Source organism: Kribbella sp. NBC_01505 (assembly GCF_045040285.1).
Classification (GTDB): Bacteria; Actinomycetota; Actinomycetes; order Propionibacteriales; family Kribbellaceae; genus Kribbella.
In genome coordinates this window covers 6081593-6137631 of sequence record NZ_CP109425.1, presented here as the reverse complement: position 1 = coordinate 6137631, position 56039 = coordinate 6081593, and the positions used below count along the sequence as shown (strand labels likewise).

The window sequence follows — 56039 nt, the reverse complement described above, 5'->3', positions numbered from 1 at the left end:
GCGGCGAAGACTGGTGGTACCCGAAGGGCAACCCCGGCCAGTGGCCCGACAAGCCTGGCGAGGAGAGCAACAGCCCGTACGGCAACCTGGTCGAGAAGGCACAACGCAGCGGCTACACCTACGTGCGCAACGCCGACGAACTGCGCACTACCCGCTCGAACCGCCTGCTCGGACTCTTCGCGAACGAGGACATGGTCGACTACGGACCGGACGGCAAGTACGCGCCGCGCGTGCCGCTCCAGCAGATGGCCCGCAAAGCCCTGGACGTCCTCTCCCAGAACCCCCGCGGCTTCTTCCTCTTCCTCGAAGAAGAAGGCACCGACGGCCTGTCCCACGACAACAACGCCGCCGGCGTGATCGACGCCGGCCGAGCCCTCGACAACACCGTCGCCGAGGTCATGCGCTTCGTCGCCAAGCACCCCGACACCCTCGTCATCATCAACGGCGACCACGAGACCGGCGGCCTGAGCATCGAGGACTACGACACCGACGAAGCCAAGACCGACCACCGCCAGCAAGGCCCCTTCCCCATTCCCGGCTCCAACCTCAAATTCGCCGTCGACTGGACCACCAACAGCCACACCAACGCCGACACTCCCCTCACCGCCTCCGGCCCAGGCTCAGAACGCCTAGCCCGAGTCCTGGACAACACCGACGTCTACGCCGCCATGCGAGCCGCCGCCCGCCTTTGACCCACTGCAACTTCCTGCAATCCCGAATACGAGCGACCGAAAGTCACCGCCCGGCGCACCCCCAAGGCCGCTGAGTTGAGGAGGTTCGGGCTGTTTCCACCGCTGACGTCCGAAGACCCGCAGTACCGTGGTCGGCGTGTTTTCGGACGTTGTGGTGCTGCGGGGCGGGTCCAGCTGATGCGGGGTGCGAGGTGGTGGGTGGCGGGTGCGGCCGGTGGCGAGGATGCCTGGTCAGTGACCCGTCGCGGTAGTGAAGTACTCGCCCGCGAAGCCCACCCCACACGACCGTCATTGTCAGCGCGGCCCTTTATGTAGCTCAGCCATAGCCCGTCAGCCGTAGACGACGCAGATCCAATGGCCGCCGGAGGCGGGCGAATCGCGCCTTTGTGGAACCAAATGTGCGCCCAGCGGCCGCAATGTTCCACAAAGGCAGCGACTGACTCCGCAGATGCAGATTTGCGGGGATCTACTGCCGCTCGGTGACAGTCGGTCCCCGTGGATCTCCGCTGGGCTGGGTCAAGAACCCCGCCTTCCCGAAGGTGCTCGTCCCATCCGACCGCTCGGATGCGGCCGGCGGCGTTCGGCGGTGGCTGGTCGCCGCTGCGGCGGTATTACTGAGGCGGGTGGCTCAGCAGGTGCCTGGCTGAGGGGGATGGCGAGACCGGCGACCAGGGTTTCGGTTGCTTGAGGTTCCGGGCTACGGCTGAGGTCGGCGGGTGACGGTAGTCGGTACGTTCCGGTTGCTATCCCCAAAAAAGGTACCGGCCAGCAAAGCGGGTGGTCGGTCTCGCATCGACAGTGGTGGCGTGAGACTAACGTCCGAAAACACGCCGACCAGGTACTGCAATCGTTCGGACGTTAGGCGGGTGAACTCGTGTTGACCCGGCACCACTAACTAACCGGCCTGCGGGGTACCTCCGCAGGTCCGGGAAGGCGTGGGCGCTGGCAGCACGTTGCAGGTGGGTGCAATCTGACAGCTTGCAGGCGGCCGTGGTGCTGCACAATGGGCGCTGTGGCGACTGACTTGGTGATTGAGGAACGGCCGGTTGACGATCCGGAGTTGGGGCGGTTGCTGGCTGCTGCTTTTGAGGAGCTGGTTGGTCGGTACGGCGCGGAGGGGCGGTCGGTGGTGAAGGACGGCGCTCGGTATCTCGTGGTGCTGGATGACGAGACTGTGGTTGGGTGCGGCGCTGTGCAGGCCTTCGAGGCGGGGGGCGAGCATGCGGGTGATGGTGAGCTGAAGCGGATGTTCGTCGTACCGGAGGCGCGGGGGCGTGGGCTTGCTCGGGTCCTGCTTACTTGCCTTGAGCATGTGGCTCGGGAGGCTGGGCATCCGGTGCTGCGGTTGTCGACCGGCGAGCTCCAGCCGGAGGCGATCGCGCTGTACGAGTCGAGCGGCTACCGGCGTACCGATCCTTGGGGCAAGTACGTCGATCAGCCGGCGACGTTCTGCTACGCGAAGTCCCTCTAGGGGGCGCGAGTCACAAAGCGAACCGTCTTCCTGTCTTGAAGGCAGAACCGGACGGTTCGCTTCGCGCCCTCAAGAGGAGAAGACCTTGAACTGGGACAACACAACACGCCTTGACACGCCGGATCTGGTTCCGTCGCGCTACGCGCTCAAGGTCGGCGACATCGATGTGCTGGTGATCAGCGACGGCGTGCTGCCGATCACCGCCACCACGATGGCCACGAACGCCAGCCCCGCGGAGCTGGCGACCTGGCTCGGTGAGATGTTCCTGCCGCCGGAGATTCTCGACTGGCCGTTGAACGTGGCCGTGGTGCGCAGTGGCGACCGGACCATCCTCATCGATTCCGGGCTGGGCTCAGAGTTCCCGGGGTTTCCGCGCGCCGGACAGTTGGCCATCCGGCTTGATGCCGCAGGCATCGACCCTGGATCCGTGACCGACGTGGTGCTCACCCACCTGCACATGGACCACATCGGCGGCCTGCTCGTCGACGGGTTGCGTGGGCGGCTGCGCTCAGACCTCCGGGTCCATCTGGCGTCCGCCGAGGCCGAGTTCTGGGAGGCGCCGGACTTCTCGCGGGTCGTCATGCCGGAACCGATCCCTGAGGTACTTCGGACGACGGCCTCGCGGTTCCTCGATCTGTACCGCGGCCAGTTGCGAGCGTTCGAGACGGAGTACGAGGTGGCTCCAGGCGTCGTCATCCGTCGGACCGGCGGTCACACTCCCGGCCACAGCATCGTGCGGCTGGAGTCGGGTGGTGAGCGGCTGACGTTCGCGGGCGACGCGGTCTTCCAGCCCGGGTTCGAGAATCCCGGTTGGTACAACGGATTCGAGCACGATCCCGAGGAGTCGGCCCGGGTCCGGATCCGCCTGCTGCAGGACCTGGCTGCCAGCGGCGACCAACTGATCGCCACTCACCTGCCGTTCCCCTCGGTCTGCCATGTCGCGGTCGCAGGCAACGCGTTCCGTTTCGTGCCGACCGTCTGGGACTACTGATGAAGAGGTTCTTGGCTGTCGCGCTCGCGGTGGTGGCGGTTGCCGGTGCGCTGGTCAGCGGGCCCGCGTCCGCTGTGCAGAGTTCGCCGCGACCACCGGCAGGCTTTCGTGAGCACAAGATCCAGGTCGGTAAGGTCGGGCTCAACTTCGTCGAGGGTGGTCGCGGGCCGACGCTGGTCTTGCTGCACGGGTATCCGCAGAGTTGGTACGAGTGGCACAAAGTGCTGCCGGAGTTGGCGAAGCACTATCACGTGATCGCGCCGGACCTCCGCGGCGCCGGCGGAAGCGATGCGCCGACCGGGGGCTACGACAAGATGACGATGGCGGGCGATATCCATGGCCTGCTGGTGAAACTCGGACGGGACCACGACATCCGGCTGGTCGGCCATGACATCGGAACGATGGTTTCCTACGCGTACGCCGCCCGGTATCCGAAGGACGTCACCAAACTCGTCCTCACCGAAGCCCCGATCCCGGACCAGAAGCTCTACGAGTCCCCCTCGCTCACCCCGCAAGGCCCGGGCTCGTGGAATCTCGGTTTCTTCAACGTCCGCAACGGCCTGCCTGAGCGGACGATCAAGGGTCGCGAAACCGAGTGGATCGACGGCTTCACCGACATGCTCGAGTACAACAAGGACGGCGTGACGCCCGCCGACGCAGCCGTCTACGGACGCTTCTTCCAGCGCCCCGGTCACCTGCAGGCGAGCTTCGAATGGTTCCGCGCCTTCAACCAGGACGTTGCCGACAACCAGGTCAACGGCCGAACCAAACTGACGATGCCGGTCCTGGCCCTGGGTGCTCAGTACAGCTGGGGTCCCTTCGTCCTCAACCAGGTCCGCGAATACGCCACCAACGTCACCGGCGGCGTCGTACAGGACTCGGGCCACTGGCTCTGGGAGGAAAAGCCCCAAGAGATGACCACCCGACTCCTCACCTTCCTCGCCAACTAACCCTTGATGGGGGTAGAGCAGGCACAATGACGGCATGAGTTCAGATGGGCGCACCCGGGACCTGGCGTTGGTCGCGACCTTCGCGGGTCTGGTCGGCGCCATGGGCCTGGTGCCCGCCGTGTCACCGTTCGGGTTCCCGGTGCCGGTCACCGTGCAGACACTGGGCGTGATGATCACCGGCGCCATCCTCGGCGGCCGCCGGGGCGGGTTGTCGATGCTGCTCTTCCTCGGCCTGGTCGCGCTCGGTCTGCCGCTGCTGTCCGGCGGCCGGGGCGGCCTCGCGGTCTTCACCGGAGCGAGCGCCGGGTACGTGGTCGGGTTCCCGGTCGCCGCGTTCGTGATCGGCAGTCTCATCTACCGGTTCGGAGCGCCGTACCGGATGTGGCTGGGGCTGCCGAGCATCGTCTTCGGCGGCATCGTGGTCCTGTACTGCATCGGCATCCCGGTCACCGCCTGGCGCGCGCACCTCGACCTCGGTACGGCGATCACCGGGAGCGCGTTCTTCCTGATCGGTGACAGCGTGAAGGCGGTCATCGCGACGGTCGTGGCCGATGCGGTGCACCGCGCCGTACCGGATCTGCTGCCGCGGCGTCAGTCGTCGAAGCCGCGCGCGATCAAGGCCTCGGCCAGTCCGTCGGCCTGACGGAGTGAACGGACCACGAGCGGTACGGCGAACGCTCGGAGGCTGAAGCCGAGTCCACGCGCGAGTTGAGCGGCGCGGACGTCGCGGGCCAGGTCGTAAACGACTGCGACCGAGCGGATGCCTAGGGCAAGCGTGATGCCGAGGCGCTCCGGATCGACCATCCGCTTGAGCGGTTTGGCACATCGGACGACCAGATCCAGCAGCTCGGTTGTTCTGGTCGTGCTGCTGATCGCGCCCGCGAGGATGAGGAGCGCGGCGAGACTGCCTGCTACGTGGAAGGCGGTCGCCGGCCCGTCGGTCAACCACTGGTAGCCGCCGAGCAGGACGACGATCAGCAGATAGGCCTTCCACTGTTTGATGAGCAACTTGCGTGGGATGCGGGCGATAACTGTGATGGTTGCTGCCAGCAACAGTGCACCGGCGGTCAGCCAGGGGTTGTTGACGACTACGGTCGCGATCGAGACCACGGCCAGGGCGAGCACCTTCGCACCAGCGGGCACGCGGTGGATGATCGACGTACCGGGGGTGTAGATCATCAGGTCGCTCATGACGCCAGACTCCGGTACGCCGCGCGGGCGCGATCGGGCTTGTCGTCGCAGACGAGCCGGCCGTCATCGAAGACGAGCACTCGGTCGAAACCGTCCAGAAGATGCAGGTGATGGGTCACGAGGATCACCTGCAGATCGAGCTGCTCGATCTCGTGCCGGATCCGGCGTTCGTTGCTCAGGTCAAGCAGTGTGGTCGGCTCGTCGAGCACCAGGACCTCGGGCTCGGTGACCACGACGGAAGCCAGAGCGAGCAGCTGCTTCTGCCCACCGGACAACGTGTGCGCGGGACGATCCGCGAGCTGGGTCAGCCCGTAGGTGGTGAGGATGCTGTCGACGCGCTGCTGCATCTCGGACTTGGCGAGACGCAGTCGACGGAGGCCGAAGGCAACATCTTCAGCGACAGTCGGCATCACGATCTGCGAGTCCGGATTCGTGAAGCAGAAGCCTACCTTGCGGCGGATCCGGCGGGCCTGGTTCGCCGTACTGTCCCCGTCCACCCGCACGGTTCCGGCCTCCGGAATCACCAGTCCGTTGATCATCCGCACGAACGTCGACTTGCCCGAACCGTTCCCGCCGACGATGCCGATCCGCCGTTGCTGGAGCGAGACCGTTACGTCCTTGAGGACGGCGGGTCCGTCTCCGAAGGCGTGCGTCACCTCGGCGAACTCGATCAGCGGCATGCTTCGACCAGAATCGCCGTACCCTGACCGCCACCCGCCGCGATCGCGGCCACGCCGTACCGACCGCCGTCTTGGGTGACCAGCTGGCTGAACAACCGCACCGCCAGTACGGCGCCGCTCGCGCCCCATGGATGCCCGAGCGCCAGTGCACCGCCCTGCCGGCAGACGCGTTCGTCGGGTAGCCCGAGGACGTCGCAGCACGCCAGCACCTGCCCGGCGAACGCCTCATTGAACTCCCACACGTCGATCTGGCTGACACTCAAACCAGTTGCCTTAAGCACCCGTTGTACGGCGGGCAACAGTCCGAGACCGGGCAAGGTCGGATCGACCCCGGCCGACGCGGCGGCCAGGACCCGCAGCCCGGGTCCGGTTCGCGACAGCGCGACGACCGCTGCCCCGTCGTTGATGCCACACGAGTTTCCTGCCGTCACGGTTCCGTCCGGCCGGAATACGGGCGGCAGTTTCGCCAGCCGCTGCACGGTGAGCCCACTCCGGATCCGTTCGTCGGTCGACCGGCCGTGCACCGGCACGATCTCTTCATCGAACGCACCGGCGAGCTGGGCAGCCGCAGCCCGTTCATGCGAACGTGCGGCGTACTCGTCCTGTCGATCGCGGGCAATTCCATAGACGTCGGCGAGGAGGTCGGCGGCGGCGCCCATCTCGGGATCCCGACCGGCCGGGGCAAACGGCGCCCGCTCATAACGCACCGGCTCCGCCTCGCCCACCGGCGGCCAGAACCGCCATGGCGCAGTCGACGCACTCTCCAGTCCGCCCGCGAGCACGGTCCCCTGATCGACTCCGGCTGCGGCGATCTGGATAGCGGCGAGGCCGCTTGCGCATTGGCGATCGACCGTGAGCGCCGGGATGCGATCGGGGATCCCAGCCGTCAGCGCAGCCGTGCGGGCGACGTTGCCGCCGGGGCCCATGCAGTTGCCGAGGACAACATCCTCGATCGCGTCGGCCGGGAGCCTGCGGGCAAGCTCAGCCAGTACGGCGGCGCCCAGGTCGGCGGCGGTGACGTCGCGGAAGGCCTTGCCCGCAGTACCGATCGGTGTCCGGAGGGCGTGAGTGATGAACAGGTCAGCCACGCGCCAGCCTCGCTCGGTCGACCTTGCCGCCGGCCATGAGCGGCAACTCGTCGACGACCTGCCAGTGGCGCGGCCGATGTGACGACGGCAGGTGGTCGCGCGCGAACTCGCGCAGGGTCGCGAGATCGGCCGGGTCAACCACTGCGGCCGCCAGCACTTCGCCGAGCACGTCATGCGGTACTCCGAAGACAACCACCGGTCCGCGGGCGACACTCGCCAGCCGCGCCTCCACCTCCGCCAGCACCACGGTCGCTCCCGCCGTCGTGATGGCTCCCGGCCGCCCGAGCACGCGCAACGTCGTACCGGACCAACGTCCGCGGTCGCCGACGGTCGCCCAGCCGTCGGGGTCCGTTCGGAGCGGGCCGGCCGCGGCGTCGTACCCGAGGCAGACATAAGGCGAGCGCACCCAGATCTCGCCGTCGCGCAGGTCGACCTCGACGCCGTCGAACGGTTGGAGGTCGTCGCCATGGTTGCCCGCAGCCACAAAAGACAGTTCGGCCGCTCCGTAGTAGTGCACGACATTCGCGGCCGCTGACCGTTGCTCCAGGCGCGCACCGGCCACGCAGACCAGCACGTCAGGCTTCAGGTCGCCGCCGAGCCGCTCGAGCTGGGCGGGCGTCATACAGGCGTGCGTCGCTTCGTCGGGCTCGGTCGTGATGCGGGCGCCGACCGCGGCCGCGTGGACCGCCGCGAACAGGTTCATCGTGGCGCTCAGCGGCCCCGGAATCCAGACTGATGCGCCGGACCCAACGCCCGTCAGCTCCGAATACGCGGCGAACGAGGCCCACCACGACTCCGGCTCCCGCACGATGAACCGCGGCCGATCCGTCGTCCCCGACGTACCCAACGCGATCGGCAGCCCCCGCTCCCGCGCCTCCAATACCGCGCGCACCGGGTCAGCCGTCTCCAACGGCCGCACCGCCGAAACCGCAAGCTTCACGCTCCGACTCTAGTTCCCGCTGCAGCCCCCGAAGGACAGGAGGTAGTCGTCTACGTATACGCCGCCGCACGCCTGGGCCGAGCCTCGGCCGCCGCGAATCAGCGAATACCACCTGTCCTTGCGCAGGTCACCGGGTCAGGATCGCGATCGGGACGACCAGGTAGAAGAGGTTGATCGCGACCAGGAAGACCCGCTCGGAGATGCCGAAGAAGCGCCGGCGGAGCGGGCGGACGAGCAGGGCGATGACGAGGGCGGCCAGCGAGACCAGGGCGATCCAGCGCAGGACGACCAGCACGGTCAGGTCGAACTCGTCGGTGAAGTGGCTGGTCAGGCTGAAGCTGATCGCGAACCAGGCGATGGCGGCCACGTAGTGGATCCGGCCGATCGCTGTCTGCTGCTGGCCCTCGATGTCAGTCGGGAGGAAGGGCAGTACGACGAAGATGGCGGCCAGGACCAGCAGCCAGATGGTGGCTGATCCGTCGACGGCACCGGCGAGGGCCGCCCAGGCAGCGGCGGTCACCCAGGTGGAGATGGTCGACAGGCGGCGGGTCGGGCCGACAGCGTAGTCACTGACGGCATGCTCGATCGGGTTGTAGTCGCTGCGCATCACGTGCAGAGCGACGAACAGACCGAGGCGGACCAGGAACAGGATGGCGGCAACGACAGCCAACGCGGTACTCATAGGCGCATCTTCCTGCCATGGCCTGAAATTTTGATGACACGGCGCTTACCGTTGCTCATGCGCAGCTTCCGTCCTCTGCCCCTGCTCATCGCCCTCGCCACGACCGTCGCGGTACTGACGGCACCGACAGCCCAGGCCGGAGGCGCCGTGACCGCCTTTTACAACCACGCGTACGGCGTCCTCGACAAGCCGACCGCGGACGCGATCGAGAACTCGGCGTACCTGCGCGAGTTCGCGAACTTCGAGGTCCGGACCACCACCGGCGGTGGACAGACCTGGAAGGGCCGCTATCTGAAGGGCCGCGAGACGTACGTCGAACTCTTCGCGGTCGGCGACCTCCCCGGCCAGGACGCCGAGAAGGGTTCCGCGGCACTGGCGATCTCGACCGACCGCCAGGGCGGCTACCCGAAGATCGTCGAGCGCCTGCGCCGGGCCGGGATCGACCCCTTCGAATACCAGCAGACCCGCGACTTCGGCGACGGCACCCCGCCGATCCCGTGGTTCGACGCGGTCTTCGCCGCAACGGAGTACGACGCCTTCGGAGGCTGGGCGATGGAGTACGAGCCCTCGTACCTCGACGACCCGCGCAGCAAGACCGAGCCCGCCCAGTACGAAGGCGACCTCAGCCGCGAGCGCTACCTCCCGGACGCCTACCGCGACCACCTGATGCGCGACATCACCGGCATCACCTTCGCTGTCACCTCTCGAGACCTGGACCAGACCGTCCCGCTCCTCCGCGCCGGCGGCTTCAAGATCCGCACCACCCCGACCGGCATCATCGCCCAGAGCGACTTCACCACCGTCCGCCTGGACCGAGCAGAGCGCCCCCAAGCCGGCCTCAAACAACTCCAGTTCCGCCTCAACCACCCCACCCCGCGCCACATCGAACACATCGGCACCTCCACCCTGACCGTCGGCCCCGGCCCCCGTGCGGAGTGGAACTTCAGCTGAGGTCGCGCATGAACGCGGTGAGCTCCCCGGCCACCAGCTTGGGCTCCTCGAACGCCATGAAGTGCCCGCCGCAGTCCGGCGCCAGATACCGCCGGATGTCGCTTGCCGCGCGCTCCGCGATCGACCGCGGGAACAGCGGCATGTTCCACTCCTGGCTCTGCGTCACCGCGACCGGTACGGCGATGGTCGGCCGGTCGCCGTTGTGCGAACCGTCGAAGTACGGGCGGAACGACGTACCGATCGAGGCTGTCACCCAGTAGAGCGTGACGATCGTGCAGAGGTCGTCGCGGCTGAACCGGGACTCCAGATCGCCATGGTTGTCACTCCACGCGTGCAGCTTGTCGAGGATGAACGCGGCCAGTCCCGACGGCGAATCCAGCAGCGCGGCGGCCACGGTGTCCGGCCGGGTTCCGATGATGGCGCCGTACCCGCCGTCTTCGTCACCGCGCTCGTCGTCCGAGTCGAGCCACACCTGCTCGGCCTCGGTGATCGGCTCGGACCAGTCGTCCGGGAAGGGGCCGTGGACGACGTGGATGCCGGCGATCTGGTCCGGGTACATGGTCGCGAGCCAGGCGCAGACCGATCCGCCGATGTCACCGCCGAACGCGAAGTAGCGCTCGTAGCCGAGGGTCTGCGTCATCAGGTGATGGAACCGCTCGGCGATCGCCGCCTTCGACGTCGGTCCGTCGATCGGCGTGGACCAGAGGAAGCCAGGTAGCGACGGGATGACCACGTCGACGTCGAGCAGGTCGGCCAGCGGCAGCAGCTCGGCGAAGGTGCTCGGCCAGCCGTGGGTCAACAGGACCGGCGGCCGCGTCGGGTCGCGCCGAATGTGCACGAAGTGGACGCCATCGACGACGTACTGCGGGTAGCCGTTCAGCCGCGCCTCGGCGGCCCGCCAGTCGAACTCGTCGGCCCAGTACGACACGAGCGAGCGCAGGTACTCCGGATCGGTGCCGGCTCCCCAGTCCTTGTCCGTCGGTACGGCGAATCGGGTCCGCCGCAGTCTCGAACGGAGCTCGTCGAGCTCCGCATCGGGTACGGCGATCGTGAACGGGTCCATCGTCTTACTCCTTGTCGGCTTCGCCGCGCACCAACGGGAACGCGTTGAGCTGCAACTGCACCGGACGTGCACCCACAGATGGATTCGTCCGCTGGGCTTCGATCCGACGGCCGATCACGGCATCGATCTCGGCGACAAGCTCGCGCAACTCTTCAGCAGTGAGCCGGGCATTCACCGTGTCGAACGACGCGACGTCAAGCCACTCGCTGCCGAAGACGTCCGCACCACGCTCGCGGAACTCCCGAACGGAATCGTCCCGGCGCCGCATCCACTCCTGATCGATCAGCTCGGTCGCCAACCGCTCAGCGCTGCCTTCCGGCTGCTGATGCGCGTCCGGCAACGTGATCGACCCCGACGGCCGCATCCACCACCGCTCGCGCGCAGTCCCGCGCTCGGTGTCCTCGGCAACCAGTCCGTGCTTCTCCAACTGCCGAAGGTGGTAGCTGGTGGATCCACTCGACTCCCCGAGCCGCTCCCCCAACCCGCTGGCGGTCAGCGGGCCGTACATCGACAGCTCGTCGAGGATCCGCACCCGCAGCGGATGGGCCAGCGCCCGCAAGGCCGCCGTACCCAAGGCCGGTGCCCGGCCCGCGGTGAACTCCATGATGCAAAGCTATCTTTGCAAAGCTTTCTTTGCAAGCCAGGATTCTACCCGGCCAGCAACTTCTCCCGATCGAGCCAGGCCTGCTCCCAGCGACGAGTGAGCGCCGGATAGATGACCAGGTAGCGGAACGGCGCGATCGCGGCCATGTACGCCCGGCCGAACGATCCGTTGGGCTTGACGAGCACAGCCATTCGCAGTTCGAAATCGCCCCCATCCCCCTGCATCCACCCCAGATGCATGAGGGCGTGCACGGTCTTGTTCGCAATCTCGCCGACTGCCTCCCGTTCCAACTCGTAGACGGGCTCCAGTGGCAGTCGATCGTCGTTCAGTCCGGCCGAGGCCGCCGGAAGATCGACCGGCAGGCGATCACGCAGTGACCTGACCCGGCTCCCGAGAACCGGCTTGTCCCAATCGAACAGCGCGCCCAGCTTCCAGCGGAAGGCGAACAGGAACTTCGCCAACCAGGGCTGGTTGTCGATCCCGCCGGCCGCCCGCATCGCCGCGAGCATGACCGGGAAGTCGTCCGGCCCGGCGCCCGGCGTACGGAACGACCACACGTCCTCCAGCGTGAAGTCCTTCGCCAGCTCGTGAACCCGCCAATCCGGCTCGGTATACGCGGTCGCGTCGAGTCGTGCCACGATCCACCCCTCTCATTTGTACGGTGCCGTACAACTTGATCTGTACGCTAACGTACAACTTCCGCATCAGCAATGGAGGAGGACCCGATTCCCGCCGTCGCCCGGACCCCCCGAGCCCGCTGGATCGAAGCCGGCCTGGCCGCCTTGGCCAACGGCGGACCCGACGCCGTCCGGGTAGAGGCGCTGGCCGCCGACCTCGGCGTGACGAAGGGCGGCTTCTACGGGTACTTCGACGGTCGGCCCGCCCTGCTCAACGAGATGCTCGACGAGTGGGAACGCCGCTGCACCCAGGAGGTCCTCACCCTCGTCGAGGCCGCCGGCGGCGACGCCACGACGCGGATCCGGCGCGCCGGCCAACTGACCTTCTCCGAGGAGATCCACCGGATCGATCTGGCCGTCCGAGCCTGGGCCCGCCACGACGACGCCGTCGCGGAACGCCTCCGCCGGATCGACACCGAGCGGATGGACTTCCTGCGCGAGATGTTCGGCTCGTTCATCACCGACCCGGACGAAGTCGAGGCGCGCAGCATCCTCGCGTTCACCCTGGCCATCGGCCGGCATTTCATCGCCTTCGACCACCCCGGCCGCACTCGCATGGAGACGGTCCGCCTGGCCGGGGAGTTCCTGCTCAGTGCGCCTGGAGACCATCCAGCAGGAGCTTGACCAGCCGACGCGGGTCGTAGGCGGTGTCACCACCGCGGCCGATACAAAGGTTGCCGACTCCCCGCATCAGCTCATAAGCCTGTACGTCGGTATCGACCTCACCGGCCTTCGCCGCGGCAGCAAGCAGATCGGTGCAGACCGGCAGCAGACGCTCGAGGAAGTAGCCGTGCAGGGCCTCGAAACCGCTGTTGTCCGACTGCATCGCCCCGGCGAGACCGTGCTTGGTGACCAAGAAGTCGACGAAGAGGTCCATCCACTGCCGCAAGGCCTCGAGCGGCGAGTCCAGCTCGGCCAACAGGCGCGGACCGACCTCCGCGCAGTCCTCGACCTGGCGGCGATAGACAGCCACGATCAGATCCGCCCGGGTCGGGAAGTTGCGGTAGATCGTGCCGGTCCCGACACCGGCCCGCACCGCGATCTCCCGGATCGGCGCATCGACGCCGGACTGCACGAACACCTCAGCGGCCGCGGCCAGCAACTTCTGCTCGTTCCGCAGCGCATCGGACCGCTTGCGACCCGCCTCCACCATCCAAAACTCCTTCTTCCAGAAACCGGAACGACGTCCCACTTGATAAGCGGCACACTGTTCCGTATCGTAAGTGGAACAACGTCCCGCTTACTACTGTAGTGGAGTGTCATGAACCCCGTCATCTCGTACAGCCCCGTGATCCTCACTGTGCCCGGGCGGCCGGTCGACCTGCAGGTCCGCGTCACCGCACCGGCCACCGGCACCGATCTCCCGGTCATCCTGCTGTCGCACGGCCACGGCCACGCGAACAACCTGTCCTCCCTGAACGGCTACGCCCCGATCGCCAACGAATGGGCAGCACGCGGCTTCGTCGTCGTACAGCCGACTCACCTCAGCTCGCGGACCCTCACCACACAGGTCGCCGACGCTCCGGGAGCGCCGTACTTCTGGCGGTCTCGCGCCGAGGGACATGTCGCAGATCCTCGACCAGTTCGACCTCATCGAGAACGCCGTGCCGCAGCTCGCCGGCCGGGTGAACCGCGAGCACGTCGCTGTCGCCGGCCACTCCCTCGGCGGCTTCACCGCGACGCAACTGCTCGGCGCCCGGATCACCGATCCGGAGACCGGAGAAATCGCCGACCTGCTCGAGCCGCGGATCAAGCAGGGCATCGTCTTCGCCGCCCCCGGCCGTGGCGACGTGCTGAACGGCCCGATGGCCGACGCCATCGACTTCGCCCGCACCATCGACTTCAGCACCATGACCACACCGGCCCTGGTGGTCATCGGCGACAAGGACGACTCCCAGCACTTCACCGACCTCGGCCCCGACTGGCACGCCGATCCCTACCTCCTGGCCCCGCCCCCAAAACCCTCCTCACCGTCTTCGGCGCCGAACACCTCCTCGGCGGCATCCAGGGCTACGACGCCGCCGAAACCACCGACGAGAACCCCGAACGAGTCACGGCCATCGCCCGCCTCACCGCCGCCTACCTCCACCCCCACTTCCACCCCGCCGACGCCGCCTGGCAAGAAACCGCACGGGAACTGGCCACCCTCGCCGCCGTCGACTCCAAGCCGACCAGCTAGCCGATCCGCCCATGAGAGGCTGCCGGCATGGATATTCCGTTGGTGGAGAACGATCTGGCGCAGCGCGGGATTCTCGAGGCGGGAGATCTGTCGAAGCCGAACGACGCACCCCGGCGCGCGGTGATGTGCTTCTTCCCGGAGGTCCTGGAGAAGGCCGGCGGACGGATCCACGCCCTGCTGCACACGCACGACAAACGACCGCTGTACGACGTGTTGTGGAAGGGCGAGCGGGTTGCCTGCTTCTTCCCCGGCCTCGGGGCGCCGGCGGCCGTCGCCGCCCTGGAGGAAGCCATCGTGATGGGCTGCCGGGACTTCGTCGCCGTCGGTGGCGCCGGCTCCCTGCTGCCGGAGCTGACCCTCGGCCACGCCGTGATCGCGGATCGCGCGGTGCGCGACGAGGGAACGTCGTACCACTATCTGGAGCCCGGCCGGTACATCGACGCCGATCCGCAGGTGAATGCGGCCATTGAGGCGAGCCTGGCGGCGGCCGAGGTGCCCTTCGTGCGCGGTACGACGTGGACCACCGACGCGATCTTCCGCGAGACCCGGAGCCGGATGGAACGGCGCGTCGCGGAAGGCTGTCTCACCGTGGAGATGGAGGCCGCCGCCTTCTTCGCCGTCGGGCAGTACCGCGGCGTCCGGGTCGGTCAACTCCTCTACGCCGGCGACACCTTGACCGGCGACGAATGGGACAGTCGCGACTGGACCCGGGCAGCCGACCTCCGCACCTCCCTGTTCGAGATCGCCCTCGACGCCGCGGTCGCCGTACCGGCGGATGCCTGACCCAGGACAGGATCAGCACCGGGGGACGACAAGTTCCTGACATTCGGTCGGCATCGTGGGGGATATGACGACCAGGAGACTGTTGCGGTGGGCACCGATGGTGCTGGTGGTGGTGCTGGCGACCGGGTGTGCGGGCTCGAAGGCGGACACGCAGGCACAGACCGGTAAGGGACCGGATATCGCCAGCTTGGAGACGCCGACGCCGGGGAAGAGCACGACGACGAAGGCGAAGCCGAAGGACCCGGATGCGGGTCGCCCGCGGGAGCGGATCGACATGACGGAGGCGGATCGCAAGCGGCAGTACGCGCCGTACCTGCAATGCCTGAAGGACAATGGGATCGACGCCCTCGCGGAGCGCAAGCAGGCGGGCGTGTTGGGCGACGGGCCGACCACGGACCCGAAGAAGGCCAAGGAGGCCGGCAAGGTCTGCGAACCGAAACTTCCGTTGCCTGCTTGGGAGATCGACGCCAACAACCCCGACGCGCTGGACTTCGGCCGCAAGGTCGTGCAGTGCCTGAAGGACAAGGGCGTCAAGTACGTCGAGCTGTCCACCGACACGTCGTCCGGCATCGTCGGCCCGTCGCTCGGCGGGAAGAACAACGACATGCAGTCCATCACCAAAGGTATGGACCTGATGCCGGAGTGCCAGCGCGAGGTGGCCGGCAAGTGAGCTCGCGGCGACGTGTGGTCCTGCGCCTTCCGGTATTGGCCGTAGTTGCGCTGGCTGTGGTGGCCGGCGGCGGTCTGGCCGGGTTCCGGTACCTCGATCGTCCGGAGAAGGCGGTCGCGGCCGACGGACCCGATCCGGCCCAGACGGTGGAGATCACCCGGACCGACCTGTCCCAGGCCAAGGAGGTCGGCGGTCAACTCGGGTACGGCGGGAGTTCGACCGTCAAGAGTCACTCCACCGGCACGATCACGTGGTTGCCAAAGGCAAACACGGTGGTGGATCGCGGGGAGGTGCTGTTCCGGGTGGACAACAAGCCGGTGACGCTGTTCTTCGGATCTACCCCGCTCTTCCGCACCGTCGGCAAGACACCTGCAAGTCCGCCCGCACCGCCAGCCAGCCCACCAGCCACCCCGCCTGCTGGCCCGCCGCCGAGCACGCCGCCTGCCAACGACAAACCACTCGAAGGCCCGGACATCCGCGTCGTCAAGGAGAACCTGACCGCCCTCGGATTCTTGCCGAAGACAACGACCGACAAGCTCACCTCCGCCACCACCAAGGCGATCAAAGACTGGCAGAAGTCTCTCGACCAGGAGCCGACCGGCGTGATCGACCCGGCCTCGGTCGTGGTCCTTCCGGGCGCTGTCCGGATCGATGCCCTCAAGGCCGCCCTCGGCGACCCGGCCGCGGCCGACCTCCTCGGCGTGACCGCGACCGACAAGGTCGTCACGCTGCCCTTCGACGCGGATGCCGCCGACGGCATCAAGGCCGGCGTCAAGGTGAAGCTCGCGCTACCGAACGGCAAGAACGCCGCCGGCACGATCCGCACTGTCAGCACCGATGCCACGCCGCCGGCCGACGGCGACAAACCGTCCGACGGCAACAAGAAGCCGCAGCTGATCGCCACGATCACGCTCGACCAGCAGTCCGCGAGCAAGGGTGTCGACGCCGGCCCCGTCCAGGTCACTGTCCCGGGTCCCACGCGGAAGGACGTCCTCGTCGTACCGGTGGCTGCGCTGCTTGCTCTGCGCGAAGGCGGGTACGCCGTCCAGGTGGTGAACGGTACGACGACCTCGCTGGTCGGCGTGCAGACCGGAATGTTTGCCGACGGCAACGTCGAGATCACCGGGACCGGCCTGGAGGCCGGCCTCAAGGTGGTGACCACCTCGTGACCGCGGTCGTCGAGCTCACCCACGCGGTGAAGGAGTACCCCGGCGGCGTCCGGGCGCTGGACGACGTCTCGCTGAGCATCGAGCAGGGCGAACTCGTCGCGATCGTCGGCCCCTCCGGCTCCGGCAAGTCGACACTGCTCAACCTGATGGGCACGCTCGATCGGCCGACGGCGGGCACGGTCGCGATCAGCGGCCACGATGTCGCAAGCCTCTCCGATCGTGAACTGTCCGCACTCCGCGGACGCTCGATCGGGTTCGTCTTCCAGCAGTTCCACCTCTCCGACGGCCACACCGCCACCGAGAACGTGGCCACCGGCCTCCTGTACGCCGGTACGCCGCGCCGCGCCCGGAAGCCGTTGGCGTTGGAAGCACTCGCCAAAGTCGGTCTCTCCCATCGAGCCGGCCACCACCCGCACCAGCTCTCCGGCGGCGAACGCCAACGGGTCGCCATCGCACGAGCCCTGGTCAACAACCCCTCGGTCGTCCTGGCCGACGAGCCGACCGGTGCCCTCGATACCGCCAACGGTCTAGCCGTCCTCAACCTGCTGACAGCACTCCACGCAGCCGGTACGACGATCGCCGTGATCACGCACGACCGGGATATCGCCGCCCAACTCCCCCGCCAACTGGAGATGCGCGACGGCCAACTGGTGACCGCATGAGCAAGCTCACCCAGCCGGTCCGACTGGCGTTCTCCGACCTTCTGCTCCTGGGCCTCACCAGGGTTCGCACCAGACCGTTGCGGGCGGCGCTGTCCGCGCTCGGCATCTCGATCGGGATCGCCACGATGATCGTGGTGACCGGGATTCCCGCCTCCAGCCAACAGGCAGTGCTCGACGAGTTGTCCACGCTCGGACCGGACCTGCTCCGGGCGGCCGCCGTACCGGATGCGACGGACAAGACTGGTGCCCCAGCTGGATTGCCGGTCGAGGCGGTCGGCATGGCGGAACGGATCGGCCCGGTGAAGGACGTCAGCGGGGTGGCCAACGTTCACGTGAGCGTACGGCGTTCGGACAAGATCGACGCGACCACCAACAGCAGCGGGATCACGGTGCTGGCCGGGACACCGAACCTCCTCGACCTGCTCAGCGCCAAGATGTACTCCGGGAAGTTCCTCTCCCCCGCGACCGACAAGTTCCCCACCGTCGTGCTCGGCTCGAAAGCCGCCACCTGGTTGGGGATCACGAGCCTGCCGGCCGGCCAGCCGCTGCCGCGGATCCTGCTCAACGACACCTGGTTCACGGTGATCGGCGTACTCGCCAACTCGCCACTGGCACCGGATATTGAGCAGTCGGTACTAATCGGTTGGGATGCCGCCAAAACCACGCTCGGCTTCGATGGTCGGCCGTCCGTGGTCTATGTCCGGTCGACCGATACCGCGGTCGAGGACGTCCGCGCCGTACTCGGCCGCACACTCAGCCCGGAACAACCCGGCCTGGTGCAGATCAGCCGGCCGTCGGAGGCACTCGCGGCGAAACGCATCACGCAGAACGCTTTCTCAACCTTGTTTCTCGGACTAGCAGGCGTCGCACTGCTCGTCGGTGGCATCGGGGTCGCGAACACGATGGTCATCTCTGTCCTCGAACGCCGCCGCGAGATCGGGCTGCGCCGTGCGCTCGGCGCCAACCGCCGGCAGATCCGTGGCCAGTTCCTGACCGAGTCCGTCGTACTGTGCGCGGTCGGTGGCCTGATGGGCGCCGTACTCGGCGTGATCGGTGTCATCGGGTACGCCGGTTCCCAGGACTGGCCAGTGGTCATCCCGGCGTCGGCCCTGCTGACCGGATTGGCCGCGTCCATCTCCGTCGGCGTACTGGCCGGGGTCTATCCCGCCGTCCGCGCATCGTTGCTCACGCCAACGGAAGCGCTGGCATCCGACTAGGCCGAATTGTCAGGAAGGTGTCCTGGTGCGGGCAGCATCACCCGTCGTGAGGTCGGAGCGACCTATAGTCGAAGACATGTGTGCGCAGGTCGTGCTGGCCGAGGACGACGAGAAGCAGGCCGAATTGGTGCGGCGCTACCTCGAGCGGGAGAACCACACCGTGATCGTCGTGAACGACGGCCGCTCCGCGCTCGAGGAGGTACGGCGGCGGCAACCCGATCTGCTCGTGCTCGACGTGATGCTGCCCGGTGTCGACGGGTTGGACGTGTGCCGGATCCTGCGGCGCGAGTCCGATCTCCCGGTGCTGATGCTGACCGCGCGGACCGAGGAGGACGACATGCTGCTCGGCCTCGATCTCGGTGCCGACGACTACATGACGAAGCCGTTCAGCCCGCGGGAGCTGGCCGCCCGGGTCCGCACGCTGCTTCGCCGTACCAGGGTTCCAGTGGCCGCCGAGCCCAGCACGCTGCTGCGGGTCGGCGAGGTCGCGGTCGACCTCGAGCGCCACGAACTGTTTGCCGACGGCACCCAAATCTCCTGTACGCCGGGCGAGTTCCGCCTGATCGCGACGATGGCCGCACGGCCGCACCGGGTGTTCACCCGGGCCCAGCTGCTGGAGAACATGCACGGGATCGACCAGTACATCACCACCCGGACGATCGACACCCACGTGCTGAACCTGCGGAAGAAGATCGAACCGGACCCGCGCCGGCCCGTCCGGCTGCTGACCGTCTACGGGGTCGGCTACAAGCTGACCGACGGCTGACATGGCCGCGCGGCGAAGCGTCCTGGTCCGGCTGCTGGCCGGCGCCGTCCTGATCGCGCTCTGCTCGATCGCGGCGACCGCCTGGCTCGCGGCCCGCAGCACGACGGTCGCGATCCAGGAGCAACAAGGCCAAGCGCTCGCCAACGACGCGAAGATCTACAACACCCTGCTCGAGTACGCCGCCACGCACCGGAATTGGTCGGGGGTCGACCAGGTGCTGACGAAACTCAGCATCGAGACCAAGCGGCAGATCAGCCTCACCGACCGCATGCACCACCAAATCGCCGGTAAGCCGGTGCCACCGAACCGAACCGCGTCGGCGGCCGTCTACCCGCTGAAGGTCGACAGCGATCTGGCCGCCGAGGCAGCGCCCGGTGACGACGATCAGATCGATCCCCGGGTGGTCGGTCCGTTCGCGCTGTCCTCGAAGCAGAAGGTCTTCTACAACGGCCTCGCCAAGCGCGTCCTCAAGTGCGTCCAAGAACAGACCGGACAAGGAAGGATCGTCGTCCTGCCGACCGGACGGCCCCAGATCGAGGGCGTCGGGCAGTTCTTCCTCGACCGGTGCCAGGCCGATCTGTTGAACGAGATCCAGCCGGCACAACTCCCGGCGTACGCGCGATTGCAGAAGGACGTCAACGCCTGCCTGAGCACCCGCGGTCCAGTCGCAGCGATCAAGCTCCAGGCCGACCTCAGCTGGACCATCCCCAGCGGCCAACTGATCAACGTGAAGCAACCGCGGGTCACCGTCCCGGCCGCCGCACCGCCGCGCCCCGCCCCCGACGCGGTCGACAGCTGTCTGCTGACCGCACGCCGCGCCATGCTCACGCCGTACGTCGCTCCGCTCGCCCTGCTGTTCATCAGCACCGAGAGCAGCGCGGCCTCGGCCGGGTTCGACCTGTCGGCGGCCAATCAGAAGCGGATCGCCGGAGTCGCCGCCGCGATCCTCGGGGTCACCGTGCTGATCGCGGTGATCGGCGGGATCCGGCTCGTCCAGCCGCTGCGCGCACTGACCAAGGCATCGCGGCAGATGACCGGTGGTGACGAGGACATCCGGGTCAAGGTCCGCGGCCGGGACGAGATCGGCCAGCTGTCCCTCGCCTTCAACGAACTGGCCGACAGCCGCGCCAAGACCGAGTCGTTGCGCAGGGCAATGGTCAGCGACATCGCCCACGAACTGCGGACCCCCCTGAGCAACATCCGCGGCTGGCTCGAAGCCGTCGAGGACGGCGTCGCCCAGCCGGACGAGGCGTTCATCGCGTCCCTCAGCGAAGAGGCCGCCCTCCTCCAACACATCATCGACGACCTCCGCGACCTCGCCACCGCCGACGCCGGGAACCTCCGCATCCACCCCGAACGCGTCTACCTCGGACTACTCCTCGAACAGGTGGTCGCGACGTACCAGAGCCAGGCCGAGCACGCCGAAATCACGTTGTCCTCGGCGACCGAAGGCGATATCGAACTGGACGCCGACCCGGTCCGCCTCCGCCAAGCCATCGGCAACCTCGTCGCCAACGCCCTCCGCTTCACCCCCGCCGGCGGCACCGTCCGCATCGAAGCCCACCTGGACGCCACCGACGTAGTCATCAACGTCATCGACACCGGCGCCGGCATCGCCCCCGAAGACCTCCCCAAGGTCTTCGACCGCTTCTGGCGCGCCGAACAGTCCCGCAACCGCCACACCGGCGGCAGCGGCCTGGGCCTCCCCATAGTCCGCAGCCTCATCGAAGCCCACCAAGGCACCACCTCCGTGACCAGCACCCTCGACCAAGGCTCCACCTTCACCCTCCGCCTCCCCCAATCCCCCTAACGTCCGAAAGACCCGCACACCCCACCCTCCGGATCGTCGGACGTTACGACCCCGAAGCCCCGCCAGCTGAGGTTGACGTGCTTCGGCTGAGGTCGGAGCGCCCGCAAGCAAGCTCAACCACGTCCCCCGCTCTTCGGCGTACCGACGGACAGGTAGTAGTCCCCCTGACGCGTCTCCCGCCGACGCCCCCACGCTGCGCGATCCCACAGCACCCCCAGTACTACCTGTTCTTAGGTACACCCGGCAGAAGAGTGGTCACAGCAAGGCGCCCTCTTTCCGCACCGCGACCAAAACCCGGAAGCTCAGGCGACGGAATCGCGATCGCGACCTCGCCACCCACCCCCACCCCCGCGGCGCCCAACCAAGCTGTCTTTCAGATCGGCCGGAAGCGCTGAGCAACCACAAACCCACGCCCCCAGCCAAGTTCTTTCTGCCTGCACCACGCCCGACCGCCAACGGCGGCCGACTGAAACGCACAGCGAGCAGAGCAGATGGCGACCCCGGCGATCGCGATCCCATTGCCTGGGGCTGACGCTCTGTGGCAGAGGTGCGGATCTCGCGCTATCCGGTGGTTTAGGGGTGCTCGGCGACGAAAATCCACCGGATAGTGTCAGGGGGTGCGGAAGGTTTGGCGGTAGGTGGTCGGGGAGACGCCTACGGTGCGTTTGAACTGGCGGCGGAGGGTCGTGGGGGTGCCCATGCCGGTTGCGGTGGCGATGGTGTCGATCGTCTCGTTGGTTGCTTCTAGCAACTCTTGGGCCCGGCGGACGCGCCGGGTGAGGAGCCATTGGAGCGGTGTCTCGCCGGTGGCCGAGCGGAAGAGTCGGCCCAGGTGGCGCGGGCTGGTGTTGGCTTCGCGGGCCAGGTCGGTGACCGTCAGCGGCTGGTCGAGGCGTTCCTCGGCCCATCCCAGCAGCCGCGACAACGCATGCTCATCCGCCGGCTGCACAGGCTTCGACATGAACTGGGCCTGCCCACCGGCACGATGCGGCGGTACGACGAGCCGCCGCGCGACCGCGTTCGCCACGCCCGCACCGCGATCCAGGTGCACCAGATGCAAACACAGATCCACCGCAGCCGCCTTCCCAGCCGAAGTCAGAACTCGACCGTTGTCGGTATAGAGCACGTCCGCATCAACCTCAGCCGCCGGAAACGCCCGACTCAACTGCTCCGTATGCGCCCAATGCGTCGTCGCCCGCCGCCCATCCAGCAGCCCAGCCGCACCGAGCACGAACGCTCCCGTACACAACGACGCCACCCGCGCCCCAGCCTCGTACGCCGATCGCACCGCCTCGACCAGTTCCCCAGGCGGCGGTACGTCGACATCCACGCACGCAGGCACGATCACCGTGTCCGCGGCGACCAATGCATCCAGCCCGTGATCCGGCTCCACCATGAACGGTCCGACCCGGATCGGCCCTGGTCCGCACAGCCGCACGTCGTACCAGGAAGGCACGTCGACCGGCGGATTGCCGAAGACCTCGTACGCGACGCCCAGCTCGAAATGCAGCAGCTGCCCAGCGGTCGCGACCGCAACGGTATGCATGTCCGAAAGTGTACGCATGGTGTCGTTCGGGACACTCCCGCCGAACGACACCTACCGCCAGACTCGACGCATGACGAAGACAATCGCCGTGTACGGCGCCACTGGGCACACAGGTCGTTTCGTGGTGGCGGAGCTGATCCGCCAGCGGTTCACCCCGATCGTGTCCGGCCGCAACGCCGAGGCGCTGAAGACGCAGTGGCCCGACCTCGAGGCCCGCCCGGCCACCGCGGACGACGCCCAGGCGCTCGACGCCGCCCTGCTCGGCGCGGACGCGGTCATCAACACCGCCGGCCCGTTCGCCATCACCGGCCCTGCCCTGACCGCCGCTGCCGTCCGCGCCGGCATCCCGTACGTCGATGTCGCCGCGGAGATCGAGGCCAACGTCGACACGTTCGCCGCCCACCAAGGAGCGACGATCCCGATCGTCCCCGCCATGGCGTTCTACGGCGGCCTCGCCGACCTGCTCGTCACCGCGGCCCTCGACGGCCGCACCAGCGCCGACGAGGTGATCGTCGCCTACGGCCTCAGCAGTTGGCACCCCACACCGGGCACCCGAGCGGCCGGTCAGGTCTCTCACGATCGACGCAACGGTCGCCGGGTGCGCTTCGCCGACCACGAACTCCAGTACCACGACGATCAGCCGAGCCAGGAGGACTGGGCGTTCCCGGATCCGCTCGGCACCCGCCGCGTGATCAGGGAATTCACCATGGCCGACGTCGTGACGATCCCCAGCCACCTCGCCGTACCGATTGTGCGCACCGCCATGACGCTCGAGGCCGCCGGCGATCTGGCCCGACCGGACACCCCCGCGCCGAAGGCGATCGACGACGACGGCCGATCCGATCAGACCTTCGTGGTCGACGTCCTCATCCGTACCAAAGACGGCGACCTGCGCGCATCCGCGCACGGCCAGGACATCTACGCGATCACGGCTCCGCTCGCAGTCGGCGCCGTACGGCGTCTGCTCGCCGACGAGGGAAGGGCAACCGGCGTGGCGTCGGCCGGATCGATGTTCGACCCGGCCGACTTCCTGCGTGAGCTAGCGCCCTATCTGACGGTCAGGATTGCTTCGTCCACCAACGGTTGGTGAGGCTGTCCCGCAGGGTGTTCGTCGCGCAGTGGATCTCCCCCTCGGAGACGTGCGTGCTGGTCAAGTCGTTCACATATGTGACCTGGTAGCCGACTTTCCGGAACGCCTTCGTGATCGCGTCCGCGAACACATCCTTGCCGCCCACCACAGGACCGAACGGCTTCGGCGCGATGTACCGGCCGGCGTTCAGCACCAGGCCGTTCACGGTCCCGGGCACCTCCGCGACACCATCCCGCATCGCGTTCAGTTCCTTGACCTTCGCGTCCTTGGCCGGACCGTCCGGCATGGTGCGGATCGACGTTTCGAGCATGCCCCAGTCGAGCGACCGCGCGGTGTAGAGCGCCGGGACCCGCACCAGATCGGCCTCGGTCAGTCCGGCCTTGTCCCGCAGTACGTCGAGGTTGGCGCGGATGCGCTCGGCCGCCCGCTCGTTGGTTCCGACGAACTGCTCGTCGGCGAGGAACTCGTTCGTCGTCCGCTGGTCGATCCGCTCGTCGTACGGCCACTCCAGCTTCGGCAGATTGCCGTGCATCCTGTCACCGCCGTGCCCAGCCTTCTTCACCTCGGCGAGAAGCTTCAACCCGGCGGTCGGATCCGCGACGACGGCCTTCCACCCGAGCCGGCTCCCCGGCACCGGGACGAACTGGATGAACTCGTCGACGTGCCCGATCGTCAGCCACGAGGTGTCGAGCGGGATCGGGTCCTGCAGTCCCTGCGACTTGAGCAGCGTCAGCATCTCCGGCGCCGGGCCGGTCTTCCCGTGCACGAGTCCGTCCCCACCGATCACCACGCGACCGTTCGGGTACGACGAGGTGGCCGGAATCGTCTCGAGGTTGCCCATCGAGTCGTAGCTGCTGTTCTCGAACGGCACCGGCACATGCTCGACGTGAACACCGCCGATGTCAGCGCCTGCAAGCTCGGTGAAGATGATCCGCGAGGCGACCCGCCGGTCGTCGTTCACCGACCCGATCAGCAGCTTCATCCCCTGCGGCTTCCCGCCGGGACCGGGGATGGAGGTGTAGGCCGGCTCGAAGATGTCCTGCGCCCACTGGTCACCGCTCAGGTCGAGCTGCCGCAGTCCGCCGGGAACGCCCGCCTTCTTGATCACCGCCTCGGTGTCCGCACGCCACTTCTTGCCTTCGGCATCCTCGTCCGAGGACTTCTCGGTGATGACCTGCTCGAGCTTCTGGGTGTTCAGCTGGGTCAGCACCGGCGCCTCGTGCAACGTCACCGTGCTCGACCCGCCGCCGGCGACAGTCAGCGTCACGTCGATCGAGCCGTCCCACTGGGCGGTGTCGCGGATGATGTCGCGACCCTCGATCCCGAGCTCGGCACCACGCCGCAGCTCGTCCGCGGTCAGCCGGGTCTCCGGCGTCACGACCTCCCAGGCGCCGCGTTTGACGAACAGATGCACTCGATCCGGCTGCGAGATCCGCAACGAACCAACCGCCGTCTTCGGCACGGTTGGCTGAGGGATCGTCTGGATCCGCGCCAGATCGAGTGCATCTTTACTGCCGTTCACCACGGTGTCGGCAGCGTCGTTGCAGGCCGCGAGTTCCCGGTCTGCCAGGTTCTGTTCTTTCTGGTGCGTGCGCTGGAGTTCCTCGAACAGGCGCTGGGCTTCCTCCTGGTCCGGCATCTCCCCGAGTTCTTTGCGGCGCTTGGAGAACGCCTCGTCGTTGGCGGCCTCCCGGTCGACCGCGTCGGCGGCGATCTTCTTCGCCGGGGTCCGGCAGCGCCCCGCGTCGTCGTCGAGGTTGGCCAGGAACAGGCCGCCCGGCGTCTCGACCCGCAGCGTGGGGGACGCCGTACCGGCGGAGGCCGTGGCCAGTGGGGCTCCGATCACCAGCGCACCGGAGGTGGACAGTAGCAACAGTGTGCGAGCAAGCATGCAGCCATGTTTGCGGCCAGTTGTCAGGGAATTGTCAGCCTCACGTCCACACTTCGTCCTGCTGTCCGACTCCGGTCAATTCTGCACGGCTCCTGCGCGAACCCGCCTACGGTTCCGGGATGAGGATCGCCCGGAACCTGCTCGTTGTCAGCCTGGCGGCGATGATGGTCGTCGGCCCATCCACCGCCAACGCCGGTACGCCGCCGGGCGCGCTGACCGCGGTCGAGCTCCGGACCGACAACGCGGTGAACCCGCTGGGCATCGACAACCCGGCACCGGCGTTCAGCTGGCAACTCACCGGCGCCGGGCGGCAAACGGCGTACCGGATCCTGGTCGGCACCGAACGCGGCCGGAACGATGTGTGGGACAGCGGGCGGGTCGCGAGCGACGAGGCTATCGGCATCCAGTACGGCGGTCCTGCCGTGCAGTCGTCGACGCGGTACTACTGGACTGTCCAGATCTGGGATGCGCGCGGCCGTAGGACCACGGCTGCCCAGACGGCCTGGTGGGAGACCGGTCTGCTGAACGACGCCGCCTGGCAGGGCGCGCAATGGGTCACCCCCGACACCGGCAATGCGAAGGTCTGGTCGGACTTCACCCTCGATCTCGACTTCACGATCAAATCGGTTGCCGCCGGCATCGTCTTCCGGGCGACCGACGCGGCGAACCACTACCTCTGGCAGCTCAACACCGCGTCCTCCCCCGGCAAGGTGATGTTGCGACCGCACGTCCGCGTGGCCGGTTCGTATCGAACGCTCGCCGAGATCGACCTCGCGCCGGTGGTCACGCCCGCGAACGCGCTGGACCAGCACCACCTCACGATCCGGGCTGTTGGATCGCTCATCACCACCTTGATCGACGGCGTCCAGGTGGACCAGCGGCAGCAGACCGACCATGCGCGCGGCACGATCGGGTTCCGAACCTCCTCGACCGGCGGGGTCGCCGAGCGGGCGACCTTCGACAACCTCGTCATCAGCGACCCGGCCGGGCAGGTACTGCTCAGCGACGACTTCTCAGTCGCGCCGGACGCACACTTCCCGTCGAGCCCGGTTGTGGCCGGTCAACTCGAACCCGCCGGTGATCCGGTGCTGATGAGCCGCGAGCCCGAGGCACCGATGCTGCGGAAGGACTTTGCTCTCGGCAAGCGCATCCGCAGCGCGCGGGCAACCGTCTACGGCCTCGGCTTCTACGAACTGCGGCTGAACGGGTCCAAGGTCGGCGACCACGTGCTGACTCCGGTTAGTACGCCGTACGAGCGACACAACCTGTACGACACCTACGACATCACGAACGACGTCCGGCGGGGTGCGAACACCGTCGGGATCTGGCTCGGCAACGGGTACGGAGCGCGGTACAACCCGTACGGCTTCCGGTGGACCGGGCCGAAGCAGGCCATCGCCTTGATCACGGTGACGTACGCCGACGGCTCCGCGGAATCCATTCACACTGATGGCACCTGGACCTGGTCCACCGGACCGATCGTTGCCAACGACATCTACGCCGGTGAGACGTACGACGCGCGCGCCGAGCAGGCTGGTTGGGATCGGCCCGGCTTCGACGCCGCGGACTGGCAGCCGGTCCGGACCACGCCCGCCCCCAGCCCGGTCCTCGCGGCGAACACCATGCCGGCCATCCGGGTCGCGCAGACCCTGCGACCGGTGAAGCTCACCGAGCCGAAGCCCGGGGTGTTCGTCTACGACCTCGGGCAGAACATCGCCGGCTGGAGCCGCCTACGTGTCCACGGACCTGCCGGTACGGCGGTCCGGCTGCGGACTGCCGAAGAGGTCGGAGCCGACGGCATGCTCGACACGAGGACGAACCGTTCCGCCATGGCGACAGACATTTACCTACTCAAAGGCCTGCCGGGGGTTGAGGCGTACGAGCCGCGCTTCACCTACCACGGCTTCCGGTACGTCGAAGTGACCGGCTTCCCCGGCCGCCCGGACCGCAACGCGCTGGAGGGGCGAGCGATCCACGCCGACGTCACGTCGACCGGGACCTTCCAGTCGTCCGACGAACTGCTGAACACCATCTGGCGCAACAACCGCTGGGGCATCCTCAACAACTCGATGAGCCTGCCGACCGACACCCCGGTCCGAGACGAGCGCACGCCACCGACCATGGACGTGCAGGCCTACCGCGATGCGGCGATCCGCGAGTTCGGGATGAACCGCTTCTACGCCAAGTACCTCCGCGACCTGCCACCCGGTACGGCGCTCCCCAGCGACGCGGTGAAGTCGCAGTACCCGGACATGGCCGGTGGGCAGGTCTCACTGGCCTGGAGGCTCTACGAGCAGTACGGCGATCGCGGCACCCTGGCGGCGACGTACCCACTGATGAAAGCGTTCGTGGACCGGAATGCCGCCGACCAGCCATCGCTCATCTGGCCGGCCGACCAGGGTTTCGGTGACTGGTGCCCGCCGGATCACGGGCCGGAGGCCAACGGCGGGATGGGCAGCCCGAACGCCGGGGACTGCTTCAGCGAGGTCTCGCTGGTGAACACCGCACTCTGGTACCAACAGACGATCGACCTCGCGAAGTCGGCTCGCGCCCTTCAACTCGCTGCGGACGGCGCTCGCTACGAACAACTGGCCGCCGCGATCAAGACAGCGTTCAACACCCGCTTCCTGAACGCCGACAACACCTACAGCTCCGGCCGCCAGACCACGAGCGTGCTGCCGTTGGCCCTCGGCCTCGTCCCGGCCGACCGGCTCGCAGGCGTTGGCGCGAAGTTCGCCGACACCATCACCACCAAGAACGCCGGCCACCTCGACACCGGCATCTTCGGTACCCGCTACCTCGTCGACGCGCTGGCCGCGATCAACCGGCTGGATCTGGCGATGCAGATCCTCGGACAACGCACGTACCCGAGTTTCGGTTTCCAGATCGGTAAGGGTGCGACCACGAGCTGGGAGCAGTGGCTGTACGACGCCGGCATGATCACCCATGACCACGCGATGTTCGCCGGCATCAACACATCGCTCTACACCGTGCTGGCCGGCATTCAGGTGACCGCACCGGCGTACAAGACGGTCACGATCGCACCGCAGGTGCCAGCAGGGCTCAGCTACGTCAGTGCCTCGATCGACACCGTGCGCGGCCGGATCAGTTCCACCTGGCGCCGTACCTCGAAGCTCACGCTGACCATCACCACTCCGCTCAACAGCACCCCGATGGTCGTGGTCCCACTCCCGAGTCCGACGGCGCACGTCACCGCCCCGGCGAACGCCGTACTCGAGAGCAGGACCGCGACCACTGCCACCTATCGAGCAGCACCCGGCCCGTCAACCTTCACTGTCGGCTGACGGGCCGGAGCGGCCTCAGTACCGCCGGTTGAGCTTTCCCTCGGCAACAACCTCGGCTGCGCGATCGGCCAGCGAACCGGCGGGCTTCTTCGCAGCCGAAGCCCCAGCCGTGCCATCAGCCGGTACGTCGGGCCGTGGTGCCCCCGCGCAGACAGTGCGCGATCCCGGCAGGATGCCCTTGATCAGGTAGTCGTTGATCTTCTGGGTGGCGCAGGCGTTCGATCCGTACTGCCCGTGGCTGCCCTCATCGCTGACCGAGATCAGCTGGTTGTTCAGCGCGGACGCCATCGCGGGCGAGCCGTCATACTGGGTGGACGGGTCGAATTCGGCCCCGATCACCAGACCGACCGGGTAGCCCTTGCGCTTCAGGTCGACCAGCTTCTCCTGCGGGCTCCACTTCGCGTAGCCGCAGTTGGTCGGACCGGCCTGCATCGCGCCCGGACCGTACGGGTACTTCTCCCGGAACAGCCGCATCTGCTCCTCGTAACCCTTCGGGTCCTTCGACCACACCGCCTCACAGGAGACCGCTTGGAAGACCCCTTGGTAGGTCTGCTTGATCTTCCCGTAGAGGACGTTCAGCGCCTTGCCCGCGTCCGCACTCAACGCCGGCTTCTTCCCGGCCGGGGCGTTCGCCGCGTCACGGATCAGGCCGATCAACTCGGCCGACAGGTCCCACATCGGCCGGTATCCCGACCCACCGAGAATGATGTCGAAGAAAGGTCCGTCGACATCCGAGCCGCCGCCCGGGAGCGGCCACGCGACCGGACGCTTCGCGACCTTCGCCCGGACGTCGTTCAGGTACGCCGTCACCGCGGCGGGCGTCTTGCCGAAGTGGTAGATGCTGTCGCGCTCCGCCATCCAGGCCGCGAGCGCCTCGAAGTTCTCCTTCGCCGACATCGAGACCTCTTTGGCCTGCTCGTAGTACAGCCAGTCCGGATGCATAGACGAGTCGAGCACCGAGCGGTTCAGCTGCCCCGGGAACAACGACCCGTAGACCGCGCCGAGGTAGGTCCCGTACGAGTAGCCGAAGAAGTTGATCTTCTTCTCGGCCAGCACCCCGCGGATGACATCCATGTCGCGCGCCGTGTTCGCCGTGCTGATGTACTTGCGGATCCCGCCGCCGCCGGCCGCGCAACCCTTCTCCGTGGCCTCCGCGTCGGCCGCGATCTGCTTGATCTGCGCGTCGGTCGGCCTGGTCTCGAAGATCGAATCGGTCGGCGGAAGCTCGCACTCCAAGGCCGTCGAGCGACCGGTACCGCGCGGGTCGAAGCCGATCAGGTCGTACGGCCCGGCGATCTTCTCCTCCTGCATCCAGTTCGGCATCGTCAGCCCCTCGCCGCCCGGACCACCCGGGTTCAGCAGCAGCACGCCCTGCCGATGCGCCGGATCCGCCGCTTTCCGCCGGCTGATCGCGACCGTCAGATCGCCGTCCGACGGTTTCTTGTAGTTCATCGGTACGACGATCGTCGCGCACTCGAGCCCGGCGAACTGCTTCTCCCACTCCTCCGGCGGCCACCCGGGCGGCGGCGTACCGGCCACACACGCGGCCCAATCCACCTTCTGGTTGTAGTACGCCGCCAATGCCGTATCGACCGCACCGCTCGCCGGCACCACCACCAGAGATCCGGCCGCCATCGCCAGTCCGGCAGTCAGGCCCACGACTCGCGCCAACCGTGGTCGTCCACTCATCTGCTGTCTCTCCGTTCACTGAACGTCAGAAGGCAGTGACGCTAGTGACACGGCGATGTGCGGATGATCAGCAAAAGATAGGGATCCCGTGAAGATCGCTACTGCGCACTCGCGGCCGGGCGGACGACCAGCTCGTTGACATCGACGTCGGCCGGCTGGTCCACCGCGTAGGCGATGGCGTTCGCGATCGCCGTCGCCGGGATCGACACCGCGCGGTAGGACTTCATCCGCTCCCGGGCCGCGGGATCGGAGATGCTCTCCGCGAGCTCGGACTCGGTGACACCTGGCGAGACCAGCGTGACCCGGATGTCGCCACCCGATTCCTGGCGCAGTCCTTCCGAGATCGCCCGGACGGCGAACTTGGTCGCGCAGTACACCGCGGCCGTCGGCGAGATCTCGTAGGCACCGACGGACGCGATGTTCACCAGGTGACCGCCGCCTTGCGCCTGCATCACCGGCAGCGCGGCGGCGATCCCGTGCAGGACGCCGCGGATGTTCACGTCGATCATCCGGTTCCACTCGTCGAGCTTGAGCTCGTCCAGCGCGGACAGCGGCATCACCCCGGCGTTGTTCACCAGTACGTCGATCCGGCCGAACTCCTCGACCGCCGCCGCGACGAAGGCGGTCACCTCGGCCGCGTCGGTGACATCCAGCCGCCGGAACGCCGCCCGGCCGCCCTGGCTGGTGATCTCCGCGACCATGCGCTCGAGCCGATCGGTACGGCGCGCGCCGATCAGCACCTGATGTCCGTCGGCCGCGAGCCGGAAGGCGGTCGCCTCCCCGATCCCGCTGCTCGCGCCGGTGATCGCTACGACCTTGCTGTGCTTCGTCATTGTGTTCGCTTTCGTCAGTGTGGACCGTCTTCCAAAGTCTGCGCAGCGCCACCGGGGCGAACCAGGACAGCTTTATCCGGGGTACGACGCACCCAGGCAACCGTTCACCAACCGGCATAGGCTTCAGACATGACCGATCTGGGCGACTTCCTGCGCGCGTCCCGCGCCCGGCTCCGGCCCGACGACGTGGGACTGGCGTCGTACGGGCGGCGCCGCGTGGCGGGGCTGCGGCGCGAGGAGGTCGCCGTACTGGCCGGGATGAACTCCGACTACTACGCCCGGCTGGAGCAAGGGCGCGAGCAGAGTCCGTCCGCGCAGATCCTCGACGCGATCAGCGATGCCCTCCGGCTGGATGCTGAGGCTCGTGACCACCTCTACCGACTAGCCGGTACGGCGCCCGCCGGGCACCGGACGCAGCCGCGCGAAACGGTCAGCCCGATGCTCATCCAGCTGCTCGACGGCTATCCGAACACCCCGGCGATCGTGCTGAATCCGGCGCTCGACATCCTCGCGGCCAATGGGCTGGGTGAGGCGTTGTTCTCGCCGTTCGCGACGTTCGACAACCTGGCCCGGATGACCTTCCTGGACCCGGTCGGCCGTGGCTTCTATCCACACTGGGACCGCGTCGCCGACTCGACCGTCGCCACGCTGCGCCAGGCATCCGGAGTCGAGCCGCAGTACCGGCGGTTGCAGGAGTTGGTGGCGACACTGATGGAGGCCAGCGAGGGGTTCGCGAGCCGCTGGTCCTCGCACGCGGTCCGCGGCAAGACGTCCGAGGCCAAGGCGTTCGACCATCCTGAGGTCGGGCCGCTGGAACTCACCTTCCAGACCTTCGATGTCCGCGGTGCGGCCGGCCAGCAGCTCGTCATCTACCACGCTGAGCCCGGCAGCTCGAGTGCGCAGGCGCTTGCTCTGCTCGGCACCCTCAACGCCACCCACCGGCGCGAGTCGGCGCCGAACCGCTGACCGCCCGTTTACCGTCCGTTGGACGGACTATTGTGGGCGCATGACCGATCGTGGGATGCAGGAACTGGCGTTGCTGTTGCTGACAGCCCTCGCGAACGAGTCTCGGCACGGGTATGCGATCGCCCAAGAGGTCAAGGCGATCACCGACGGCCGCGTGGCACCACGGACCGGGGCGCTGTACGGCGCGCTGGATCGACTGCTGGCCGACGGGCTGATCGAGGTTGAGCGGGAAGAGGTCGTCGGCGGGCGCGCGCGCCGGATCTTCGCGTTGACCCCGGCTGGGCGCGGGCGGCTGGAGACGGAGGCCGAGCGGCTGGCAGCGACAGCTCGGGAGATGCGCCGGCGACTGGCCGGTGGGACTGCGCCGGCGACATGAGGCTGTACCCGGCCAGCTATCAAGCCGCCGCCGAGATCCTCGACGTGCATCGTGAGATGACAACCGGCCTGCCCTGGACGGCTCGTTGGCGGGCGGACGCCGATCTGCTCGCCCACGCGCTGCGGGTGCGGGCCGGACTCGACTCCGCCTCGGCCGGCGGTCGCTTCTTCGAGCTCGCGGCGCCGTTCGCGCTCGCGGTGACTGCTGCCTTCGGCGGCATCTACCTGATGCGCTGGTACGCCGCGGTCGCGATCTCGCCCGGATCGACCTGGAGCCAGTTGGCGACGACCGACGTACCGGAGGGCCTGCAGGTGCTGTTCCTGCTGTCGATGTGTGGCGGCGGGATCGTTGCCCTGCTCAAGTATTGGCGGACCGGCGCCTTCCTGAGCATCGTTGGCCTGCTGGGGTTTGCGCTGCAATGGACCATCAGGCCGGCCTGGTACGAGCGGGGCCCGTTCGAGGCGATCGCCGCCGTACTGACCGCGCTGGTCGTGCTCGCATGCCCGCCGGATCGGCGCGGCGATCGGAAGCGCGCGGTGGTGGCCGGGGCGATGGCGGCGATCGCGTGGTTCCCGTCTGCCTTGGTGCTGACGAGGGGGTTTGTGGTGAGCACGGACTACGGTGCCTGGCCGCTGCTGGCACTCGGGCTGACCGGGATCGTCTGCTACGCGCGGCCGTCGGGCCTGCCCACGCTCGCGGCGATGGCCGCAGCCTCGCCGCTCTTCCTGGTCTACGCGGCGATTTCCCTATAGTCCGTTCAAGTGAGTATTCTCTGCAACGTACTATCCCCGCAGCAGAGGAGTGCTCGTCATGCCGTTCACCCTGGCCCACCCGGCCGCGATCCTCCCGCTCCTGCGCCACCCGTTCATCCCGGTCGCACTCGTCGCCGGCTCGATGGCGCCGGACGCGCCGTACTTCCTGACCGCGGTCGGCATCAGATCGACGCACGCCGGCGACTGGTACGGCTCGTTCCTGAACGCCACCACGACACACTCGCTGAGCGGCCTGCCGATCGACCTGCTGTACGCCGTCATTCTGGCCGGAGCCTACTGGTTGCTTCGGGCCCCCATTACCGCACTCGGGGCGGCCCTCCCGAAGATCGGGCGACCCAACCTCTTGTGGTTGCTCATCTCCGCCGTGATTGGCGCGGGCACCCACCTGCTCTGGGACTACCTGACCGAGGCGGACTTCATGCCCGCGCCACGGCTACTGCAGTATGCGAGCACCGCCTTCGGGCTCATCGTCGTCGGCTGGTACCTCTGGAAGCACCGCAGCCAGTTCCGGAGCTCCAGCGACACACTTCCGCCTGCAGTGCGCCGCGCGGTTATTGCCCTGCTGATCGCAGTACCGCTCCTGGCGGCCGCCGTACTGGCTCCTCATGATTTCGTCGGCTACCGCGAAGCATCAGCCTCCTGGGCAGGCGTTGCCGAAGGCGTGCTCACCGGGGCCGTCAAGCGCGCCGGCGCCGCCCTCGCGATCACCCTGCTGCTCTACGCCGCCACCTGGCAGTTCGCCAGGACTCGCCTTCGTGTGAGCTAGATCACAGTATGTACGTATTGTCGACAGTACGTGCATATTGTGATCGGTATGAACAGCTTGGAAGTATCGGATCTGACCAGCCGGGCGCGCATTCGGAACGCGGCCCTGCGGCAGTTCGCGGACAACGGGTTCGCCAGCACCTCGCTGCGGTCGGTCGCCGAGGCGGCCGGGGTGTCGATCGGGCTGGTCCAGCACCACTTCGGGTCGAAGGCCCGGCTGATCGAGGCGTGTGACGCCTACGCCATCGAGTTCGTCCGGCGCGAGACCGACAAGGGGATCTCCGGGCAGCAGCTCGCCGACGCGGACTTCCTGTCCGAGGCCTACACCACGGGCCCGCCGATCATGGCCTATCTGGCCCGCGCACTGGTCGACAACTCCCCCGGCGCGGCCGTCATGTTCGACGAGATGGTCGCGGTCGCCGAGGAGCACCTCAGCCCGCTCGAGGGCGTGGGTGATTCGGGGCAGACGATCCCGCCCCGGACGGTCGCCGCCGTCCTGACCGCGATGAAGCTGGGCATCACCGTCTTCCACGGCCAACTGGCCCGCGTGCTCGAACTCGGCGACGACACCGAGGCGGGCTGGCACGAGATCAGCAAGGCCCTGCTCGCGATCGTCGGGCCGGCTCTGATGGGCGGCGGCAACATCGCCGAACTGGCCGGCCACGGCGTGGACGAGTACGACGCGACACAGGACAACCAGGAGGTGAACCATGACGGACGCGATCAAGGTCGACGGGCTTGAGAAGAGCTTCGGCCGCTTCCATGCGTTGAACGGCCTGGAGCTCCACGTCCAGACCGGCGAGGTCCATGGCTTCCTCGGCCCGAACGGCGCCGGGAAGTCCACCACTATCAAGGTCCTGCTCGGACTCCTCCGGGCCGACCGGGGCAGCGTCCGGCTGCTCGACGGCGACCCGTGGACCGACACCGCGACTCTGCATCGCCGCCTGGCCTATGTCCCGGGCGACGTGACGCTGTGGCCGAATCTGTCCGGCGGCGAAGTCATCGACCTGCTCGGCCGGATCCGTGGCGGTCTCGACCAGGCCCGTCGCGAGCAGCTGATCGAGCGCTTCGAACTGGATCCCAGCAAGAAGGCGCGCTCGTACTCGACGGGTAACCGGCGCAAGGTCGCACTGATCGCTGCCCTGGCCGCGAACGTCGAACTGCTGGTGCTCGACGAACCGACCGCCGGCCTCGACCCGTTGATGGAAGCGGCGTTCCGCGAGAGCCTGCTGGAAGCACGTGACACGGGGCGCACGGTGCTGCTGTCCAGCCACATCCTGTCGGAGGTCGAAGCGGCCTGCGACCGGGTCACGATCATCCGTCGCGGCCGGACCGAACTGTCCGGGTCGCTGTCCGATCTTCGCCATCTGAGCCGCACCAGCGTCACCGCGACCCTCACCACGGTCCCGGACGAGCTGACAAAGCTGGATGGCCTGTCCGACGTATCGGTCGAGGGCAACGTCTTCCGATGCACGGTCGAGCGCGCCGATCTCGCCGTACTGATGGGCAAGCTGGCCGGGCTCGGCCTGTCGGATCTGGTGGCCTCGCCGCCGAGTCTGGAAGACCTGTTCCTGCAGCAGTACCGCTCTGAGCCGGTGGGGGTGGCGTCATGAACGGCCTGCAGGGATTCGGAACCATGGTGCGGCTCGTGCTGCGCCGCGACCGAATGGCCTTGCCGGTATGGATTGTCATCCTGGCCGGTTTCGTCAACGCGGCAGCGTCCACATCCAGTACGTCGTACCCGACGGCTGCCGATCGGGCCGACTTCGCCGACGGTATCCGGGGCAACCCGGCGATGGCCGCGATCTACGGACCGCTGTTCGACGACAGTGTCGGCGGTCTGACGTCTTGGCGGGTCGGTGTGGCAGGCGCCTTGCTGTTCGGGGTTTTCAGCATCCTGACCGTCGTCAAGCACACCCGGCGCGAGGAAGAATCCGGCCGCACCGAGCTGCTGCGGTCTGGTGTCGTCGGGCGGCACGCACCGCTGACGGCAGCGCTGACCGTGACGCTCGGAGCGCACCTCCTGGTCGCAGTGCTGATCGCCGCCGGGCTGGCCGGCCAAGGCCTGCCGGTCGCCGGAGCGATCGCCCTGGCGGTGACTCTCGGCGGCATCGGCGCAGTCCTGGCCGGCGTGGCCGCAGTCACCGCGCAACTGTCGACGACCGCACGCGGAGCAACGATGTCCGCGATCGTGGTCTTCGCACTGATGGTCTTGCTCCGTACGGCGGGTGATACCGCCGGAGCCGATGGGACGAGCTCCTGGCTGCTGTGGCTGACTCCGCTCGGCTGGGCCGAGCACATCCGACCCTTCGCTGGTGATCACTGGTGGGTGCTCGGCTTGGTCGTCGCGCTGGTCCTGGCGTTGGTGGCCGCGGCCTTTGCGGTGTCGGGTCGTCGTGATCTCGGAAGTGGCGTGTTCCACGATCGCCCCGGCCCGGCGAAGGCGGGACCGCAACTGCAGGGTCCGCTGGCGTTGGCCTGGCGGCTGCAGCGCGGCACGCTGGGGGCCACAGTCGCGGGCTGTGTGCTCGTCGGACTCTTGATGGGCACGGTCGCCGACAGCGTCGGTCACGTGGTCGGCTCGAGTGCGGGCTTCGCCGAGATGCTCGACCGGCTGCATGCCGCGAACGCCGGTGATGCTCTGATGCAGCTGCTCATCTATGCCTTGGCCGAGGTCGTCACGGCCTACGCGATCCTGATCGCGCTGCGCTTGCGCGAAGAGGAGACCGAGGGCCGCGCGGCGCCTTTGCTGGTCGCCGGTGCCAGCCGGATGCGCTGGGCTGCCAGCCACCTCCTGTTCGTTGCGTTGGCGCCCGGACTCTGTCTGGTCGCGCTGGGACTGGCCGCCGGCGTGGGCTACGGCCTGGCGAGCGGCGACATCGGCGTCGTACCGGCCATGACCTGGTCGGCGGTCGAGAAACTCCCCGCACTTTGGGTCTTCGCGACCTTCGCTGTCGCACTGTTCGGATTGGTCCCCCGGGTGGCCGTCCCGGTCAGCTGGGCCGTCTTCGGGATCGGCCTGCTGATCGAGATGGCCTGGGAGACCGGCGCGATCGATCACCACCTCTTCGCCCTCTCCCCGTTCGCCCACGTGTATCCCGGCGACTCCGTCGGCATCAGCGCGCTGGCCGGACTCACGGCGGTCGCCGTCGTCTTCGTCGGCACCGGCCTGGCCGGGCTGCGCCATCGAGACCTCACCTGAAGGGAAGCACCATGCGAGTCGAGCAAATCACCTATTCCAGCGGCGGACACCTTTGCCGGCTATCTCTCCGAAGGCCCAGGATGCCGGCATCTAGCTCGACCACCAAGTGGATTGGGCGATGGTCTTGAAGCCCAGGGAGTTGTAGAGACGCTGGGCGGGCTCCGCCGCGGTCAGGGTGACGGGCAGTGGATCGAGCTGCCTGAGCACGGCATACATGAGTTGCCGAGCGAGGCCCTGGCCGCGGAACTCGGGCCGCGTGGTGACGAAGTAGATGCCGGCCACGTCATCCTGGGTGACGGTCGCACCCGCCGCGGCCCACTGTCCGTCGACCGCGATCAGGTAGGCGTCGAAACCTGGCGTCGTGAGCAGAGCGGGCGGGACGGCGGCCGCGCTCCCGTACGGCTGGAAGTGCGGTAGCGGGAAGCCCTCCACCACGACCTTGTCGACCTCGGCGAGTTGAGCCTCGGTCCGCACGTGCACCACCTCGACGGTCGGCGCCGGGACGGGCGCCGGCGGCCGGATCATCACCGGCCACTGCTGCGGCGTGAGCGATGGCGCGACCACGCCGTACGGATCCTCGACGGTCACTCGCGGCCAGCTCCGGCTCTTGAGCAACTCGGTCAGCTCGGCGAGGTCGGCCGCGGGCGGCTCGGCGGAGGTGAGCACCACGCGGAGTCCGTTGCGCACCGGGTCGAGGGCGGCCAGGAATCCCGGTCGCTCGATCAGCTCGTAACCACGAGCTCGCCCGAGTGCACGCCAGAAGGCGGCACCGTTCTTGTTGGCCAGCTGAAGATCGTTCATGGCAACGAATCTACGAGATCGCTCCGACAGTTTGTGAAGGTGGGGCTAGCCCTACCTTCGACCTCCGGCAGGCCCTACCTGAAGTCTCTGGCTAGCCGGATGGTGCGGCGAGCGTTCTGTTTCTAGCGTTTGGGGTGTTCGCACAACGCCCATCCCGAGGAGTTCCCGATGTTCTCATCACGTCGTCGCCGGTTCGGATTGCTGGCCGCGTCCGCGGTCGCCGTCGCAGCACTTGTCAGCTCCGCTGCTGTCTCGGAGGCTGCCCCTCGGAGCGAGGTGCAACACAGCCTGGACGCACTGGTGAAGGGACCGGCCTTTCCCGGCGCAATCGCCACCGTGCGCGATCGCACCGGCAAGATCCAGACCTACACAGCCGGGCCGGTGCCACGAGCGAGCCGAGTGCGAATCGGTAGCAATACCAAGACATTCACGTCGGTCGTCGCGTTGCAACTGGTCGGCGAAGGAAAGATCGGCCTCGATCAGCCGGTCGAGAAGTACTTGCCAGGGCTGGTCCGTGGCGACGGTATCGACGGCCGCCAGATCACCGTCCGCCAACTGTTGCAGCACACGAGCGGCATCCCGGACTACGACGAAATCTTCGGCACCGACTACCTGCCCTTCCAGCACACCTACTGGGAGCCGCGGCAGATGGTCGACGAAGCCTTGCGGAAGAAAGCTTTGTTTGCCCCCGGCACCAACTGGGCGTACAGCAACACCAACTACATCCTGGCCGGGCTGATCATCCAGAAGGTCACCGGCCGTCCGGTCGGCGAAGAGATCACTCGCCGGGTGATCGAGCCGATCGGTCTGCATGACACCTACTGGCCGGCGGTCGGCGATCAGCGGATCCTCGGCCCGCACCCGAAGGCCTACTACAAGACAACGCCAGACGGTAGGGCGACCGACGTGACGGAGCTCGACCCCTCGATGGGCTGGGCGGCCGGCCAGATGATCGCCACCCCTGCCGACCTGAACCGCTTCTTCAGCGCGGTGATCAACGGCAAGCTCCTCAAACCTGCCCAGCTGCAGGAGATGCTCCGGACCGTGCCTGCTCCCGACCTGGACGTGAACGGCGACGGTGAGTACGGGCTCGGCATCGCGAAACTCCCGTTGTCCTGCGGCGGATTTGCCTGGACCCACGGCGGCGACATCCCCGGCTTCGAGACCCGCAACGCCGTCACGACCGACGGCCGCGAGGCAGCGCTCGCAGTCACCGCCCTGCCCACCACACTGGACGACGCCAAGCGCGTAGCCAAAACCCTGGATACCGCACTCTGCAGCTAGCTAGAGCTCGGCGATCAGGGGGACCAGGGTGAGCCAGTTGGTTCGGGCGGCCTCCGCGGCGGCTTCGGCGTCGCCGGCTTCGCAGAGGGTGATGATCACGTTGTGCTGGGCAACCGATTCGCGCCCGCTGAGGGAGCCGAAGCGGAGGCGTTCGATCCGGCGGAGCGCCGGGGTGTACTGGTCGAGGACGGCGGCGACCGCCTGATTGGCGCTGACCCGCACCGGTACGGCGTGGAAGTCGTCATCACCCTGCAGGGCAGCGTCGACATCGGCGACGGTCAGGGCAGCGGCGAAGCGGTCGTTGGCGTCGCGCATCTCGGCCAGGTCGGTGGTCGTCAGGTGCGGGACGGCTTCCCGGACGGCGAGTTCGTGCATGGCGGCGGTGACCAACTGGGCTTCGCGGAGCGCGCGGGCGTCGAGCGGGCTGACCATCGTGTAGCGGCCGGGCTTGGTCAGCACCAGCCCGGCCTGTTCCAGCCGCGCGAGCGCCTCGCGGACCGGCGTACGGCTGACACCGAGCCACTCCGAGAGATCGCCGTCGTTGAGGCGTTCGCCGGGCGCGAACTCACCCTTGACGATCGCGTCGCGGATCGCCCGGTAGGCGTCCTCGCGCAGCAGTGATCGCGGGACGACCGCACGTTCCTTCGGCACCGGCACGGGACCGAAACCTACCGGAAGAGTCCGCTGTAGGCGTTGAGGGCAGGCTGACCGCCAAGATGCGCGTAGAGGACGTTCGAATCCTTGCCGATGTCTCCGTCGCGGACCAGATCGATCAGGGCCGCCATCGACTTCCCCTCGTAGACCGGGTCGATGATCATTCCTTCGAGCCGGCCGGTGAGCCGGATCGCGTCCAGTGTCGACTGCACCGGGACGCCGTACAGGTCGCCGGCCCAGCCTTCGAGGACGGTGATCTCGTCGTGGCGCAGGTCGCGACCGAGCCCGATCAGCTCGGCGGTGGAGCGCGCGATCTTCTCCACCTGCGCCTGCGTCTCGGCGAGCTTGGCCGAGGCGTCGATCCCCAGCACCCGCCGCGGCCGATCCTGACCCGCGAACCCCGCGATCATCCCGGCGTGCGTGCTGCCGGTGACGCTGCAGACCACGATCGTGTCGAAGAAGACGCCGAGCTCGCGCTCCTGCTGCTCCACCTCATAAGCCCAGTTCGCGAATCCGAGTCCCCCGAGGCGGTGGTCGGAAGCACCGGCAGGGATCGCGTACGGCGTACCGCCATCAGCACGTACTTCGTCGAGTGCCTGGTGCCAGCTGTCCTTGAGCCCGATCCCGAACTCGGCCTCGACCAGCCGGACCTGCGCACCCATGATCCTGGACAGCAAGATGTTGCCGACCTTGTCGTTCACCGGGTCCGGCCAGTCCACCCAGCTCTCCTGCAACAGCACCGCCTTCAGTCCGACCTTCGCCGCCACCGCCGCGACCTGCCGGGTGTGGTTCGACTGCACGCCCCCGATCGTCACCAAGGTGTCCGCGCCCTGCGCCAGCGCCTCGGGGACCAGGTACTCCAGCTTGCGTGTCTTGTTGCCGCCGAACGCCAGACCGCTGTTGCAGTCCTCCCGCTTGGCCCACACCCGCGCCCCACCCAGGTGCGCGGTCAGCCGGTCCAATGGGTGGACCGGACTCGGACCGAACAGCAGCGGGTAGCGCTCAAAGTCGTCCAGGGCCATCTCTCACTCCTCAGCGATGTGCAATATATCGCATATTGGAGCCTAGAGCGTGGGGTCTTGTCCAGCCGCTAGTAACGCGACATCTCTTCGAGGCGCTTCAGTTCGGCCCGCGCGATGCGCGTCGTGGCGGCACCGTCGGCAAGGCCGTCCACGTCCGGCCAGGGCAGGTACCAGACCTCGCCGAGGTGCCGGTGGACCAGCCAGCGCAGCAGCGCGGGGCCAACGTGGCGCTCATAGCCGAAGAGCTGAGTGGCGTGCCATTCAACGACGATCAGGCCGAATCGCGAACCGCCCCCACTGACCAACCCCCACAAACGGCGATTCCCCCTCGCCCCCTGAGCGCACCACCCCACCCACCCCAAGAGTTGGCCAGTGCCGGCGGTCCGCCATCCCGAGCGGACCCCACCACCCACCGACCTCCCCGCGAGCCGCCCACCCCCGGCCCGCTGAGCGACAACCGCCGGTTTGCCCTGTCTGCGGGGATCTACTGCCGCTGGGTGACAGTGGGTCCCCGCAAACCTGGATCCGCGGAGCGATCGCTCGCCTTTGTGGAATCTCGTTGTCGCTGGGCGCACGTTTAGTTCCACAAAGGCGGATTCGCCCGCCTCCGGCGGCCGCTGATGGCCGGCATGTCCTGGCATAGGGGGTGGAATGGCCTTCAAACACTTGAATTTCGTGAGCAATATGGTGATTTCGGGCGCATTTACGAGGATGCGGCGACTCGGTATCGCTCCGTTATTGCCTCGGGTGGTTACCGCCTGGTAGGAACGTCCATCAGCTTCGTACTGAACGGTAGTTCAAGTACGTGAATCTTGGATTTTCCGGAGGGGGTCCCGGAGTCCGACAGTGAGGTGGAGGACTCAATGCAGCGCAGTACCTTGCTATGCGGTGCTCTGCTGGCCGTGGTCGCGGGTCTGTTGTGTCTGGTCGGGGAAGCTCTCGGTCTGGACACGCAGCACGTGGCACTGGTCGGCGGGGCCCTGGGGGGTGTGGTGGGGCTGGTGCAGGAACGAACCCCGACCCAGCGAGCGATCGGGTTCCTGATCGGGTTGTTCGTGGCGTGGCTCGGGTTCGCCGTGCGGGCGCTCTACCTGCCTGACGCGGCTTCCGGGCGCGCGATCGCGGCGGTCGCCGTGGTCGCGGTGTGCGTGGTGTTCGCGGCGGGTTCGGGGAACCGGATTCCGTTGTGGACCTTGCTGCTCGGCGCGGCCGCGATGGTGGCCGTGTACGAGGAGAGCTACACGGCGGACAGTCCGGCGTTCCTGGCGCAATCGCCTTCCGCGGCGACCGGCGTACTGCTCGCGGCCGGGATCGGGTTCCTGGCGACCTCGCTCCAGTGGCCGGGCCGAGCACCGGCCACCGCTCGGACCGAGGCTCCGCCCGCGGACGACGCGCCGGATCCCGTTCCCGCGAACGAGGCGCCGACCCGCGAGTTCGCCGTACCCCAGTCCGTTGGCAACGAAGGAGAACGTCCGTGACCGCCCGCCGGATCACCCGGGGACTGGCCGCCGTCATCGCCGTCCCGACCGTGTTCGTCCTGACCACCTCCCCCGCGCTGGCCACCGTGGCCGCCGACCCGGTGACGGTCACCAACACCGAGACCGTGCAGGCTCGCCTCGACCCGAGCGGAAAGGTCGACAGCGCGCGCATCTACGAGCAGCTGGCCCTTACTGGCAAGGGAAACGTGAAGCTGACCAACCCGGTCTCGACCAAGGGCCTGCGCAACCTGGACACCTGGGGCGGCTACTCGGTCAAGGACGGCAGGATGGCCGTCAACACGACCGTGGACGGCGAGCAACGCCTGCGGACCGTGAGCGACTTCGACAAGAAGAACCTCCCGATCAAGGTCGCGGTCACGTACACGCTGAACGGCAAGCAGCTCAAGAAGCCCGGCGACGTCGTCGGCAAAAAGGGCCGGCTCGAAGCCCACTACGTCGTCGAGAACACCTCGGCACGCTCCGAGCCGATCACCATCACCGACGGCTATGGCAAACAGGTCACCGAGCAGGCCGACGTCGTCATCCCGATGGTCGGGCAACTGACGACGATCCTGCCGCCCGAGTTCGGCAACGTCTCGTCCAACGAGGCGAACAAAGCAGGCGACGGCAAGGGCGGCACCAAACTCAGCTTCACGGTCACCCTCTTCCCGCCAGTAGGCGCCGCCACCGCCGAGTTCGGCTGGTCCGCCCAGGTAAAGGACGCCATCGTCCCCGAAGCCGAACTAACCGCCCTCCCCGTCAGCCCGTTGGACAGCCCGACCTTCAAGACAGCGGTCAGCGGCTACCAGAGCGGCGCGGAGAAGGGCACCGACCTCGTCGAGGGCGGCACCACCCTCGACACCAACCTGATCAAACTCCGCGACGGCTCCCAAAAACTCCTCAGCGGCCTGCTGCAACTGAACTCAGGCGCCAAGACGTTGAACGAGGGACTCGCTGACAAGATCGCTCCCGGCGCGAACAAGGTCTCGTCAAGCATGGCCCAACTGGCTGGAGGCCTGGGAGAGCTGGACACCGGCGCCTCCTTGCTACGCACCAAGACCGGTGAAGCCGCCGCTGGCGCCAACAAGCTGAACGCGGGCGCGGGCAAGCTCGCTGCCGGTGCCGGAAAGGTCGCCGACGGCCTGAACCAGGCGACCGGCAAGGCACCTGCCCTGATCGACGGGCTCAAGAAGGTCAGCGGCGGTCTGCAAAGTGTCGAGGACGGCTTGAACCAGATGTACGGCGGTGTCGGCCAACTGCCCGCTAAGGCGCAGGCCCTGCACACCGGTATCGGACAGCTCCGCGCCGGTATCGGTACGGTCAACTCCGAGGGGACGCTGCTCGGCGGACTGGACAGCCTCCGGAAGTCGCTGGCTGCTTCAGGTCCGGGCATCGACAAGATGCGGGGCGGAGTGCACTGCGCCTCCGACGCGCTCAAGGCTGTCAGCAACGGCAAGCCGGTCGGCACCTACAGCGAGGCCTGCTACGGCGCCGCAGCCGCACAGCTGAACGGTCCGGCCGGAGCGTTGAACGTCGGACCGGAGACCAACCCGGTCAAGAAGATGATCCTGGACGCACTAATTCCTCAGCTGGGTTCGATCGGTGACCCGGTTCCTGACTTGGACAAGCCGCTTCCGGACTCCGCCACTCTGCAGGTTGCCCTCGGCTACCTCAAGGGCCGGTTGACGGAACGCGCCGTGCCAGGCCTCACGAAGCTGGAGTGCGGGGTGGACGGCAGTCTTCCCGCGTGCCCGAGGGACAAGAAGGGGAAGATCATTCCTGGTCTGGTCCAGGGGCTCGGCGCTGTGGACGCCGGCGTCTCCACGCTGGTCTCCGGAGTCGTCAGCTCGGTCCAGGGCGGGATCGGCCGTGCGAAGGACACCCCGGCCTCGAAGACCCTGCGCGGCGGGGTCAACGGCTTGCAAGGCGGCGTCGCGCAGATTCAGACGGGTGGCCAAACGCTGCTCTCCGGGCTTAACCAGCTGTCGGACGGCGCGGACCAACTCGACTCCGGTGCGGGCGCTCTTGCCAATGGCACCGGACAGTTGGGCAACGGCCTCGGCCTGCTTTCGGGCGGCACTGGGAAGTTGGCTGATGGGGTTGGGAAGGCTCGGGATGGGTCTGATCAGCTGGCTACTGGGTCCAAGGATCTGGCTACTGGGATCGGGTCCGCGGCGGAGGGGTCGGGGAAGTTGGCTGACGGGCTGACTTCGGCGGCTGAGGGAGCGCCGGAGATTCCGGCGGGAGCTGGGCGGCTCTCTACCGAAGGTGCTCAGGTGCTGCGCAAGAACGGTGCCGATACTGCGCTGGACTTTGGGCGGCGGTATGGGATGTTGGCGGCGGGCGCTCAGCGGGCCAAGGCGGAGGCTATGCCGTTCGGGGCTCCGGAGGGGGCGGCTGGGGCTACGGCTTACTCGTTGAAGTTGGCGGGGGCGACTGGTGAGGGTGGGCGGAGCTGGATCCGGTTGTTGGCCGGGTTGGCGCTGTTCGGGGTGGCGATCGGGGCGACGAGTGTGATTCGCCGGCGCGCTGCTCGGTAAACGCAGGCTGAGGACCAGGTCGCGGTACCGGCCACGACCTGGTCCTCGATACTTCGGTGCATGGTTGAGGTCGGGGTTGTGGGGGCCGGGCGGGTCGGGATGCCGGTGGCTCGGCGGTTGGTCGAGGGTGGGTACGGCGTTCGCGTGTTCGAGGTCCGCGACGAGCTGGAGCAATCGGTACGGCGGATGGGCGCGCGCTGGGGTGGCGCGGTCGCCGAGGTCGACGTACTGCTCACTGTGTTGCCGGGGAGTCCGGAGCTGCGGGCGGCAATGCCCGGGCTACTGGCGGAGCTGAGAGCCGGTACGGCGTGGATCGATCTGACGAGTGCATCGACGGAGCTCGGGCGGGAGCTGGCGGCTGCGGCGAGTGCGCACGGGGTCGACTATCTGGAGGCTCCGCTCGGCGGCGGGCCGGAGGCGGCAGAGAGCGGGGCGTTGACCGTCTATGCCGGTGGTGAGCGGGAGACGTTCGATCGGCTGCGGCCGGTGCTCGAAACGTTCGCTGCGAAGCTCAACTACCTGGGTCCACACGGCAATGGCTATCTGACCAAGCTCCTGATCAACCTGCTGTGGTTCAACCAGGCTGTCGCATTAGGCGAGGTGTTGCGGCTGGCGCGTGCGGGCGGGCTTGATCCGGCTCGGCTTCACGAGACGTTGCTCAACGGCCCGTCCGACTCGGCCTTCGTGCGTGACGTGCTGCCGTCATACCTGGCCGGGGACAACCTTGCGACGTTCGGAATGGACCGCATCGTTGAAGAGTTGGAGTCAATAGAGCAGTTCGCCCGGGCGAACGACGTACCGGCCACAGTCACGGGATCGACGGCGGCGCTGTATCGGGAAGCCCTCGATCACTTCGGGCCTGTCGCGGGAGAGCTGCTGGCCATGCGATATGCAGCAGAGGGAGAGCGATGAGTACCGATCTGAAGCTCGAGGCGGTCGTGGTTCCGGTCACCGATGTCGATCGGACGAAGGAGTTCTACAGCGGCCTGGGGTGGCGGCTGGATGCGGACTTCGCCTTTGACAACGGGTTCCGGATCGTTCAGTTCACACCCCCGGGCTCGCCGGCTTCAGTGCAGTTCGGGGTGCAGGTCACGACAGCCGTGCCCGGTACGGCGCAAGGCCTGTACCTGGTCGTGGACGACATCGAGGCGGCACGCGATGAGCTGAGCAAACTGGTCGACGTGAGCGAGGTCTTCCACCCCGGCGCACCGGGCGCACAGTTCGAACAAGGCATCGCGAACCGGGCGGCCGGACGGGATGAGAACGGCGGCAGCTACGGATCGTTCGCCACTTTCCAGGACCCGGACGGCAACACCTGGCTGCTCCAGGAAGTCACGACCAGGCTGCCCGGCCGCGTCAACCCCGCGGCGACGACGTACGAGTCGGCCGACGATCTCGCCCGGGCCTTGCAGCGCGCAGCCGCCGCACACGGTGAGCACGAGAAGCGCCACGGCGGCGAGTACGACGAGCAGTGGCCGGCCTGGTACGCGTCGTACATGGTTGCCGAGCGCAACGGCCAGGAACTGCCCGAATAGCTCAGCCGAGCGCTGCCCTCAGGTCAGCATGCTCAGTGCAACCCGGTGGGCAACTCTCCTACCTGGCCCGGAATCGCAAGCGTGCCCGAACGCACAGGAGAGTTGCCCGCAACTACCCCGCTAGCCTTCGAGCGCGGCGCGGAGCATGTCCTCGCGGGGGACGACCTTGATCCGCTCGCGGCCGTGCGGCTCGCCGAGGGCGATCTCGTGGGCGTCGAGGCGGGACCACGCGTCGTGGTCGATGACGGTCGCGCCGTTCGCCCGCAGGTGCTCGAGGATCGCGTCCGGGTCGGAGACCTCGGGCCGCGGCAGGGTGTCGAGGTCGGCGAGCAGACTGACGATCGTCTCGGCCGCGTCCGACTTGGTGTGACCGATCAGACCGATCGGGCCGCGCTTGATCCAGCCGGTGACGTACATGCCCTCCAGCGGTACGCCGTCCAGGTCCAGAACGCGACCGCGATCGTTGGTGATGACGCCGGCCTGGTGGTCGAACGGAAGCTCCGGCAGGTGCGACGACAGGTACCCGACGGCGCGGTAGACGGCCTGCACCGGCGTATCGACGTACTCACCCGTGCCGCGAGCGGTCCCGTCGCCCTGGAGTTGCGTCTTCTCGGTGCGCAGCGCCTCGACGCGATCGGTGCCGAGCACCTCGACCGGCGCGTGGCAGAGGTGGATGTGGATGCGGTGCGCCTTGCCGGTCGGCTCTGCCTCGAGGTGCTTCAGGAGTGTGTCGACGACGAGTCGCGTGCTCTTGCTGGAACTGATCGCGGCCTGGCTGGCCTCATCGATCTCGAAGCCCTCGGGGTGCACGATGACCTCGACCGACGGTGAGTGCGACAGCTCGCGCAGCTCCATCGGCGTGAACTTGATCTGCGCCGGGCCGCGCCGCGCGAAGACGTGGATATCCGTTGCCTGGTTGAGCTTCAGGCCCTGGTACACATTGTCGGCGATCTCGGTGACGAGCTGCTCGTCGGCCGGCTTGGCCAGCATCCGCGCGATGTCGAGCGCCACGTTCCCAGCACCCAGTACGGCGACCTCACGCGCCTCGAGCGGCCATTCCCGCGGTACGTCGGGATGTCCGGCGTACCAGCTGACGAAGTCCGCGGCACCGTAGTTGCCGGGCAGGTCGACACCGGGGATGTCCAGCGGCCGGTCGGTGATCGCACCGGTCGCGAAGATGACCGCGTCGTAGTGCCGCCGCAGGTCGTCCAGCTTCAGGTCGACGCCGTAGGTGACGTTGCCGATGAACCGGATCCGCTCGTGCTTCAGCACCCGGTGCAGGGCCTTGATGATCTCTTTGATCCGCGGATGGTCCGGCGCGACGCCGTACCGGACCAGGCCGAACGGCGCGGGGAGCCGCTCGATCAGGTCCACCTGGGCGGTGGGGTGCTCCTTGGTCACGATGTCGGCGGCGTAGATACCGGCTGGTCCGGCACCGATGACGGCGATGCGGAGATCCTTCACAACAAACGCTCCAATGAGTTAGGTAATCCTAACTTTAACGAACGTTCTGGCGGATCCTTGACGCGTATCGAACCTTGAGACTGAATTCACAAGCTCAGGAGCAGCATTGCACATAGCTGCAAAAGACTGTCCGCCGGACCCTGTGAGATGAAACTCTGCCACCAGACATCCGCTCACTGTCTGGGGGACTACCACCACATGATCCGCCATCTGGCCGCCGTCGCGACGGCCGCCGCCCTCATCGCCACCGCCGCTCCCACCGCGCAGGCCGCGACCACCGGTCCGACGACGACCTGCACCAACAAGATTGTCCTCAAACTTCCCGACGACTCCCTGCCCGGCTCCAGCCAGGCCACCACCGCCGATCCGTCCGGCCGCTACATCCTCGGCGCGGCCAACCGGCCGGGCAGCATGCACGGTTGGCCGGTGCTCTGGGTCGACGGCGAACCACGCTGGCTCGGCCTGCCGAACGGCAGCGAATCGTCCGCGACCTCCGTGGTCGAGGGCGGCTTCGTCCAGGGCTCCACGTACGTCGACGACGGCGAGCAGTACTGGATCTACTCGATCCAGTCCGACTCGTACCAGATCCTGAAGAACACCAGCGACGTCCGGATCTCGTACCTGACCCGCATGAACAAGCGCCACGACATCACCGGGGTCGCCTGGGACAAGGCGTTCGAACACCGCATCCCGTTCATCTGGCCGGCCGGCGGCCAGCCGCGCCTGCTCCCGGTGCCGTCCCAGTCCGACACCCAGTACGTCGACGACCTCTCCGACCAGGGCCGGGTCATCGCACGGGTCGCCGCCTCCGACACCAGCGACTACACCAGCTACGTCTGGGAGTCCTGGAACCAGCAGCCGATCAAGCTCTCCGGCGTCCACCAGGAGTCCGTCTGGGCGCGCGACATCGAAGGCAACTGGATCGGCGGCGGTGAGACCGACGGCGAAGACGTCACCGGTCTGCTGTGGAACGACCAGAGCTCGCGGATCCAGCAACTGGAGGAGGGCGTGATCGACCTGAACACCTCGATCGACGCCGTCACCGCCGGCGCCTTCGGACCCTTCGGCGATTACCCGTCGATGATCATCCGCAGCGACGGCGCCAAGATCACGTTCCCGGAAGGCACCCTCCTGCAGCACATCTTCGAGCGCGGCAGCCAGTACACCGCCGCCGGCTACAGCGTCGCCACCGGCGAGACGGTGCCGGTCGTCTTCGCCTGCTGACACCCGAGTGCCCCGAGGTCACCCCCTCGGGGCACTTTTTCGGCTCTGATAGATTATGGCCATCATCTTAAATTCGTGATGGAGGACATCGGCATGGAACTCAGTGGCGCGGTAGCAGTGGTGACCGGAAGCAACCGGGGGCTCGGGCGGGAGCTGGCGACACAGCTGGTGGCGCGTGGAGCCAAGGTGTACGGCGCGGCGCGGCGACCCGAGACGGTCGACCTGCCGGGCGTCGTACCGCTGAAGCTCGACGTGACGGATCCGGAGTCGGTCCTGGAGGCGGCGCGGGTCGCGAGTGACGCGACCCTGCTGATCAACAACGCCGGGGTGTCCACGCACACCGCGCTGGTGAGCGGCGACTGGGACAACATCCAGCTGGAGCTCGACACCCACCTGGTCGGCCCGCTGCGGCTCGTCCGCGCGTTCGCGCCGGTGATCGAGGCGAACGGCGGCGGTGGTGTGCTGAACGTCGGCTCGGTGCTGTCGTGGGTTCACCACCTCGAGGCGTACGCCGCCTACAGCACCGCGAAGGCGGCTGCGTGGGCGATGACCAACGCGGTGCGCGCCGAGCTGGCTCCGCGCGGTATCGCGGTCAGCTCGCTGCACGTCGGGTACATGGACACCGACATGGCCGACTACGTCGAGCCGGACCAGAAGACCGACCCGGCCGGCGTCGCCAAGCAGGCCCTCGACGGTGTCGCCGCCGGTGCGGACGAGATCCTCGCCGACGACTTCACCCGCGAAACCAGGAGCAGCATCTTCCAGTAGTAGGTTCGAGGCCGGTCGGCAGCGGCCGGTAGCAGAGGAGGGCCAGATGGGTCGGGCATCACGAGCCGATGCGGCACAGCACCGGGAAGAGGTCGTGCACGCGACTTCGCGGCTGTTGCGCGAGCGCGGCAGCGCGGGGATCAGCGTGCAGGACGTGATGTCGGCCGCCGGGCTCACCCACGGCGGGTTCTACAAGCACTTCGCGTCGAAGGACGAGCTGATGGGTATCGCCGCCGGCGAGGCCTTCGACGAGGTGCTGGTCCGGATGGCCCCGATGAACCGGGACGAGGTCGTGCAGGACTACCTGTCCGTCGCGCACCGCGATGATCCGGGCAACGGCTGCGCGTGTACGGCGCTGGCTCCCGACGCGGCTCAGGCCGACATCGGGAGTCCGCTGCGCACGGCGTACGGGGAAGGTCTGGAGAAGACGCTCGGCGCCTTCGCCGGGATGGAGGAGTCGACCGACTCCGCCGAAGCCCGGCGCAAGGCCGTGCTCGATCTGGCCACGCTGGTCGGGGCGGTCACGCTCGCCCGGGCGGCCGGCCAGACCGCGCTGTCGGAAGAGATCCTCGCGACAGTCCTCGACGAGCTGACCTAGTCGAGGTGGAACCCGAGAGCCTTGGCGGCTCGGGTGGGAACGGGGTCGGCCCAGTTGGCGCTGTAGTTCTCGATCGTGCAGAGCGAGCGGGTCTCGAGTTTGTCCACGTAGACCGTGCCGCGCAGGTGGTCGGTCTCGTGCTGGACGATGCGCGCCTGCCAGCCCTCGAAGGTCTTGCGGTGGGTCTCGCCGGCCGGGTCGACGTACTTGGCGTCGACGGCGAAGTAGCGGTTCACCACGGCCGTGTAGCCGGGCATGCTCAGGCAGCCCTCGAAGAAACCGACCCGCCGGTGTCCGGCCGAGCGGTAGGTCGGGTTGATCGCGGCGAAGAACTCCAGCTTGTAGCGGTGCCGTGCTTCGGCGATCTCGGGCGCGACCGTGGCCGGATCCTCCAGCACGGCGATCTGCACCGGTACGCCGATCTGCGGAGCCGCCAGGCCGACACCGGGAGCCGCGCGGTTCGTGCGCTGCATCAGCGCGATGAAGTCGGCCAGCACATTGTCGTCCACCTGCCCGTCGAACGGCTCCGCGACGTTGCGCAGGACGGCGTCCCCGAGCGACACGATCGGCGCCACACCACCGTCGCCGTACTTCTCGACGAGCTCTTCGATCTGGTCCTTCACGGCGCGCGCATCGTTCATCGGGTGGTTGCCAACTCCTGAGGCTGTCTGGACAGAACCGGCCAACGGCAAGGCCGCGGCACCGGTGAGCAAGGTACGCCGGGTCAATGCCATACGCACCATTATGTGGCGAGCGGGAGGTGCAGGTCGAAGGAGGCACCACCGAGTGGGGACGTACGGGCGGTCAGGGTGCCTCCGTGCGCCTGCGCCAGGTCGCGGGCGATGGCGAGGCCGAGACCGGCACCGCCTTCGTCGCGGCTGCGCGCGTCGTCGAGGCGGACGAAGCGCTCGAAGATCCGGTCCCGGTCGCCCTCCGGTACGCCGGGGCCGTCGTCCTGCACCTGGATGACCGCCTCACCTCCGGTCGAGCTGACGACGACCCGAACCTGCCGGCCGGTATGGCGTTCGGCGTTGTCCAGCAGGTTGCCGAGAATCCGGGTCAGCCGGTTTTTGTTGCCTAGGACAACCGGTTCGGCGTCGAGGACCATCGTGGCGCGGCGGCCGTCGATGGCGTCGCGAACCAGATCGGAGACGTGGATGCGTTCCGGGTCGGGATGGTCGCCGGCGTCGAGGCGGGCGAGCAGCAGCAGGTCTGCCGCCAGATGCTGAAGGCGGACGGTGTCGGCGATCAGCTCGTCGAGCTCGAGCAGCTCGGGGTGGGCGGCAGCGACTTCGAGCTGGGTCCGCAGCGAGGCGATCGGGCTGCGGAGCTCGTGCGACGCGTCCGCGACGAAACCGCGTTGCTGGGCGACCGAGGCCTCCAAGGCGGTCAACGTGTCGTTCGTCGTCCGGGCGAGGCGGGCGACCTCGTCGTGGGACTCGGGCACGGGGACGCGTCGGCGCAGGTCGCGGGCAGCGGTGATGCCGGCGAGCTCGGAGCGGATCGCCTCGACCGGCGCCAGCGCGCGACGCGTCACCATCCAGGTGACCAAGGCAACGACCGCGAGCAGCAACGGCAGACCGATCAGCATCGACCGGCTCACCGTCGAGACCGCGTCCCGGGCCGTGGCGAGCTCCGCGCCGGCCATCACCTTCACCTCACCACCACCCGCCGGCAAGGTCACCTTCAGCGTAGCGAACCGGTACGCCGCGCTCCGCCGGTCGATCGTCGCCGTACCGGTCGAGTACTCGGCGTCCCCGTCAGCGACCCGCCCGGGCTGCGGCGCAGGCGTCTCGTCATCATCCGGATCGTCTCCCCCGCGCCCGCGGCCGCTGTCGTCGTCATCACCGTCATCATCGGTAGGTGTTGACGTCGGCGTCGGCGTCGGTTTCGGTGTGGTTGCCGGTTTCGGAGCGGGCGAACTCCACGCCAGCAGCAGGCCGTTGATCTCTTCCAGCTTCTCGCTCGCGGCGAGCCTCTTGCCGTTGGCATCGGTGATGATGACCGGCCGCTCGTCATCCAGGTCGAGCTTGGCGATCGGCGTACCGCCGGCCAACTGGCTCGCCAACTGTTGGGCGGTGACCTCGGCCTGAAGCTGAGCCTGGCTGGCGAGGTTCGCGCGCAGCAGGAGGACGACGGCGAGGCCGGCGATGACCAGGGCCACCGCGACCACCGCCGTGGCGGCGACCGTCGTGCGGGTCCGGAGCGAGCCGCGCATGTCAGCCGCCGTCCCGCGCCAGCCGGTAGCCCGACCCGCGCACGGTGGTGATCGCCTTGCGGCCGAACGGTGCGTCCAGCTTGCGGCGCAGCGCGCTGACGTAGACCTCGATGATGTTCGGATCACCGTCGTACGCCGCGTCCCAGACGTGGTCGAGGATCTGCGTCTTCGACACCACCTGACCCGCGTTCGTGGCGAGATGCTCCAGTACGGCGTACTCCTTCGCGGTCAGCTCGATCTCGTCCGAACCGCGGAACACCCGGTGCGCGGCCGGCTCGACCCGCAGGTCGCCGAGCTCGATCACCGGCGCCGCACCGCGGGTCCGGCGGCGCAGGAGCGCGCGGATCCGAGCCAGCAGGACGACGTACGAGAAGGGTTTGGTCAGGTAGTCGTCGGCGCCGGTGTCGAGTCCCTCGGCCTCGTCGTACTCGCCGTCCTTCGCGGTCAGCATCAGCACCGGCGTCTCGTCACCGGCCGCGCGCAGGTCGGCGCAGACCCGGTAGCCGTTGCGGCCGGGCAGCATGATGTCGAGCAGGATCAGGTCGTACTCACCGCTCAGGGCACGGTCGAGCCCGGTGAGTCCGTCGTACGCGACGTCCACCACGAATCCCTCGGCGACCAGCCCTTTCGCGAGCGAATTGGCCAGCCGTTTCTCGTCCTCGACGATCAGCAACCGCATGCCCACAGCCTGACAGACCCACCTGAAGCCCGCTTCAGGTTGCTTCAGGACCGCTTCAGGCAGGGTCGGCACTGTGGTGGTCGTCAAGGAGTTCCCCGATCGAAAGGTTGCCTGATGAAGCGCCTCGCACTGACCCTGACCGCCGCCGCCGTCATCGCCACCGGAGGCGTCGCCACCGCGTACGCCGTCCAGTCCGACGACAAGCCGGCCACCAGCCCGACCGCCGGCCCGTCGAGCGCGAACCCGTCGGCGGGCAGCTCCACCGGCGTACCGACCGGATCGCTGACCGCCGCGAAGGCGGCCGAGCAGGCTGTGAAGGACGTCCCCGGTGGTGTCGTGACCGATGTCGACTGGGACGACAACAAGTGGGAGCTGGACGTGCACGGCACGGCCGGGTGGCGTGAGCTGAGCTACGACGCCAACGGCAAGCTCCTGTCGAACCGCGCCGACAACCACTCGGATGACAGTGGCAACGACAGCGCCGACGACCGCAACGACGACCACGGTGGCGACCGCTCGGGTCACGACGACCACGACGACAACTGACCGCCCGCCGTACCTGAAGATCCCCCCTCCCGCGAGCCGGCCGAGCCCCTTCGGCCGGCTCGTAAGGGCTCGTGAATGGCTCGTACGGCGAGACGCCGCCGCGCCCAGCGGCCGGAGCGGATAACGTTTGCCCTGTGTTCGACCGGCCCGAGTCTGCACTGCGCATCGTCGCCCGGTCCCGTTTCTACCGCGCGGCGTTCCTGTCGTTGCTGATCGCCGGCATCGGCATGTCGGCCGCGACTCCCCAGCTCACGCTCTTCCTGGTCCGCGACCTCGGTACGCCGCTGCCCGTGGCCGGGCTCTACTACGTCACCAACCTCGCCGCCCCGATCGCCGGGTATCTGCTCGGCCGGCTCTCCGACCGCAGCCACGACCGCCTCCGCCTGCTCCGGATCTGCGCCCTCGTCGGCACCGCCGGCTGGCTCGCGATGGCGTCCACGAACGCGGTCTGGCAGCCCTTCGTGATCAGTGTCGTGGTGCTCAGCATCGGCGGCGGCTCGATGGCCCAGCTCTTCGCCGCCTGCCGCGACGAGCTCACCCGCAACCCGACCCGGGCCGACAACCGGGTCGTCGCCACCGTCCGGATGGGCTTCACGGTCGGCTGGATCCTCGGCCCGGTCCTCGGCAGCTGGTACGGCGGCCAGTTCGGCCTCCGCTCGCTGCTCGTCGCGACCGCGATCTGTGTCTTCGCGCAGATCATCCCGTTCGGTCGCCAGCGCATCGAGCGCTACCAGGCCGTGAGCGCGACGGTCCGGGCGCCGGGTAAGCGCGAGATCACCCACATGCTGCCGCTGCTGGCGTTCACCGCGGTCTGCGTCCTCGCGATGACCGGCGACACGATCAAGTTCGGCTACCTCCCGATCTACATGGCCGACGAACTCCACCTGTCCGACGGGGTCCGCGGCGCGGTCATCGGCATCCAGCCCCTGGTCGAGCTGCTCCTACTCCCCGTGGTCGCCCGGCTCGCCGACCGGTTCGGTGGACTGCCGGTGATGACGGGCGGCGTCGTACTCGGCCTGTCCGGCAACCTCGCCTTCGCCACCAGCACCGGCGTCGGCATGCTCTTCCTCGGCCAGATCCTGACCGCCGGTCTCTGGGCCTGCGTCGCCGCGATCGGCGTCTCGATCGCCCAGGACCTCTACCCCGAAGGCGTCGGCACGGCGTCCGGCGTCTTCCTCGGCGCCATCCCGGTCGGCTCCGCCATCGGCGGCGCGATCGGCGGCATCGGCGTCGCCGCGATCGGCCTCCCCCAAGTCTTCTTCGTCCCCGCCGCCCTCACCACCATCGCCGTCGTCGGCTTCGTCATCCTCAGCATGCGGACCCGACCAAAGCCCTGAGGGCGTCGTACGACGGACTACCCACGGCCGCGGTGAGGACCATCAGGCGCTGCGCCGGGCCATCGGGGCTGGTCCAGAGATCGCAGTCGAGGGTCAGCCGGCCGACCGTCGGATGGTCGTAGTGCTTGGTGCCGTAGTTGCCGGTGCTGACGTGGTGTTCGGCCCACCAGGTGCGGAAGTCCGCGTCCTGGACCGACAGGTCGCCGACGAGTTGCGCGA

At 67.9% G+C, this 56039-nt stretch carries 56 protein-coding genes (2 of these 56 running past the window's edge); 34 read left to right on the top strand and 22 right to left on the bottom strand.

Going from position 1 to position 56039, the window contains the following annotated elements; genetic code table 11:
* The 5 genes from OG474_RS28990 to OG474_RS28970 all read left to right on the top strand — a co-directional run.
* Positions 1 to 692 carry the 3' portion of an alkaline phosphatase gene (locus OG474_RS28990; RefSeq protein WP_405056757.1) on the top strand. Its footprint begins 529 nt before the window's first position, so only the last 692 of its 1221 coding nucleotides appear in the window; the start codon falls outside the window, past its left edge; its stop codon occupies positions 690 to 692.
* Between the two features lie 1012 nt (positions 693 to 1704).
* The gene (locus OG474_RS28985; RefSeq protein WP_405056756.1) at positions 1705 to 2163 is read left to right on the top strand and encodes a GNAT family N-acetyltransferase; all 459 of its coding nucleotides are present in this window, start codon (positions 1705 to 1707) and stop codon (positions 2161 to 2163) included.
* Between the two features lie 85 nt (positions 2164 to 2248).
* Complete coding sequence (locus tag OG474_RS28980; RefSeq protein ID WP_405056755.1) at positions 2249 to 3154, top strand: MBL fold metallo-hydrolase; 906 nt, start codon at positions 2249 to 2251, stop codon at positions 3152 to 3154.
* On the top strand, positions 3154 to 4104 hold the full coding sequence (locus OG474_RS28975; RefSeq protein WP_405056754.1) for an alpha/beta fold hydrolase: 951 nt from the start codon (positions 3154 to 3156) through the stop codon (positions 4102 to 4104). Before OG474_RS28980 ends, OG474_RS28975 begins: the two co-directional genes overlap by 1 nt.
* Before the next feature lie 34 nt (positions 4105 to 4138).
* Entirely contained in the window at positions 4139 to 4747 is a 609-nt protein-coding gene (locus tag OG474_RS28970) for a biotin transporter BioY (protein ID WP_405056753.1), read from the top strand.
* Here OG474_RS28970 and OG474_RS28965 read toward each other — a convergent pair.
* The 5 genes from OG474_RS28965 to OG474_RS28945 form a co-directional block, all read right to left on the bottom strand.
* The gene (locus OG474_RS28965) at positions 4696 to 5295 is read right to left on the bottom strand and encodes an energy-coupling factor transporter transmembrane component T family protein (protein ID WP_405056752.1); all 600 of its coding nucleotides are present in this window, start codon (positions 5293 to 5295) and stop codon (positions 4696 to 4698) included. The genes OG474_RS28970 and OG474_RS28965 overlap by 52 nt on opposite strands.
* Positions 5292 to 5975: an energy-coupling factor ABC transporter ATP-binding protein gene (locus OG474_RS28960; protein ID WP_405056751.1), complete on the bottom strand. Its 684-nt coding sequence runs from the start codon at positions 5973 to 5975 to the stop codon at positions 5292 to 5294. Before OG474_RS28960 ends, OG474_RS28965 begins: the two co-directional genes overlap by 4 nt.
* Positions 5966 to 7063, bottom strand: coding sequence for a thiolase family protein (locus OG474_RS28955; RefSeq protein WP_405056750.1), 1098 nt, complete (start codon positions 7061 to 7063; stop codon positions 5966 to 5968). Before OG474_RS28955 ends, OG474_RS28960 begins: the two co-directional genes overlap by 10 nt.
* Entirely contained in the window at positions 7056 to 8003 is a 948-nt protein-coding gene (locus OG474_RS28950; protein ID WP_405056749.1) for an AMP-binding enzyme, read from the bottom strand. The genes OG474_RS28955 and OG474_RS28950 overlap by 8 nt, the downstream gene beginning before the upstream one ends.
* Before the next feature lie 127 nt (positions 8004 to 8130).
* Complete coding sequence (locus tag OG474_RS28945) at positions 8131 to 8685, bottom strand: DUF998 domain-containing protein (RefSeq protein WP_405056748.1); 555 nt, start codon at positions 8683 to 8685, stop codon at positions 8131 to 8133.
* Between the two features lie 57 nt (positions 8686 to 8742).
* Here OG474_RS28945 and OG474_RS28940 point away from each other — a divergent pair, with 57 nt between their 5' ends.
* Positions 8743 to 9636 carry a DUF5829 family protein gene (locus OG474_RS28940; protein WP_405056747.1) on the top strand — a complete coding sequence of 298 codons (894 nt, stop codon included), beginning with the start codon at positions 8743 to 8745 and terminating at the stop codon, positions 9634 to 9636.
* Here OG474_RS28940 and OG474_RS28935 read toward each other — a convergent pair.
* Genes OG474_RS28935 through OG474_RS28925 form a run of 3 tightly spaced genes read right to left on the bottom strand, consistent with a single transcriptional unit; the run spans position 9629 to position 11941 of the window.
* The gene (locus tag OG474_RS28935) at positions 9629 to 10699 is read right to left on the bottom strand and encodes an epoxide hydrolase family protein (protein WP_405056746.1); all 1071 of its coding nucleotides are present in this window, start codon (positions 10697 to 10699) and stop codon (positions 9629 to 9631) included. The two genes, OG474_RS28940 and OG474_RS28935, sit on opposite strands and share 8 nt — an antisense overlap.
* Before the next feature lie 4 nt (positions 10700 to 10703).
* Complete coding sequence (locus OG474_RS28930; protein WP_405056745.1) at positions 10704 to 11303, bottom strand: helix-turn-helix domain-containing protein; 600 nt, start codon at positions 11301 to 11303, stop codon at positions 10704 to 10706.
* 44 nt (positions 11304 to 11347) lie between these two features.
* Positions 11348 to 11941 (bottom strand): DUF2867 domain-containing protein, encoded by a 594-nt coding sequence (locus OG474_RS28925; protein ID WP_405056744.1) that lies wholly within the window; start codon positions 11939 to 11941, stop codon positions 11348 to 11350.
* 72 nt (positions 11942 to 12013) lie between these two features.
* Here OG474_RS28925 and OG474_RS28920 point away from each other — a divergent pair, with 72 nt between their 5' ends.
* Positions 12014 to 12604, top strand: coding sequence for a TetR/AcrR family transcriptional regulator (locus tag OG474_RS28920; protein WP_405056743.1), 591 nt, complete (start codon positions 12014 to 12016; stop codon positions 12602 to 12604).
* Here OG474_RS28920 and OG474_RS28915 read toward each other — a convergent pair.
* On the bottom strand, positions 12570 to 13133 hold the full coding sequence (locus OG474_RS28915) for a TetR/AcrR family transcriptional regulator (protein WP_405056742.1): 564 nt from the start codon (positions 13131 to 13133) through the stop codon (positions 12570 to 12572). The two genes, OG474_RS28920 and OG474_RS28915, sit on opposite strands and share 35 nt — an antisense overlap.
* 409 nt (positions 13134 to 13542) lie before the next feature.
* Here OG474_RS28915 and OG474_RS28910 point away from each other — a divergent pair, with 409 nt between their 5' ends.
* The 8 genes from OG474_RS28910 (at position 13543) to OG474_RS28875 (ending at position 21236) form a co-directional block, all read left to right on the top strand.
* A complete protein-coding gene (locus tag OG474_RS28910; RefSeq protein ID WP_405056741.1) occupies positions 13543 to 14283 on the top strand; it encodes an alpha/beta hydrolase family protein in 741 nt (246 codons plus the stop codon).
* Positions 14187 to 14942 carry a nucleoside phosphorylase gene (locus OG474_RS28905; protein ID WP_405056740.1) on the top strand — a complete coding sequence of 252 codons (756 nt, stop codon included), beginning with the start codon at positions 14187 to 14189 and terminating at the stop codon, positions 14940 to 14942. Before OG474_RS28910 ends, OG474_RS28905 begins: the two co-directional genes overlap by 97 nt.
* 64 nt (positions 14943 to 15006) lie before the next feature.
* On the top strand, positions 15007 to 15612 hold the full coding sequence (locus OG474_RS28900; RefSeq protein ID WP_405056739.1) for a hypothetical protein: 606 nt from the start codon (positions 15007 to 15009) through the stop codon (positions 15610 to 15612).
* Positions 15609 to 16781, top strand: a complete 1173-nt coding sequence (locus OG474_RS28895) for a peptidoglycan-binding protein (RefSeq protein ID WP_405056738.1) — start codon at positions 15609 to 15611, stop codon at positions 16779 to 16781. Before OG474_RS28900 ends, OG474_RS28895 begins: the two co-directional genes overlap by 4 nt.
* Positions 16778 to 17443, top strand: a complete 666-nt coding sequence (locus tag OG474_RS28890; RefSeq protein ID WP_405056737.1) for an ABC transporter ATP-binding protein — start codon at positions 16778 to 16780, stop codon at positions 17441 to 17443. Before OG474_RS28895 ends, OG474_RS28890 begins: the two co-directional genes overlap by 4 nt.
* Positions 17440 to 18660, top strand: a complete 1221-nt coding sequence (locus OG474_RS28885; RefSeq protein ID WP_405056736.1) for an ABC transporter permease — start codon at positions 17440 to 17442, stop codon at positions 18658 to 18660. The genes OG474_RS28890 and OG474_RS28885 overlap by 4 nt, the downstream gene beginning before the upstream one ends.
* Positions 18661 to 18736: 76 nt before the next feature.
* A complete protein-coding gene (locus OG474_RS28880) occupies positions 18737 to 19426 on the top strand; it encodes a response regulator (protein ID WP_405056735.1) in 690 nt (229 codons plus the stop codon).
* A 1-nt stretch (position 19427) separates the two neighbouring features.
* Positions 19428 to 21236 carry a sensor histidine kinase gene (locus tag OG474_RS28875; RefSeq protein ID WP_405056734.1) on the top strand — a complete coding sequence of 603 codons (1809 nt, stop codon included), beginning with the start codon at positions 19428 to 19430 and terminating at the stop codon, positions 21234 to 21236.
* A gap of 610 nt (positions 21237 to 21846) precedes the next feature.
* Here the strand turns inward: OG474_RS28875 and OG474_RS28870 are convergent.
* Positions 21847 to 22782 carry a GlxA family transcriptional regulator gene (locus OG474_RS28870; protein ID WP_405056733.1) on the bottom strand — a complete coding sequence of 312 codons (936 nt, stop codon included), beginning with the start codon at positions 22780 to 22782 and terminating at the stop codon, positions 21847 to 21849.
* A gap of 70 nt (positions 22783 to 22852) precedes the next feature.
* On the opposite strand from OG474_RS28870, the gene OG474_RS28865 reads away from it, so the two are divergent.
* Positions 22853 to 23872, top strand: a complete 1020-nt coding sequence (locus OG474_RS28865) for a saccharopine dehydrogenase NADP-binding domain-containing protein (protein ID WP_405056732.1) — start codon at positions 22853 to 22855, stop codon at positions 23870 to 23872.
* Here OG474_RS28865 and OG474_RS28860 read toward each other — a convergent pair.
* Positions 23841 to 25763, bottom strand: coding sequence for a protein-arginine deiminase family protein (locus tag OG474_RS28860; protein ID WP_405056731.1), 1923 nt, complete (start codon positions 25761 to 25763; stop codon positions 23841 to 23843). The two genes, OG474_RS28865 and OG474_RS28860, sit on opposite strands and share 32 nt — an antisense overlap.
* 119 nt (positions 25764 to 25882) lie before the next feature.
* On the opposite strand from OG474_RS28860, the gene OG474_RS28855 reads away from it, so the two are divergent.
* A complete protein-coding gene (locus OG474_RS28855; RefSeq protein ID WP_405056730.1) occupies positions 25883 to 29068 on the top strand; it encodes a family 78 glycoside hydrolase catalytic domain in 3186 nt (1061 codons plus the stop codon).
* A 15-nt stretch (positions 29069 to 29083) separates the two neighbouring features.
* On the opposite strand, the gene OG474_RS28850 is transcribed toward OG474_RS28855, so the two are convergent.
* Together OG474_RS28850 and OG474_RS28845 are read right to left on the bottom strand one after the other, a co-directional pair.
* Positions 29084 to 30757 carry an alpha/beta fold hydrolase gene (locus tag OG474_RS28850; protein ID WP_405056729.1) on the bottom strand — a complete coding sequence of 558 codons (1674 nt, stop codon included), beginning with the start codon at positions 30755 to 30757 and terminating at the stop codon, positions 29084 to 29086.
* A 98-nt stretch (positions 30758 to 30855) separates the two neighbouring features.
* Complete coding sequence (locus OG474_RS28845) at positions 30856 to 31590, bottom strand: SDR family oxidoreductase (RefSeq protein ID WP_405056728.1); 735 nt, start codon at positions 31588 to 31590, stop codon at positions 30856 to 30858.
* 129 nt (positions 31591 to 31719) lie between these two features.
* Between OG474_RS28845 and OG474_RS28840 the strand changes: the two genes are divergently transcribed.
* From OG474_RS28840 to OG474_RS28810, 7 genes are read left to right on the top strand one after another with little or no spacing between them, the layout of a single operon-like run.
* Entirely contained in the window at positions 31720 to 32556 is an 837-nt protein-coding gene (locus OG474_RS28840) for a helix-turn-helix transcriptional regulator (protein ID WP_405056727.1), read from the top strand.
* A 40-nt stretch (positions 32557 to 32596) separates the two neighbouring features.
* The gene (locus OG474_RS28835) at positions 32597 to 32932 is read left to right on the top strand and encodes a PadR family transcriptional regulator (protein ID WP_405056726.1); all 336 of its coding nucleotides are present in this window, start codon (positions 32597 to 32599) and stop codon (positions 32930 to 32932) included.
* Entirely contained in the window at positions 32929 to 33684 is a 756-nt protein-coding gene (locus OG474_RS28830; RefSeq protein WP_405056725.1) for a hypothetical protein, read from the top strand. The genes OG474_RS28835 and OG474_RS28830 overlap by 4 nt, the downstream gene beginning before the upstream one ends.
* Positions 33685 to 33742: 58 nt before the next feature.
* Positions 33743 to 34471 carry a DUF4184 family protein gene (locus OG474_RS28825; RefSeq protein ID WP_405056724.1) on the top strand — a complete coding sequence of 243 codons (729 nt, stop codon included), beginning with the start codon at positions 33743 to 33745 and terminating at the stop codon, positions 34469 to 34471.
* 48 nt (positions 34472 to 34519) lie between these two features.
* On the top strand, positions 34520 to 35212 hold the full coding sequence (locus OG474_RS28820; RefSeq protein ID WP_405056723.1) for a TetR/AcrR family transcriptional regulator: 693 nt from the start codon (positions 34520 to 34522) through the stop codon (positions 35210 to 35212).
* A complete protein-coding gene (locus OG474_RS28815) occupies positions 35181 to 36083 on the top strand; it encodes an ATP-binding cassette domain-containing protein (RefSeq protein WP_405056722.1) in 903 nt (300 codons plus the stop codon). Before OG474_RS28820 ends, OG474_RS28815 begins: the two co-directional genes overlap by 32 nt.
* A complete protein-coding gene (locus OG474_RS28810; protein WP_405056721.1) occupies positions 36080 to 37672 on the top strand; it encodes an ABC transporter permease in 1593 nt (530 codons plus the stop codon). Before OG474_RS28815 ends, OG474_RS28810 begins: the two co-directional genes overlap by 4 nt.
* Before the next feature lie 90 nt (positions 37673 to 37762).
* Here OG474_RS28810 and OG474_RS28805 read toward each other — a convergent pair whose 3' ends face one another.
* Positions 37763 to 38473, bottom strand: coding sequence for a GNAT family N-acetyltransferase (locus OG474_RS28805; protein ID WP_405056720.1), 711 nt, complete (start codon positions 38471 to 38473; stop codon positions 37763 to 37765).
* A gap of 168 nt (positions 38474 to 38641) precedes the next feature.
* On the opposite strand from OG474_RS28805, the gene OG474_RS28800 reads away from it, so the two are divergent.
* Positions 38642 to 39757 (top strand): serine hydrolase domain-containing protein, encoded by a 1116-nt coding sequence (locus tag OG474_RS28800; RefSeq protein ID WP_405056719.1) that lies wholly within the window; start codon positions 38642 to 38644, stop codon positions 39755 to 39757.
* Here the strand turns inward: OG474_RS28800 and OG474_RS28795 are convergent, their stop codons facing one another.
* From OG474_RS28795 to OG474_RS28785, 3 genes are all read right to left on the bottom strand, one after another.
* On the bottom strand, positions 39758 to 40414 hold the full coding sequence (locus tag OG474_RS28795) for a GntR family transcriptional regulator (protein ID WP_405056718.1): 657 nt from the start codon (positions 40412 to 40414) through the stop codon (positions 39758 to 39760). It abuts the gene before it with no gap.
* Positions 40415 to 40425: 11 nt separating this feature from the next.
* Complete coding sequence (locus OG474_RS28790; RefSeq protein WP_405056717.1) at positions 40426 to 41433, bottom strand: 1-aminocyclopropane-1-carboxylate deaminase; 1008 nt, start codon at positions 41431 to 41433, stop codon at positions 40426 to 40428.
* Between the two features lie 68 nt (positions 41434 to 41501).
* Positions 41502 to 41747, bottom strand: coding sequence for a hypothetical protein (locus OG474_RS28785; RefSeq protein WP_405056716.1), 246 nt, complete (start codon positions 41745 to 41747; stop codon positions 41502 to 41504).
* 549 nt (positions 41748 to 42296) lie between these two features.
* Here OG474_RS28785 and OG474_RS28780 point away from each other — a divergent pair.
* The 4 genes from OG474_RS28780 to OG474_RS28765 are packed head-to-tail and all read left to right on the top strand — an operon-like array spanning position 42297 to position 46986.
* Positions 42297 to 42911 (top strand): hypothetical protein, encoded by a 615-nt coding sequence (locus OG474_RS28780; RefSeq protein ID WP_405056715.1) that lies wholly within the window; start codon positions 42297 to 42299, stop codon positions 42909 to 42911.
* Positions 42908 to 45451 carry a hypothetical protein gene (locus OG474_RS28775; RefSeq protein WP_405056714.1) on the top strand — a complete coding sequence of 848 codons (2544 nt, stop codon included), beginning with the start codon at positions 42908 to 42910 and terminating at the stop codon, positions 45449 to 45451. The genes OG474_RS28780 and OG474_RS28775 overlap by 4 nt, the downstream gene beginning before the upstream one ends.
* Positions 45452 to 45511: 60 nt before the next feature.
* Positions 45512 to 46363, top strand: coding sequence for an NAD(P)-dependent oxidoreductase (locus OG474_RS28770; RefSeq protein ID WP_405056713.1), 852 nt, complete (start codon positions 45512 to 45514; stop codon positions 46361 to 46363).
* A complete protein-coding gene (locus OG474_RS28765; protein ID WP_405056712.1) occupies positions 46360 to 46986 on the top strand; it encodes a VOC family protein in 627 nt (208 codons plus the stop codon). The genes OG474_RS28770 and OG474_RS28765 overlap by 4 nt, the downstream gene beginning before the upstream one ends.
* Positions 46987 to 47106: 120 nt before the next feature.
* On the opposite strand, the gene OG474_RS28760 is transcribed toward OG474_RS28765, so the two are convergent.
* Positions 47107 to 48450: an FAD-dependent oxidoreductase gene (locus OG474_RS28760; protein WP_405056711.1), complete on the bottom strand. Its 1344-nt coding sequence runs from the start codon at positions 48448 to 48450 to the stop codon at positions 47107 to 47109.
* A gap of 198 nt (positions 48451 to 48648) precedes the next feature.
* Between OG474_RS28760 and OG474_RS28755 the strand changes: the two genes are divergently transcribed.
* The 3 genes from OG474_RS28755 (at position 48649) to OG474_RS28745 (ending at position 51040) form a co-directional block, all read left to right on the top strand.
* Positions 48649 to 49674 carry a hypothetical protein gene (locus tag OG474_RS28755; protein ID WP_405056710.1) on the top strand — a complete coding sequence of 342 codons (1026 nt, stop codon included), beginning with the start codon at positions 48649 to 48651 and terminating at the stop codon, positions 49672 to 49674.
* Positions 49675 to 49752: 78 nt separating this feature from the next.
* Positions 49753 to 50442 carry an SDR family oxidoreductase gene (locus tag OG474_RS28750; RefSeq protein ID WP_405064626.1) on the top strand — a complete coding sequence of 230 codons (690 nt, stop codon included), beginning with the start codon at positions 49753 to 49755 and terminating at the stop codon, positions 50440 to 50442.
* 46 nt (positions 50443 to 50488) lie between these two features.
* A complete protein-coding gene (locus OG474_RS28745; protein WP_405056709.1) occupies positions 50489 to 51040 on the top strand; it encodes a TetR family transcriptional regulator in 552 nt (183 codons plus the stop codon).
* Here the strand turns inward: OG474_RS28745 and OG474_RS28740 are convergent.
* The 3 genes from OG474_RS28740 to OG474_RS28730 form a co-directional block, all read right to left on the bottom strand.
* The gene (locus OG474_RS28740; RefSeq protein ID WP_405056708.1) at positions 51037 to 51774 is read right to left on the bottom strand and encodes a peptide deformylase; all 738 of its coding nucleotides are present in this window, start codon (positions 51772 to 51774) and stop codon (positions 51037 to 51039) included. The two genes, OG474_RS28745 and OG474_RS28740, sit on opposite strands and share 4 nt — an antisense overlap.
* A gap of 8 nt (positions 51775 to 51782) precedes the next feature.
* Positions 51783 to 52580: a sensor histidine kinase gene (locus OG474_RS28735; RefSeq protein ID WP_405064625.1), complete on the bottom strand. Its 798-nt coding sequence runs from the start codon at positions 52578 to 52580 to the stop codon at positions 51783 to 51785.
* A gap of 679 nt (positions 52581 to 53259) precedes the next feature.
* Positions 53260 to 53937 (bottom strand): winged helix-turn-helix domain-containing protein, encoded by a 678-nt coding sequence (locus OG474_RS28730; protein WP_405056707.1) that lies wholly within the window; start codon positions 53935 to 53937, stop codon positions 53260 to 53262.
* 114 nt (positions 53938 to 54051) lie between these two features.
* Between OG474_RS28730 and OG474_RS28725 the strand changes: the two genes are divergently transcribed.
* Both OG474_RS28725 and OG474_RS28720 read left to right on the top strand, forming a co-directional pair.
* Positions 54052 to 54483, top strand: coding sequence for a hypothetical protein (locus tag OG474_RS28725; protein ID WP_405056706.1), 432 nt, complete (start codon positions 54052 to 54054; stop codon positions 54481 to 54483).
* Positions 54484 to 54617: 134 nt separating this feature from the next.
* The gene (locus OG474_RS28720; RefSeq protein WP_405056705.1) at positions 54618 to 55820 is read left to right on the top strand and encodes an MFS transporter; all 1203 of its coding nucleotides are present in this window, start codon (positions 54618 to 54620) and stop codon (positions 55818 to 55820) included.
* Here the strand turns inward: OG474_RS28720 and OG474_RS28715 are convergent.
* Positions 55792 to 56039, bottom strand: partial view of a helix-turn-helix domain-containing protein gene (locus OG474_RS28715; protein ID WP_405056704.1) — the 3' end only. The gene runs 577 nt beyond the window's last position; 248 of the gene's 825 nt are visible here — the last part of the coding sequence; its start codon lies off the right edge, out of view; its stop codon occupies positions 55792 to 55794. The two genes, OG474_RS28720 and OG474_RS28715, sit on opposite strands and share 29 nt — an antisense overlap.

Bases quoted from the DNA above. Each gene is read 5' to 3' on its own strand.
- OG474_RS28975 (WP_405056754.1), top strand. From the start codon at position 3,154: ATGAAGAGGTTCTTGGCTGTCGCGCTCGCGGTGGTGGCGGTTGCCGGT.
- OG474_RS28970 (WP_405056753.1), top strand. From the start codon at position 4,139: ATGAGTTCAGATGGGCGCACCCGGGACCTGGCGTTGGTCGCGACCTTC.
- OG474_RS28965 (WP_405056752.1), bottom strand. From the start codon at position 5,295: ATGAGCGACCTGATGATCTACACCCCCGGTACGTCGATCATCCACCGC.
- OG474_RS28960 (WP_405056751.1), bottom strand. From the start codon at position 5,975: ATGCCGCTGATCGAGTTCGCCGAGGTGACGCACGCCTTCGGAGACGGA.
- OG474_RS28945 (WP_405056748.1), bottom strand. From the start codon at position 8,685: ATGAGTACCGCGTTGGCTGTCGTTGCCGCCATCCTGTTCCTGGTCCGC.
- OG474_RS28940 (WP_405056747.1), top strand. From the start codon at position 8,743: ATGCGCAGCTTCCGTCCTCTGCCCCTGCTCATCGCCCTCGCCACGACC.
- OG474_RS28935 (WP_405056746.1), bottom strand. From the start codon at position 10,699: ATGGACCCGTTCACGATCGCCGTACCCGATGCGGAGCTCGACGAGCTC.
- OG474_RS28930 (WP_405056745.1), bottom strand. From the start codon at position 11,303: ATGGAGTTCACCGCGGGCCGGGCACCGGCCTTGGGTACGGCGGCCTTG.
- OG474_RS28920 (WP_405056743.1), top strand. From the start codon at position 12,014: ATGGAGGAGGACCCGATTCCCGCCGTCGCCCGGACCCCCCGAGCCCGC.
- OG474_RS28915 (WP_405056742.1), bottom strand. From the start codon at position 13,133: ATGGTGGAGGCGGGTCGCAAGCGGTCCGATGCGCTGCGGAACGAGCAG.
- OG474_RS28910 (WP_405056741.1), top strand. From the start codon at position 13,543: ATGTCGCAGATCCTCGACCAGTTCGACCTCATCGAGAACGCCGTGCCG.
- OG474_RS28905 (WP_405056740.1), top strand. From the start codon at position 14,187: ATGGATATTCCGTTGGTGGAGAACGATCTGGCGCAGCGCGGGATTCTC.
- OG474_RS28900 (WP_405056739.1), top strand. From the start codon at position 15,007: ATGACGACCAGGAGACTGTTGCGGTGGGCACCGATGGTGCTGGTGGTG.
- OG474_RS28885 (WP_405056736.1), top strand. From the start codon at position 17,440: ATGAGCAAGCTCACCCAGCCGGTCCGACTGGCGTTCTCCGACCTTCTG.
- OG474_RS28880 (WP_405056735.1), top strand. From the start codon at position 18,737: ATGTGTGCGCAGGTCGTGCTGGCCGAGGACGACGAGAAGCAGGCCGAA.
- OG474_RS28875 (WP_405056734.1), top strand. From the start codon at position 19,428: ATGGCCGCGCGGCGAAGCGTCCTGGTCCGGCTGCTGGCCGGCGCCGTC.
- OG474_RS28870 (WP_405056733.1), bottom strand. From the start codon at position 22,782: ATGCATACCGTTGCGGTCGCGACCGCTGGGCAGCTGCTGCATTTCGAG.
- OG474_RS28865 (WP_405056732.1), top strand. From the start codon at position 22,853: ATGACGAAGACAATCGCCGTGTACGGCGCCACTGGGCACACAGGTCGT.
- OG474_RS28860 (WP_405056731.1), bottom strand. From the start codon at position 25,763: ATGCTTGCTCGCACACTGTTGCTACTGTCCACCTCCGGTGCGCTGGTG.
- OG474_RS28855 (WP_405056730.1), top strand. From the start codon at position 25,883: ATGAGGATCGCCCGGAACCTGCTCGTTGTCAGCCTGGCGGCGATGATG.
- OG474_RS28850 (WP_405056729.1), bottom strand. From the start codon at position 30,757: ATGAGTGGACGACCACGGTTGGCGCGAGTCGTGGGCCTGACTGCCGGA.
- OG474_RS28845 (WP_405056728.1), bottom strand. From the start codon at position 31,590: ATGACGAAGCACAGCAAGGTCGTAGCGATCACCGGCGCGAGCAGCGGG.
- OG474_RS28840 (WP_405056727.1), top strand. From the start codon at position 31,720: ATGACCGATCTGGGCGACTTCCTGCGCGCGTCCCGCGCCCGGCTCCGG.
- OG474_RS28835 (WP_405056726.1), top strand. From the start codon at position 32,597: ATGACCGATCGTGGGATGCAGGAACTGGCGTTGCTGTTGCTGACAGCC.
- OG474_RS28830 (WP_405056725.1), top strand. From the start codon at position 32,929: ATGAGGCTGTACCCGGCCAGCTATCAAGCCGCCGCCGAGATCCTCGAC.
- OG474_RS28825 (WP_405056724.1), top strand. From the start codon at position 33,743: ATGCCGTTCACCCTGGCCCACCCGGCCGCGATCCTCCCGCTCCTGCGC.
- OG474_RS28820 (WP_405056723.1), top strand. From the start codon at position 34,520: ATGAACAGCTTGGAAGTATCGGATCTGACCAGCCGGGCGCGCATTCGG.
- OG474_RS28815 (WP_405056722.1), top strand. From the start codon at position 35,181: ATGACGGACGCGATCAAGGTCGACGGGCTTGAGAAGAGCTTCGGCCGC.
- OG474_RS28810 (WP_405056721.1), top strand. From the start codon at position 36,080: ATGAACGGCCTGCAGGGATTCGGAACCATGGTGCGGCTCGTGCTGCGC.
- OG474_RS28805 (WP_405056720.1), bottom strand. From the start codon at position 38,473: ATGAACGATCTTCAGCTGGCCAACAAGAACGGTGCCGCCTTCTGGCGT.
- OG474_RS28800 (WP_405056719.1), top strand. From the start codon at position 38,642: ATGTTCTCATCACGTCGTCGCCGGTTCGGATTGCTGGCCGCGTCCGCG.
- OG474_RS28790 (WP_405056717.1), bottom strand. From the start codon at position 41,433: ATGGCCCTGGACGACTTTGAGCGCTACCCGCTGCTGTTCGGTCCGAGT.
- OG474_RS28780 (WP_405056715.1), top strand. From the start codon at position 42,297: ATGCAGCGCAGTACCTTGCTATGCGGTGCTCTGCTGGCCGTGGTCGCG.
- OG474_RS28770 (WP_405056713.1), top strand. From the start codon at position 45,512: ATGGTTGAGGTCGGGGTTGTGGGGGCCGGGCGGGTCGGGATGCCGGTG.
- OG474_RS28765 (WP_405056712.1), top strand. From the start codon at position 46,360: ATGAGTACCGATCTGAAGCTCGAGGCGGTCGTGGTTCCGGTCACCGAT.
- OG474_RS28755 (WP_405056710.1), top strand. From the start codon at position 48,649: ATGATCCGCCATCTGGCCGCCGTCGCGACGGCCGCCGCCCTCATCGCC.
- OG474_RS28750 (WP_405064626.1), top strand. From the start codon at position 49,753: ATGGAGGACATCGGCATGGAACTCAGTGGCGCGGTAGCAGTGGTGACC.
- OG474_RS28745 (WP_405056709.1), top strand. From the start codon at position 50,489: ATGGGTCGGGCATCACGAGCCGATGCGGCACAGCACCGGGAAGAGGTC.
- OG474_RS28740 (WP_405056708.1), bottom strand. From the start codon at position 51,774: ATGGCATTGACCCGGCGTACCTTGCTCACCGGTGCCGCGGCCTTGCCG.
- OG474_RS28735 (WP_405064625.1), bottom strand. From the start codon at position 52,580: ATGGTGACGCGTCGCGCGCTGGCGCCGGTCGAGGCGATCCGCTCCGAG.
- OG474_RS28730 (WP_405056707.1), bottom strand. From the start codon at position 53,937: ATGCGGTTGCTGATCGTCGAGGACGAGAAACGGCTGGCCAATTCGCTC.
- OG474_RS28725 (WP_405056706.1), top strand. From the start codon at position 54,052: ATGAAGCGCCTCGCACTGACCCTGACCGCCGCCGCCGTCATCGCCACC.